This is a genomic window from Rhodococcus sp. Leaf278 (genome assembly GCF_001426085.1).
GTDB lineage: Bacteria > Actinomycetota > Actinomycetes > Mycobacteriales > Mycobacteriaceae > Rhodococcoides.
Map to the genome: position 1 here is coordinate 1 of NZ_LMRR01000001.1, position 56704 is coordinate 56704.

A 56704-nucleotide genomic window follows, 5' to 3' on the forward strand; every position below is an offset into this window, starting at 1 on the left:
ATTCGGTAGTTGTCAACCTGTCTGAGACAGGTGGATGTTGATTCCGGTCGGTGTTGGTAACGATGGTGCGGTGGGTTGGGCCCGGAATCGTTCGGGGTGGGCCCTCCAGTACGTGTCGAGATGGTGTTGGCGGCTAGCTTGGCGTGCGGCGGCCGCGCCGTAATGAACATCGTGTGGGGTGTGGCGACCGAGGCCGCTGTGTCGGTGCTCGGTGGCGTATCGGTGCAGGAATTGTTCAGTCCACTCTCTGGCGTGGTCGATGCTGTCGAAGTTGGGTGGGCATTCGAGGTCATATTTGATGGTTTTGAACAACGATTCCGAAAACGGATTGTCGTCACTGACCCGCGGTCGCGAGTAGGACGGTACGACTTCATGCTTGTCGAGCATGTCGATCAGGTCGTGGCTACGCATCACTGATCCGTTATCTGCGTGCAGTGTGCCGGGTGTTCCGTGTTCGGCGATGGCGTCGGCGAACATGTTCACGGCGAGGGTTCGGTCTTCGTGGTATTCGATGCGCCAGGCCACCGGGTAGCGGGAGAAGACATCGATGACGAGATAGAGCTTGTAACGGTCCTGGGTGCGTGGCCCGCGTAGTTCGGTGATGTCCCAGGACCACAGTTCACCGACTCTGTCGGCGTGCACGATCGGTGTTCGGCGAGAGGTGGACCCGCCTSTGTATTTGCGGCGTCGCCTGTCTCCKACGAGTTGGCAGGAGGAGGCGACGCGGTAGAACGTGCGTTGCGAACAGGCAATAGTTCCGGCATCGAAAGCTCGCCAATATGCCTGCACTACAGAGAGATTGGTGTAGTCATCCGAGTTCAGAACGCTGAGAATCTGGGCTCGCTCGACTGGCGTCAACGCCGCAGGTTGTGTCCGTTCGATCTGTGGAACGGGTTCATCGACCGGGCAGTARTTGTWGTAGTTGCGGGTGAAACGGTAGTAGGTGGATCGGGCGAGACCGACGATTTCGCACGCGGCCACCACGGACATACCGGCAACTGCGGCGTCGTGGACGGAGGTGATCAGGACAGCTTGTTGCGGCGTAGCCAGTCGGCGTATTCCGTCGCGCTCATCAAAGACACGGGGATGTCGTTGTTGTCGTTCTGCGAGCTCGTGTTCATCCCTTCCAAGAGCTCGTATGCTTTTCCCAGGATTTCCTGGACTGCCTCGCTTTGTTCGACTTTCTTCTTGAGCTGTTCGTTCTCGCGGCGTAGTCGTGCGAGTTCAGCTCGTTCCCGATTGGTCATCGCATTCTTCGATGCGTCCGAGACAGTAACCATCGATGCGGTCCATTCGCCGTTCTCCCGTGCATCGATCCACCGTTTCACAGTGTTTCCCGTCAGGTTGTACTGGCGGAGCAACGCGGTCCTCGAGCCGCGGGTGAGGCACTGATCCCACTGCCGGAGRAACTCGACCCGGAAGCCGAGGGGGAACGATCGTGCACCCGTGGCAGTACGTCCTATTGCGACATCGATCATCATGTTGTCCGTTCCCCGCGTTCACGCCGACTGTCTCACGATCAGCCTGGCAAAGAACGNGAGGGGGAACGATCGTGCACCCGTGGCAGTACGTCCTATTGCGACATCGATCATCATGTTGTCCGTTCCCCGCGTTCACGCCGACTGTCTCACGATCAGCCTGGCAAAGAACGGAATCCGCGCGCACTTGACGAACGCGCGCGCGTTTGCGGCTGCTCCGATTCGGCTGCGGCCGCGTCCGCCCGGTCACCGATGCAGCAGACTGTCTCAGGGTGTGTGTCATCCGAAAGGATGATGGCAAAGGCGACTGTGGGTCGATGTGCGGACGCTCTCGATCGGGGAAGGTTGACCCCATGATCGAAGTGACAGGACTGACCAAGCAATACGGCGCGGTGACGGCGGTCGACAACCTCACCTTCACCATCAAACCCGGCATCGTGACCGGCTTCCTCGGCCCCAACGGCGCAGGCAAGTCGACCACCATGCGGATGATCCTCGGACTCGACCGACCCACCTCGGGCACGGCGACCATCGAGGGCAAGAGTTACAGCCACCTGAAGCAGCCACTGCGTACCGTCGGCGCTCTGCTCGACGCCAAGTGGGTGCACCCCAATCGCTCGGCACGCGCGCATCTCGAGTGGATGGCTGCGTCCAACGGCATCCCCAAGTCGCGAGTGGACGAGGTGCTGCGTCTGGTTGGGCTGTCCGACGTCGCGAAGAAGAATGCGGGCGGCTTCTCGCTCGGCATGTCGCAGCGGCTCGGCCTCGCCGGCGCTCTGCTGGGCGATCCCAAGGTGTTGCTGTTCGACGAGCCGGTCAACGGTCTCGACCCCGAGGGCATCGTCTGGATCCGAAAGTTCATGCAGCGTTTGGCAGCCGAGGGTCGCACGGTGCTGGTCTCGAGCCACCTCCTCTCGGAGATGGCCCAGACTGCCGAGCACCTCATCGTCATCGGACGCGGCAAGCTGATCTCGGATTCCTCGGTGCAGGAATTCATCGACCACGCCTCCGAGGCGTCGGTGCGCGTGCGCAGCCCTCAGCTGGCCGGTCTCCGACAGGCACTGACGACCGCTGGTCTCACCGTGCGCGAGCCGGACAAGGCCGATGAGCTTCAGCCCTCGCTCGTGGTGCTGAACTCCACGACCGACACGATCGGCGATATAGCCGGGCGTGCCGGAATCACCCTGCACGAGTTGGCCTCTCAGCGAGGCTCGCTAGAGGAAGCATTCATGAAACTCACCGGAGACACAGTGCAGTATCACGGCGCAGGAGCCGAAGACAAGAACACTCAGCAAGCGATGGGCGGGTCACTCTGATGGGCGTCTTGGCAGCAGAAAGAATCAAATTCACCTCCACCAAATCGCCGTGGTGGTGCAGTGCGATCGTGGTGGTGTTCGGCCTCGGGTTCGGAGCCATCCTCGGTTGGGCCGCAAAGACAGCCATCGGTCCGGATGCTCCGGAAGGGCTTCCGCCGACCACCGCATACGACGTCGTCGGCAGCGGTGTGGGCGGACTCGGGATCATGGTGCTGATGATCCTGGCGGCCCTCACCGTCACCAGCGAATACCGATTCGGCCTGATCCGAACCACATTTCAGGCGGTCACCAACCGGGCCTCGGTGCTCGGTGCCAAGGCGCTGATCGTCGGCGTCTACGGCGCAGTGCTGTCGTTGATCCTGGCATTCGGCGCGTTCTTCCTGGCGAAGTCGATTGCGGGCGAAGAAGCGGGCGCGCTCCTGAGCTTCGATGTCGACGGCACGTGGCGTGTAATCTACGGCACTGCCGTACTGGCCTTCGTGCAGATCGTTCTCGCCGTTGCGGTGGGCGCGCTCATCCGGCAGTCCGCCGGTGCCATCGCCGTCCTGCTGTTGTGGCCGTTGCTGATCGAGAGCCTCGTCGGTGTCATCCCGAAGGTCGGCGAGAAGATTCAGCCGTTCCTGCCGTTCCAGAACGCCGACCATTTCCTGGGCGGCGCGGCGGGCACCGACTTCCATTGGGGTCCGATCGGCAGCCTGATCTACTTCGTGGTGTTCACCGCGGTCATCTTCGGCTTGGCGGTGTTCGTGGTCAATCGTCGGGACGCCTGACACCCTGCGATTTGTCTGGGTAGGGTGTCCGCTATGCGGATTTCCTTGCTTGCAGGTAGCGCCGTCACCGTGTTGATTCTGGCCGGTTGCTCGTCCACCCCGGACGAGGAACCGGCCAGAGTTTTCGCGACACCCGACGGGCCGGGACTGTCGGCCGCGGTCACCGAGGACGCTCTCGTCGGGCACCTCCAAGAACTGGAGAACATCGCCACCGCGCACGACGGAAACCGGGCCGCCGGTACCGCCGGATACGACGCGAGTGTCGATTACGTTGTCTCACAACTGGAATCGGCCGGTTTCGACGTCACCACGCCGGAGTTCGAGTTCGAGACCTTCGAGGCGACGACCCAAACCCTGTCGCTCGCAGGCACGGAGATCCCCGTGTTCGCGCTCAGCTATTCCCCGACCACGCCTGCCGAGGGAATCACCGCACGCGTCGTCGGGGCCCCCGCCGGTGCGGATGGATGCGAGGCAACGGATTACGCGGGTCTCGACCTGGCTGGTGCCGTCGCCGTCGTGCCACGTGGCGTCTGCCCGTTCGGTGCGAAGCAGACCGTCGCCGCCGAATTGGGTGCGGCCGCCGCGATCATCGTCAACAACGAACCGGGACCGCTGGATTCGGGGACACTCGGCGATCCCGAGACCGCGAAGATTCCGACCGGCGGCGTCAGCCAGGAGGACGGCGCAGCTGTCCTCGCGGCACCCGAGGTCACGTTGACGCTCGTCACGACGACCGACACGACGACGAGCCGAAACATCGTCGCCCAGACCACCACCGGCTCGACCGAGAACGTAGTGATGGCGGGTGCTCACCTCGACAGCGTGCCCGAGGGCCCTGGCATCAACGACAACGGCACCGGCACATCGGCGGTGCTCGAAACGGCCCTGCAGATGGGTAGTGCACCCGAAGTGACCAACGCGGTCCGCTTCGCATTCTGGGGTGCCGAAGAGGACGGGCTCGTCGGCTCCACCAAGTACGTCGAGGGCCTGTCCGACGACGACAAGCGAAACATCGCCCTGTACTTGAACTTCGACATGATCGGCTCGCACAACGCCGGCTACCTCGCGTACGACGGCGACGACTCCGACAAGGTCGGCGAGCCCGCGGGACCGACCGGATCCGACGCCATCGAGCGCACCTTCGTGGAGCGACTGGCCGCCGACGGTGTCGCCGTCGACGGCACCGACTTCGACGGCCGATCCGATTACGGCCCGTTCATCGAGGTCGGCATTCCGGCGGGCGGCGTGTTCAGCGGTGCGGACGAGAACAAGACCGCCGAGCAGGCCGAGAAGTGGGGCGGCACCGCAGACCAGACCTTCGACGAGAATTACCACACCGATCAGGACACCCTGGCGAACGTCGACCGCGCCGCACTGGCGAAGAACGGTGCTGCCGTCGCCTACGGAATCGGCGTCTACGCGCAGTCGGTGGAGGGTCCCAACGGAGTGCCGGTCGGTGCTGCGCGCGAGGCCGCACGCGCCGAAGGGTGAGGTCAAGTATGTGTAACCGTGGGTTACGCTCGATGCTGTGAACGCAGTCGTCTCCTCGGTGGTGCAGTGGGTCCGCACCACCAACCGAGCGCCCACGGTGGTCGGGGCGGTTCGGCGTGTGCGTCGCGCACTACCTGGCGACCCCACGTTCGGCGATCCGATGTCGATCGACGGCCCTGGACGGGCTCTGGCCGTCGCCCGCGTTGCAGACCGGTTTCTGGCCGCCAACGGACTCGACGACGAGCCGGGTGCCTCCCGTGAAGTCGGCCTCGGTGCGCTGCAGGTATGGCAGGCGATCCTCGAGCGGGCCGGCCGCGGCCGCGGCGAAGCGGACGTCACGATCGTGTTCACCGACCTCGTCGGATTTTCGTCGTGGTCGCTTCGTGCCGGCGATACCGCCACCCTGACTTTGCTTCGCAAGGTCTCCAAAGCCGTCGAACCCGAGGTCGCATTCCGCGGCGGCCACGTCGTGAAAAGACTGGGCGACGGGATCATGGCCGTGTTCTCCGATGCGGACAAAGCCGTCGAGGCCGTGTTCGCGGCCCGCAGTGCTCTCAGCAGCGTGAATGTCGACGGATACACCCCGACCATGCGGGTCGGTATCCACACCGGCAGCCCGCGTCAGGTGGGGTCGGACTGGCTCGGCGTCGACGTCACCGTCGCCGCCCGCGTGATGCAGACCGGTGGAAACGGCAACGTCATGATCTCCGCAGCGGCTCTCGCGGCGGTCCCGCCGGAGGTGCTCGACGCCCTACACGTGGTCGCCAAGCCCTATCGCCGCAGCTTCTTCGCTCCGAAGATCAAGGGCGCTCCCGACGATCTACGTATCCTCCGGCTCGTGGAGTCGCCACAGCGGTGACACCGGGCCGTGGCCCGCGCCCAGGTCGTAGGACGCGGCCAGGCATCGGGTGACCCACTGCTTGCCGAACGCCACCGCGTCGGGCATCGAGTATCCGTGTGCGAGCGCCGATGCGATCGACGCAGCGAGGGTATCGCCGCCGCCGTGATCGTTGCCGGTGTCGATGCGTTCACTGGTGAATTCGAGGAATGTGTCGCCGTCGAACAGCAGGTCGGTGCTGTGGGTGGACGTGCGCAGATGACCGCCCTTGACCAGCGCCCATTGCGCACCCAGGCCGTGCAGTGCCTCCGCGGCGCGGTGGGCGGACGCGTCGTCGATCACGTCGATGCCGGTGATCAACCGGACCTCGTCGAGATTGGGGGTCACCAGCGACGCGATGGGAAACAGGGTGTGGCGGATGGCGTCGAGCGCTTCCGCATGCAGCAGTGGATCGCCGTGCATGGACGCACACACCGGGTCGACGACCAGGGGAACGGGCCGGTCGCGGCCGATGCCCACCTCGGTGCACACGGCCGTGACCGCCTCGATGATGGCGGTCGACGCGAGCATGCCGGTCTTCGCTGCGCCGACGCCGATGTCCGAGACCACCGAGCGAACCTGCGCCGCGACGATCTCGGGCGGGATCTCGTGAAAGCCGGTCACTCCGACGGTGTTCTGGACCGTCACCGCCGCGACGGCAACACACGCATGGACGCCCAACATGGCCATCGTGCGGCTGTCCGCCTGGATTCCGGCGCCACCGCCGGAGTCGGTTCCGGCGATCGTCAGCGCGCGGACGGGAGTCTCGCCGTTGGGCGTGAGCGGTAGGAACTTCACGAGAGACGACAGTACCGGCGGGGCGGTGACGACCGTCTCGGCGGCCGAATCCGAACCTGTGAATATCCGGTGAAAATGCGACCGGACTTCGAATGTTGTTGTATCACAACGTCGAACAGGGCAGCTTATGACCGATACCAGCATTCGAGTCGGGATGGACGGACAAACCTACGCATCCGAAGGTTTGTTGGTAGAAAAGGTGACAGAGCCACCGCACGCATGTTTAATAGTGGTGCACGTCACATCGGATTCATTCGTTCACCACCTCATACACAGCGAAGGAGGCGTCCCATGCTTGCGAGTTCTCCTAGCGCTGATGTCTCGATCAACAAAGATCAGAACCGGTTCGAGCTTCGATTGAACGGCGATCTCGTCGGGATCGTCGGATTCTTCGAGGTGGAGGGAAACGGCACCCGCGCCACGCGTACGCACGTCGTGTCCTTCATGCACACCGTCGTCACCGAGGACTTCGGTCATCAGGGACTGGCCGGAATCCTGGTACGTCGCGCGCTCGACAGCGCTCGTTCCTACGGTTGGAAGGTCAGGCCGGTCTGCACCTACGTGCAGCGATTCGCCGCCGCGAACCCGGAATACAACGACATGCTCGTCGCCCTCTGACCACTGCGTCACCCGGTTTCACCTGTTACCTCAGGGCTGGTCACAGTAGAGACTCGACTCGGCGACGATCCAGACACTCGCCTCGCGCCACACGAGCAACACTGGTCTCATAAGTGACATGAGTCACATCATTTCTCGTCGCTCGACCCCAGCGACGCCTGTCGAGCGACCCGTCGTCCGCATCGAGGACGACGTCGATCACAACAGATTCGATCTATTCGTCGACGACGAGCTCGTCGGCATTCTCGGCTACCGTTTCGGTGACGGAGACGTGGGCGAAGGCTGCGTCGTGGCGCTCATGCACACCGTCGTCAAGGAGGAGTTCGGCGATCGTGGGTGGGCCGGCGTGCTGGTGCGCGCCTCGCTCAACACCGCGCGTGATCGTCAGTGGCGCATCGTCCCGATCTGCACGTACGTCCAACGGTATCTGGCGCAGCACGAGGAATTTCTGGACCTGATCGCCGTGTAGAGAGCACTGCTCTTGCCTGGAGTGCACCATGGGTGAATACTGCTTCCTGTAGAGAGCGCCGCTCTCGAAAGGTTGGTACTCCCGATGCGTGCAGCTCTGTACCTCTTCATCGGCCTCATGTTCGCCCTCTACCCCGCATTGCGGCCCTACTCGGACGAGGTTGGGAGCGCAGGAGCGGACGCCTTCGCATCCTCGAGCTGGGTGCCGGCCCACACCTTCGCGATGCTCGGCTTCATTGCACTCGGCCTGGCCGTGCTCTACACCGGTCGACGGTCCGATCTTGCGGTCGTGACCACCTGGATCGGCGTCGGGCTGGTTCTGCCGTACTACGGCGCAGAGACGTTCGCCCTGCATGCTCTGGGTGTCGACGCCGTAGCGAACTCCAACCCGGACCTGATCGATCTTGCCGATCCGATCCGCTACTCGCCTGTGCAGTCCGTGATGTTCGGCCTCGGGCTCGTCTCGAGTGCTGTCGGGCTGGTGATCTTCGCTCTACGGAACCGCTACGCGATGGTGTTGGCCGCCGGATTCATCCTGTTTCTCCCGCAGTTCTACGCCCCGCCGGCCCTGCGGATCGCCCACGGATTACTGATCGCCGTAGGGGCGATCATCGCCGCGCGAGCGGTGGCAGGCGGTTCGGTCCGGTCTGCTCAGCCGATCTCGACGATCACCGGAGCGTGATCGCTGGCTCCCTTGCCCTTGCGTTCCTCGCGGTCGATCGAGGCACCGGTGATCCGGGCCGAGAGCGCAGGCGAGGTCAGCGCCATGTCGATGCGTAGGCCCTGCTTCTTGGGAAACCGCAGCTGCGTGTAATCCCAGTAGGTATACGTTCTGGGCTCGGGAGTGAACTGCCGCGTCACCTCGGTGAATCCGGCGTCGGCGAATGCGGCAAATGCATCACGCTCGGCCTGGGAGGTGTGGGTCTTGCCCTCGAACAGCGCAGGATCCCAGACGTCGTCGTCGGTGGGCGCGATGTTCCAGTCGCCCACGAGCGCGATCTGGGCCTCCGGATGGGCCGCAACCCACGCCTGAGCGTCGGCCTTCAGGGCGGCGAGCCATTCGAGTTTGTAGGTGTAGTGCGGGTCGGCGAGCTCGCGGCCGTTCGGCACGTAGAGGCTCCAGACGCGCACACCGTCACACGTGGCTCCGATGGCGCGGGCTTCCTGCGCGGGGTCGATCTCGGGATCCTTGCTGAACCCGGGCTGATCCTCGAACCCGATCTGCACGTCGTCGAGACCGACTCGGGACGCGATGGCGACGCCGTTCCACTGACTCAGTCCGACGTGGGCCACCTCGTATCCGATATCGGTGAACCGCTCATACGGAAACTGTGCGTCCTTGCACTTCGTTTCCTGCATCGCGAGTACATCGACATCGGATCGCTGCAACCAATCGACGATTCGATCCTGACGAGAGCGGACGGAGTTCACGTTCCAAGTAGCCAAGCGCACGGGAAGGAACCCTATAGAACGCTGCCGACACGGTGTCCGACCGATCGCCTCAGTGTGAATCCGGTCGCGCGTAGCGATAGTGGTGATGGTCGACGAAGCCCAGGTCTCGGTACAGGGCGAGCGCGACGGTGTTGTCGACGGCCACCTGCAGGTACGCGTGGGTTGCGCCGTGCTCGCGTCCCCACCGCACCAGTTCGCCGCACATCAAGGTGCCGAGTCCGTTGCGGCGATGTTCGGGGGAGACCCAGAGGGAGGTCAGTCCCACCCAGTGACGACCGTCCGGGGCGGTGGTGACCGCCGCTCGTCCGACTGCGATCGCGCCTGATCCGACTGCACCTGCTCCGAGCGTGCCGAACCCGAGGGTGCCCTCGTGGATCGCCGACGCCACTTCTGCAGCGCCGTGAGGTGCTGCGCGACCCTGGTAGTGCAGTGACGTCAGCCAGTCGGTGGTCGGCTCCGAAGTGACGGTGATGGCCGAGTCGCCCTCGCGCAGAACGAGATTCGAAATGTCCGCGGCCATGACGGCGGTTTCGTTGTACGACGTCCATCCGGCCGGAGCGGTGCCCAGCCGATCGGGAAGCGACAGTGTCGGCGTCAATCCCCGTGCGGTGTACAGCTCGCAGATTCTCGCCAGCGTCTCGGGCGTCGTCGACGCCCCGGGTTCGAGGGGTGCCGCCGAATTGGCGCGACCGGTGAAGCCGTGACCGAAGCGCAGCTGCCACCCGTCGATCCATTCTCGCTCGGCGCCCGGCCATCCGTCCGCGGCGGCAGCTTCGAGAGCCCTGATCTCCGACGTCCGAATGGGCCTCGGACCCAGGGGTTTCAAGGCCACGATGCGCTCGGTGGCCACCTGTACCAACGATCCGTCCCGGCCGCGCACCGAGACGGCAGCGGCGTCGAGCGTGACCAGTTCGCCGATCACGTCCGTCATCGGGTGAGTGTGCCCGGGCGGCAGCCGATACCGGAGCATCACCCGGGTACCGACAGGAATGCTCACTGGTCGAAGATCATCGGGGCGATCAGTCTTCGTCTTCGTCGTCGTGCCCGAACGGATCGTCGACGGTGCCGGGCGTCCAGCTCAGCCCCGGCACGCCCCAGCCGGCGCGCTTGATGGCCTTCTTGGCTGCCCGTGCGTGTCGTCCGATGAGTACGTCGGTGTACAGAAAACCGTCGAGATGGCCTACCTCGTGTTGGAGCATCCGGGCGAAGAAGCCTCGGCCCTCGATGTCGACGGGATCGCCCTTCGCATCGGTTCCGGTCACCCGAGCCCAGTCGGCGCGGCCGGTGGGGTGCTGCTCGCCGGGAACCGACAGGCAGCCCTCGTCGTCGTCGTCGGGATCGGGCATGGTCTCGGGAATCTCGGACGTCTCGAGGACGGGGTTGACGACCTCTCCGCGACGACGGAAAACCTTGCCGTCCGCGCCTTGGTCGGGGCAGTCGTAGATGAACAGACGTTTGCCGACGCCCACCTGATTCGCTGCGAGACCGACGCCGTTCGCGGCGGCCAGGGTCTCGTACATGTCGGCGATCAACTCGGCCAGCTCGTCGGGTGACTCGGTGACCGGAGCGGTTGCGGTGTGGAGCACCGGATCGCCGACGATCCGGATGGGAAGAATTGCCATGGTCGACAAGGATACCGGGAGTGGAGCCTGCGGAATGACCCAGCGGTGGGGAGTGGAGCCTGCGGAATGACCCAGAGTTGTAGGTGGAGCCTGCGGAATGACCCAGAGTTGTAGGTGGCGCATGTGGTCGGGTTCGCTGCCGGTGTTCGCCGAACACGCCACGCGCCGGTACCTCGCGGGAGCCGTTCCCCGGGCGTCGAGCGTGGTTGAATGATTCCCGAAACACAACTGTGTAATTCGGTCGGTGCGCGTACGGGTGCCGGCAGTACCGGGGGAAGCAGATTTCCCCAGGGTCTGTGGTCTCACGAGTCGGTGATGGCACAGGCCCAGGGAGTCGAGAAGTCGAGGAGTGGGATGGACGGCGCAGCAGCGCGTGACTCGAACCAGGCTCAGCAACCGGGAAGTTCGGACGGCTCGCAGGATCCGAACGAAGTCGGTGCAGACGGCCTGAGTCGACGAGAGCACGACATCCTGTCCTTCGAGCGGCAGTGGTGGAAGTACGCCGGAGCGAAGGAAGAGGCCATCAAGGAACTCTTCTCCATGTCGGCCACCCGCTACTACCAGATTTTGAACGCATTGGTCGATCGGCCGGAATCGCTCGCCGCGGATCCGATGCTGGTCAAGCGTCTGCGCCGCCTGCGGGCGAGTAGGCAGAAGGCTCGTGCAGCCCGTCGGCTCGGTTTCGACGTCTGAGCAGGGCCGACCAGCGGCGTGTTCCGAGTCGACGTCGACGGTCGGCTAGGGTCGAGTACGTGAGCAGCCCCAACCCGGAACAGACCGGGCCACCACTCCGCGCTCTGGCCATGGTGTTGATTTCGCTTGCGATCCTGTTCGCGGCGATCGGTGCACTCTCGCTCACCGGTTCCGATTCCGACGAGGCGGCTGCTGAGCCCGCCGCCGCCGAGACGACAAGCACACCGGCCGCGGTCGCACCGACGACGCAGGCCCCAGCAGCGCAGGTTCCGGCAGCTGATGCGTCGACCAGCTCCGCAGCCCCCACCACCTCTGGCACCTCCGGTGATGTCGAAGTGCGGGTGCTCAACAACTCGAACGTCTCCGGCCTCGCGGCCGGCACAGCGAGCACGCTGACCGCCGGGGGATGGAACGTTGCCGAGACAGGCAACTTCAGCGAGGCCCAGTTCGCCCAGACCGCGGTGTACTACGGGACCGCTGCTGGTGAGGAACAGGCTGCGCAGTCGATCGCCTCGGAACTCGGTGTTCCGGCCGAGCCCAAGCCGACCTCGCTCGAATCCACGGTCGGTGTCGTCGTCATCGTCACCCAGTAGTTCTGGGAGACCCGAGAGTTCAGCACGTCGACGACGTGCCCGGTTCGGTCGAATCGGGCGGCACGTTATTATTTTCGAGCCCGGCGAAACTGCCTGAAAGAGGAGCGATTTCCGATGGACATGTTCAAGCGACGCACTGCTGCGACCCGATCGTTGCGATATGCGGTGCCGGTCCTCGCGATCGCAGCGCTCGGCCTTTCTGCCTGCAGCAACGGCGAGGTCGCGTCCGATACCCCTGGCACCGTTCCGCCGGTCTGGACCGGTGAGTCCGATCCGTCGGCGGCCGCTACGGCAGGCGACGGCCGGGCCGAGTCCGAGTCGGGCTCCGAGGAGACCATCGAGGGCACCCTCCGCAACGCGTCCGGTGCCGAGGTGGGCACGGTGATGTTCGCGGCCGAGGGTGAGAAGCTCACCGTCACCGCCGAGGTCGAGAACATGACTCCCGGATTCCACGGCTTCCACGTCCACACCGTCGGCGTCTGCGAGCCGAACTCCGTGGCACCCACCGGCGGCGAACCGGGTGCCTTCCTGTCCTCGGGCGGACACCTGCAGGTCGACGGCCGTACCGAGCACCCCTCCAGTGGCGACCTGTCGTCTCTTCAGGTTGGCGAGGACGGCACCGGCCGACTCGTCACCACCACGGACACGATCACGCTGGACGACCTGCGCGCTGGCGGTGCGGGAACCTCGGTGATCGTGCACGAGGGTGCCGACAACTTCGCGAACATTCCGCCGCGGTACACACTCCCCGACGGTGCCGCGGTACCGGACATGACGACCCTGATGACCGGCGACGCCGGTGCTCGGGCTGCGTGCGCGGTACTGCAGTAGTTTGAGCGCACCCCGGATCGACTTCGCGAGTTCACCTCGCCCGACGCTCGGCGTCGAGTGGGAGATCGCACTGGTCGACAAGAACACGCGAGACTTGGTCAACTCCGCCGAAGCGGTCATGGACGGCGTACACGATCTCGCCGGGGACACCCCGCGGGTGACGAAGGAACTGCTGCGCAACACCGTCGAACTCGTCACCGGGGTGTGCGAGAACGTCGGGGAGGCCATGGACGACCTCGGCGGCTCGCTGGATCTGGTGCGCCGCGCCGCTGATCCACTGGGAATCGATCTGTTCTCGGCGGGCACGCACCCGTTCGCCGAATGGTCGACCCAGCAGCTCACCAGCTCGCCGAGCTACGACGAGCTGATTGCGCGCACCCAGTGGTGGGGTCGCCAGATGCTCATCTGGGGAGTGCACGTGCACGTGGGAGTCTCGTCGCCCCACAAGGTCTTTCCCATTCTCAACTCGCTACTCCTGCAGTACCCACACCTGTTGGCGCTATCCGCCTCCTCGCCGATCTGGGCCGGAAACGACACCGGATACGCCAGCAACCGTGCGCTGATGTTCCAGCAACTGCCGACCGCCGGGTTGCCGTTCCAGTTCGAGGACTGGTCGCAGTTCGAGGGGTTCGTTCGCGATCAGCTCAAAACGGGCGTCATCGAGCAACTGGGCGGCATGCACTGGGACATCAGGCCGGCCCCGAAGTGGGGAACCATCGAGGTCCGCGTGTGCGACGGGGCGTCGAGCAAGCGGGAGCTGGCTGCCCTCGTCGCGTTGACACACTGCCTCATCGTCCACCTCGACGAGCGGCTCGAAGCGGGGGAGACACTGCCGTCCATCCCGCCGTGGCACGTGCAGGAGAACAAGTGGCGAGCGGCCCGGTACGGCCTCGACGCCGAGATCATTCTGGACTCGAGCAGCAACGAGCGGCTGGTCACCGACGATTTGCACGACCTGCTCGAAAAGTTGACTCCAACGGCAAAGCGGTTGAACTGCGTCGACGAGTTGGCCGCGGTGGCCGACATTCCCCGGCTCGGGGCGTCGTACCAACGCCAGCGTGCGGTGGCTGCGCAGTCCGGCGGTGATCTGCGAGCGGTCGTGGAGTCGTTGGTCACCGAGCTCCAATTGTGACCGTTTGTATTTAACTTTGTGTTCACTCACCGTTTACGATCAACGGCGTGCTGCAGGGGGACGTCGGGAGCGTCGAGGTCGATTCGACACGTGAGAACTCTGTTCGTCCCCTGATCATCGGCGCTGTCCTCGTTGCCGCGTTCTTGGTGCTGCTGCAGATCGTCGCGACGGTCTGGAATTTCCCCGGACCGTTGCCGAGCGTCTGGAACGACCTGTTCGGCACGCCGAAGTCGATGTCGCTGCCGTGGGCGGCCCTGATCCTGGCCACCGTCGGTCTCGACAACGGTCTTCGCCTGCGAACCCTGGCCCTGGCCGCGCTGATCGATGCTGCGGTGCTCGGTCTCCGCTTCGTGTTCGACGCCCCCCTGACGGTCGGCAACGGCCCGTCCCTCGTGTTGGTCGGACTGGGGGTTCTAGTCGCCCGGCGGGGTGAGACACGGGCGATGCGCGGTGTTGCTCTCGGAGCACTGCTGTTGCTCGCGACCAAGGCGGGCGACGCCTGGTTGCATATCACCACCATCGCCCGGCCGTACGTTCTCGACGAATACGCCTACGCCGCCGATCGTGCACTGGGGAATCCGTCCTGGGTATTCGGCAACATCCTGGAGCGCCTCGGCCCGGTCGCCGAGGGAACGCTGCACTGGATCTACATCCAGTTACCCGTCGCGGCGATCATCGTTGCGCTGTACCAGCTGCGCGGAGTTGCCGCGGGGGCCGCCTGGCCGAGGCACTTCCTGTTCCGGACGTTCCTGCTGATCGGGCTCGTCGGACCGGTGTTCTATCTACTGTTCCCGGTGGTGGGGCCGATGTTCGCGTTCGATTCGTGGCCGTCGCAGGTGTTGCCCATCTCGGGCGCGCTCGGCGAGATCCCGTTCGACTCGGAGACTCCGCGAAACTGTATGCCGAGCCTGCACACGGCATGGGCGCTGAGCATCTTCATCCATTCCCGACGCGGCCCGTGGTGGCTGCGGGCCGGCGGCACCCTGTGGTTGCTCGGCACGCTCGCCGCCACTCTCGGATTCGGCTACCACTACGGCGTCGATCTTGTCGCCGGTGCAGTGCTGTGCCTGACCCTCGAATCCGTTCTCCGTGATCCCGAGCGCGGCTGGGACAGGGCTCGAATTACATTGGTGGCCTACGGTTGCGCCGCGATGGCTGCACTATTGGTGAGCTACCGCTACCTGGCTGCCGCATTCGCGTCGCACCCTCAGGTGTTCGGGCCCCTCGTTCTCGGGGTGCTGGCAGCCATGGCGTTCGGCTTCCACGCGGTGTTCTTCGCCGACTCGCCGAGAGCTACCGATCGGGCTCGTCCGGTTCCATCTCGTTGACGATCAACAGGCCGTCGCGACCCCGCTGCTCTCGGTAGGCCACGCGACCGACGGTATGCGCGATGACCGGAGCGGTCACCAAGGTGAAGATGCCCACCAGCAACAGCATCCAGATGTCCACGTTTCCGCGCAGGCTGATGATGGCCCCGATCAGCACCATGATCAGACCCACCACCTGCGGCTTGGTAGCCGCGTGCATCCGCGAGAGAGTATCGGGGAAGCGCACGATGCCGACGGCTGCGGTGAACGCCAGTAGCGCTCCCAACAGAATGAAAATAGAGGCAATGACCTGCGCAACAGTGCTCATTCGTCCCTCACCCGGAATCGTGCGATGCTGACCGACCCGACGAAGCTGACCAGCGACAGCGCGACGATGGCCGGTACCAGCGTGGTGTCGCGGCTGTAGACGGCCCAGACGGCGAGGCCACACATGGAGACGGCAAGAATCGTGTCCATGGCGACGAGTCGGTCGAGCGTGCTGGGGCCGTCGAGCAGTCGGAACGCGGTGAGGATCGCGGCGGCAATCAGGAGGACGCCGGCTATTGCGAGAACAACGGTCACGACCAGTCCCCCTTCCTCTTGTCGTCGGTCTTCTTGTCGTCCCGAGGAGCGTCCGAATCGGCCTCGACGGGGTCGTCACCGAGCACCCCGTGGTACCGCTCGTACTCCTGGTAGTGCAGGGGGCTGGGCTTCCAGTCGGAATCACGCTCGAAGCCGGCGATGAACAGCTTCTCCAGATGCCGGACGTAGGCGTAGAAGCCGTCGACTGCCTTCTGGGTACCCATGTCCAGCACGTGCACGTACAACAGGCGTCGGGTTCGATCGATCTCGAGCACCATCGTGCCGGGCACCAGGTTCATCGCATCGACGAACAGCGTGAGCACCAGATCGGACTTGATCGCGATGCGGCAGCGCAGCACTCCGGTGACCGGCGGGGCCTTGGGCCTGATCGCCAACCAGGCGACACTGACGCTGGATTCGATTGCGTAGTAGAGGAATACGACGGCGAGTTTGACGAGCGAGAACACGTGGATGCGGCCCTCGACCGGAACCCGCGGCAACGGCAGCAGCACCATGATGAGTAGTCCCACCGCGATACCGCCGAGAATGTTTGCGGCAGAAACATTGCCCCACAACAGAACCCAGATGGCCGTCAACCAGGCAAGGGTCCACAGACGCAGCAGAATCGAGCGGTCCATCTTCATCTTCATCGGGTGCCCTCCTCGTCTGCGCGAGCCTGCTCGTAAGCCTGATCGCCGACGAATTCCGCACCGCGCACCGCGTCGATATACACCGAGCGATCGCGGAGGTCCGCTGCGGCGCGGTCGCTGATGTCGATGATGCGGCCGGCGAACACCGTCATCGCCAGACCGACGACGACGAGCCCGATCGTCGGGATCAACATGAACGCCGGCATCTTGCCGACGTCCTCGCGGTCACCGAACTGAATGTCCGACGAGTCGTCGAGCAGAGCGGACGGGCTGTTGTCCGCCAGATCGCCCTCGGGGGCGTCGGCGCGAGCGCGCCAGAACGCCTTGGTCCACACGCGCGCCACCACGTACAGCGTCAGCAGGCTGGTGACGGTGCCGCCGGCCACGAGCAGCCAGGCCAGTACGCTGCCCTGTTCGCTACCGGCCTGCAGCAGTGCCACCTTGCCGATGAAGCCCGAGAACGGTGGAATGCCACCGAGATTGAGGGCCGGCACCAGGAAGACGATTGCCAGCACGGGGCTGGCCGCGGCCAAGCCGCCGAGCCGCCGCAGCGACGACGAACCGGCCTGACGCTCGATCAGGCCGACGACGAGGAACAGCGTCGTCTGCACCAGAATGTGGTGCGCGACGTAGTAGATGGAGCCGGACAATCCCGATTGAGTCGACAGCGCGACACCGAAGATCATGTAGCCGATGTGGCTGACGAGGGTGAACGAGAGCAGTCGTTTGATGTCGCTCTGCGCGATGGAGCCGAGGATGCCGACGAGCATCGTCAGCAGACCGCAGACCATCAGCACGTTGTCGAGTGAGCCGTCCGGGAACAGTAGAGTATGTGCGCGAATGATCGCGTACACACCGACTTTGGTGAGCAAACCGGCGAACACCGCGGTGACCGGGGCCGGTGCGGTGGGGTAGGAGTCGGGAAGCCACGTCGACAGCGGGAACACCGCGGCCTTGATGCCGAACGCAACCAGCAGCACGGCGAAGATCGCGGTTCTCGTGCCCGACGGGATGTCGTCCATCCGCACCGCGATATGGGCCAGGTTCAGCGTTCCGGTGGCGCCGTAGACCAGCGCGATACCGATCAGGAAGATCAGCGACGACACCATCGACACCATCACGTACGACACGCCTGCACGCACGCGGTCGGCACTCGCACCCAGAGTGAGGAGCACGAACGAGGCCGCCAGCAGGACCTCGAAGCCGACGAACAGATTGAACAGGTCGCCGGCCAGGAACGCGTTGCACACACCTGCGGTCAACGCGAGATACGTCGGCAGGAAGATCGAGACCGGCTGATTCTCACTGCCGTCGCGGATACCCTGACCGATCGAGTACACCATGACCGCAAGTAACACGACCGAGGAGACGACAAGCATCATCGCCGAAAGTCGGTCCACCACAAGCGAAATGCCGAGCGGTGAATCCCAACCGCCGACCTGAAGCGCGCTGGTGCCGTCGCGATCGGCGAGGTAGAGCATCATCGACGAGATCGCGACCACGGCGGTCAGCGCGACGATGGTGATGAATCGTTGAGCCCGCGGTTTGCGGCCCAGCACCAGTGTCAGAGCTGCGGCGAGCATCGGAATGAGCACGGGCAGGGGCGTCAGGGCGTCGATCACGCCCGGGGAGATCGTCACTTGTCGTCTCCCTTCGTGTCGTCGGTGCTGCGGTCCTCGGGGCGGCTGTCGTCCTTCTCGGCCGTATCGAGCCCGTCGAGCCCGCGGAGCTGGGGGTTGTCGTCGTCGTTGTCGAAGTCGCCGTCGTGCAGATCCTCGTAGCACTCGAGGTCTTCCAGATTCTTGATCTGCTCGATCGGAATCGGGTTGCCCTTCGAGTCGAAGGCATCGCCGCCGAAGCTCGGTTCGCCCGTCACCGGGTCGTCGGAGCGGTCGCGGTCGGGTGCCTCGGCCATCGACCTGCGCAGCGAGACCTTGGTGTCCTCGGGGTCGTTCTCGATGTCGTCCTTGGTGTTGAGCGTGAACGATCGGTAGGCGAGTGCGAGCACGAAGGCCGCGATACCCATGGTGATGACGATCGCGGTCAGGATCATCGCCTGCGCCAACGGATCCGCCATGCCCTGGCCCAGGGAATTGTCCCGGCCCACGATGGGCGGCGTACCGGCCGGCCCACCGACGGTGAGCAACAGCAGATTGACGCCGTTTCCGAACAGCAACAGGCCGAGCAGCATCTTGGTGATGCTTCGTTCGAGAAGCAGGTAGACACCGGCGGCGACGAGCACGCCGACGATGACGAGCATGCCGAGATCAGCGGTCATGGGGCGCTCACTCGGCCTTGGCTCTGCATTTCCACCTGTGCGTCGAGACGTGCGCCGAGACTGCGCAGCACGTCGAGTACCAACCCGACCACGATGAGATACACACCGAGGTCGAAGAACAATGCGGTGACGAGCTTGATGTCACCGAGAATCGGCAGCGTCACTTCGAGCGTCGCCGAGGACAGCGCCGGTGCGCCGAGGAACATCGACGCCACCGCCGTGCCGGCCGCGAAGATCAACCCGAGCCCGAGGATCTTTCCGGCGTCGATCGGCACCGCCTCGCCGAGCTCGTAGCGGCCACCGGCGAGATACCGCAGTACCAACGCCAAGCCGGCCGTCAGACCACCGGCGAAACCGCCGCCGGGGGCGTTGTGGCCGGAGAAGAAGAAGTAGATCGAGAGCACCATGATCGTCGGGAAGATCAACCGCGTGGTGACCTCGAGAATCAACGAACGGTGTCGTGGATCGATCAGATCGCCGCCGAGGAGCCACGTCGTCTCCGCCGTGTCGTTCGCATCCGAGCTCGATGCGGGGGCGTCGGACACCCGCGGAGCGCTGCCGAACCGCCGGTTGCGGAAGACCAGGCTGGCCACGCCCGTTGCGGCCACGAGCAGGACACAGATTTCACCGAGGGTGTCCCAGGCACGGATGTCGACGAGGATCACGTTGACGATGTTCTTCCCGTCGCCCAGCTCGTAGGCGGCCTCGGGGAACTGCAGGGATACCGGAGCTGCGCTGCGCGCGTTCATCGCGAATGCGCCGAGCACACTGACGGTGGCACCGACGGCGACGGCGAGCGCGGCACGCGGTCCGCGAGATCCGGCCGAGCCCCGGTCGTCGACCTCGGCCGGTAGTTTGCGCAGCACCAGCACGAAGACCACCAGGGTCAGGGTTTCGACGAGGAACTGAGTCAGGGCGAGGTCGGGAGCACCGTGGATGGCGAAGATGACGCCACAGCCGTAGCCGGTGAGTCCGACGAGGATGACGCTGGCCAGGCGGTTGCGCATGACGGTTGCGCCGAGGCCGCCGGCGATCATGATCACTCCGATGACCAGCTGCAGCGGGGTGTTCCACAGGGTGTAGTCCAGACCCGGTTCCTGCCCGACGATCAACACGATGATCGGCAGGAGAACCAGGGTCAGCAAGATGGTGCCCTGGGTGAGGGGAAGTGAACCGCGCTGGGTGGTGCCGGTGAGCCGGATGGACAGGGTGTCCATGAACTTGAGGACGTTGTCGTAGATGCGGTCGGCGTTACCGAGCGGTGGGTGCTCGAACTTGAGTCGGTTGACCACGCGATGTGCGACGAACAGTCCGACGCCGCCGGTGACGACGACGACGGTCAACGCCAGCGGCAGGTTGAACCCGTGCCAGAGCGCCAGGTGGTACGGCTCCTGACCGTACGACGGCAGGGTGCGTGCGTAGGGGCTGACGATGCGGTCGACGACCGATGAGGCGAAGCCGGCGACCACACCGAGGACGGCCAGAAATGCCGGCGCGGCCAGGAACAGTGCGGACGGTGCGTGCATGTTCTTCACCGATGGGCTCGGTCGTTTGAGCTGCTTGCGGCCGAACGCGCCCCACACGAATCGGATGCTGTAGGTGACCGTGAGGATCGACCCGATGACCAACCCGGCGACGACGACGGCGGCGACCGTGGGATTCAGCGTCGGAGTGCTGATCACCGCGGACAGGGCTGTTTCCTTGCCGACGAAACCGATCATCGGCGGTAAGCCAGCCATGCTGGCGGCGGCGAGCGCTGCGACGGCGGCGAGCCACGGTGCCTTCTTGCCCAGGTGAGCGAGCCTGCGGATGTCGCGCGTACCAGTGGTGTGATCGACGATGCCCACGACCATGAACAGCGTTGCCTTGAACATCGCGTGCGCGATCACCATCGTCAGGCCCGCCAGCATGGCTTTTTCGGAGCCGATGCCGACCAACACCATCAGGAAGCCGAGCTGGCTGACGGTGCCGAACGCCAGGATGAGCTTGAGGTCGAAGGCTCGGAGTGCTCGCCACCCGGCCAGGATCATCGACAGCAGTCCCAAGCTGATGATGGTCGCGCGCCACGGGCCCGAGTCGGCGAAACCCGGTGCGAGGCGAGCCACCAGGTAGATGCCGGCCTTCACCATGGCCGCCGCGTGTAGATAGCCACTGACCGGTGTGGGGGCGGCCATCGCACCCGGGAGCCAGAAGTGCATCGGCACGATCGCCGATTTGCTCAGTGCGCCGATCAGAATGAGCACGATCGCCACGCCGGGGAGCCAGCCGCCGGGGGCGTTCGTGACGACCTCGGACAGGTTGTACGTCCCGGCGGCCTGGCCGAGGACGATGATGCCGACCAGCATCGCCAATCCGCCTGCGGTGGTGACGAGCAGAGCCTGGGTGGCCGCGCGCCTGCTCGACGCCCGTTCGGCGTAGTGACCGACGAGCAGGAACGACAGGACGGTGGTGATTTCCCAGAAGATGTAGAGCACCAGCATGTTGTCGCTGGTGATCAGGCCGAACATGGCCCCGGAGAATGCGACCATCTCGGCGGCGAACAGGCCGAGCCGTGGCTCGTCGTCCTCGAAGTAGCGGGCGCAGTACAGCAGAATCAACGCGCCTATGCCCAGCACCAGCAACGACATGATGGCGGCGAGTGAGTCGAAGCGCATATCGATGTTCATGGACAGGCCGGGAACCCACTCGATGCTCAGCTTCTGCTCTGTGTTCCAGTTGCTGAACACCCAGATCAGACTCAGCAGGGGAACGAGTGCGAGCGGGAAGAACGCACTGCGACCCCACCACCGGACGAGAAGCGGCGCAAGCAGCGCGGCTGCGGTGTGCGCAAGAAGAATGGCGAGCAAAAATCACTCCGTCGTCTCGGGTCGCATCGGCGGCGAGGCCGGGGCGGTGGTCGTAGGGCGGCGATGAGTAGGGTCTTGAAATCTGTGTGAAATTCGACCTATGGCTTTGAGAAAAAACGAACTGGCCACCGAACGGTGACACCTGACGTTGTCGGTTTCCATCCTACTTTGCGTGGTCGGCGGCGGACCCAGCGGTACAAATCGGACGTACGCGGGAAAGGGGAGCAGTGCCCGTGAACGAGAAGAGGCTCATTCGGACGGCCGGGTTGGCCTTCGTTCGGGACCGTCGAATGATTCAGACGCGATCGGTGGGCAAATCCGCTTTCTACATGGCCGGCGGCAAAATCGACCCGGGTGAGACTGCAGAGCAGGCATTGCACCGGGAGATCAGAGAAGAACTCGACGCGGAAGTGATCGGTGCTCGACTCCTCGGAGTGTTCGAGTGCGAGGCCTGGGGGCATCCGGCGGGTACACCGCTCGAAATCACATGCTTTCTGGCCGATCTGGTCGGCGAACCGTCGCCGACGAGCGAAATAGCCGAGATCAGGTACTTCACCCGGGACGAGTACGCGGCGATGCCCGACGTCGCTCCGGGATCGCTGATGGTGTTCGACCGGATGAAAGCACTCGATTTAGTCGACTGAATCGCGTACGTTGGTGACCGAGAGAACGTACGTTCTCCACAACCACCGCGAAGGAGTCTTCGATGACGAACCTGTCCCAGAAAGCCAACACCCTGCTCGAGCTGCACAAGCCGGGCAACCCGGTCGTGCTGCCGACGGTGTGGGACGCCTGGTCCGCCAACCTCGCCGTCTCCGCAGGATTCACCGCGCTGACCGTCGGCAGTCACCCCGTCTCGGACTCCATCGGCAAGCCGGACAACGAGGGCATCACCTTCGACGAACTCCTCGCCCGCATCTCGCAGATCTCCGCAGCCGTCGACGCTCCGCTCTCGGTCGACATCGAATCCGGCTACGGCGAGGACCCCAAGCGCCTGATCGACGGCCTCATCTCGGCCGGAGCCGTCGGCCTCAACATCGAGGACACCGTGCACAGCGAGGGCGGACGGCTCCGTGAAGCACAGGAGCACGCCGACTTCGTCGGAGCCCTGCGCGCAGCATCCGACGCCACCGACGTCCACGTCGTCATCAACGCCCGCACCGACCTGTTCGTCAAGGAGATCGGCGACGAGAACGATCGCGTCGACCGCGCCATCGCCCGCCTGAAGCTGGCCGCCGCAGCCGGAGCCGACTCGCTCTACCCCGTCGGCTTCCACAACGACGCCGACTACAAGCGTCTGGCCGAGGAACTCCCGCTCCCGATCAATGCCATCGCCAACCCCGCCGAGGGCGACCTGTCGCACTTCGCATCCCTCGGTGTCGGTCGTATCAGTTTCGGACCGATCTTCCAGATGGTGCTCGCCAAGCGCGCCGAAGAGGTCCTCGCCCGCTGGAAGTGAGAGCGGCTTCGCCGCACGTGCACGGAACTTCGTAGCCTGCTACGAGTTTCCGTTCACGACCCGTAGGCCCGCAGATGCGCCACCTGCTCGGGATCGAGTGACGGCTTGACCGTCGCCCGAGCGGTGGCGACATCGGCGGCCGTGACGTCGGCGGCATCCATCGACCGACGCATCGCCGTCAGTGCTGCCTCGCGCAGCAGTGCCGCGCAATCGGCGGCGGAGTAGCCGTCGAGATCGCGCGCCAACGCATCCAGATCCACGTCCTCGGCCAGCGGAATGGATTTGCCCGACGCCTTCAGGATGTCCACCCGGGCATCGGAATCCGGCGGCGGCACGAACACCAGACGCTCGAGTCGGCCGGGCCTCAGCAAGGCCGGGTCGATCAGATCGGGTCGGTTGGTCGCACCGAGAACCACGACGTCGCGCAACGGTTCGACGCCGTCGAGTTCGGTCAGTAGTGCCGCTACCACCCGATCACCGACGCCCGAATCCGAGCTCTGCCCGCGCCGAGGCACGAGGGCATCCACCTCGTCGAGGAAGATCAGGGACGGCGCAGAATCGCGGGCTCGCTGAAAGAGCTCTCGCACAGCCTTTTCCGAGGAGCCGACCCATTTGTCCATCAGCTCCGCGCCCTTGACCGAGTGCACGCTGAGCTGACCGGAACTTGCCAGTGCCCGCACCAGAAACGTCTTGCCGCAGCCGGGCGGACCGTAGAGCAGCACCCCGCGTGGCGGCTCGATTCCCAAGCGCGCGAACGAATCCGGATGCCGAAGCGGCCACAGGACCGCCTCGGTGAGTGCCTGTTTGGTCTCCACCATGTCGCCGACGTCCTCGAGCGTGAGGCTACCGATGGCCAACTCCTCGCTCCCCGAACGCGAGAGTGGGCGGATCACCTGAAGAGCGCCCACCAGATCGTCCTGCGTCAACGAGGCCGCGGCCGAATCGTTCGACGCGCGCGCAGCCGCCCGCAGCGCCGCCTCCCGCGTCAAAGCGGCTAGGTCTGCGACCACGAAACCCGGTGTTCGCGAAGCTATCTCACCCAGATCCACGTCGCCCTGCGGCACCTTCTTCAGCAGGTGTTCGAGCAGTCCCTTACGACCGGCGGCGTCGGGCAGGGTGAGGGTGAGCTCGCGATCGCACAGGTCCTGGCCCCGGAGCCGTGCGTCGGTGGCCTCGGGATGCGCGGTCGTTGCGATGAGCGCCAGACCGGGAGTGTCGACGGCCCGGCGCAGTACGTCGAGCACGAAGGTGGACGCCGGTTCGGGATCGGACGGCAACAAAGCGTCGACGTCGGTAATCAACAGGACGCCCGAGCCGGCGAGTTCGTCCACCGCCGCGGTGACCCGCTCGACGCGAGCGGACGCCTCGAGTGCGCCGATCGACGGACCGTCCAGTGCAACGCACGCTCGCTCACCGATCACTGCGCGGGCTAGCGTGGCCTTGCCCACGCCGCCGGACCCAGTGATCAGCACGCCCAGATGCGGCGATGCACCGAGCGTGGCCAGCAGTTCCGATTCGTCCAGAGCCAACCGCAGCCACTCGGTGAGCTTGGCCGACTGTGCGCTCACGCCCACCAGATCGGCAGCGCTCACGCGTGGGGGAGCGGCCCTCGTCACGGAATCTCGTGCAGGGTGTACCGACGCGGATGGTGTTGCGCCGGAGGCGGTCACGGTGCCGGTGCCCCAGCCGACCGCCGAGTTGGGCTGAACGCTCACCGGCCCACCCGACGGGTCGACGGCGGAAACCGTCAACAGTTCGGTGGTCCACGCCACTCCAAACGTTCTCGACAGGGCCTGCGTCGCCGAACTCGTCGACGTGCCGGGGCCCAGATCGCGGGGGAGTAGCGACACCGTGTCGCCCACCGTCAGCACCTTGCCGAGCAACGCTTGTCGCAGGGTGGCGTCGGAGATGGAGCCGGTGGCGAGCGCAGAGCCGGTCACCGTGACGGTCTTGGCCCCGTAGACGGTGACGGGCGCGACTGCGACAGTGGCATTTTCGCGCAGTCCGGCATTGGAGAGCGTGACGTCGTCCAGTAGTGCGGTGCCCTGTGGCGAACCCTCGGGAGCTGCTGCGACGACGGCTGCAGTGCGTCGAGATCCGATGAGTGACAGCGCATCCCATTCCCGTAGCCCGAGGGCCGCGAGTACCTCCGGATGCAGTCGCACCACTCCGCGCCTGGCATCGGCCGCCGAGGTGTTGAGGCGTGCAGTGAGAACGAGCTCGGGCGTTCGGGATGCGGTCACACGTCCAACCTAATGCGGTTGTCAGCTACGTGGTCGACGCAGTCCCAGTCGTGCCTGGGACCGGCGGTTGTTACCCGGGGCGCGGCGGATGGCCCGTCGCTCCGCTCGACGCTCCGCCGGCTTGGCGTCCCACGTGTACGGGCGCGCGGCAGTCCAGCGCTGTGACCGCACCGCGAACGGGATGTGGATGAGATAGGCCAGCACCAATCCCATCAGCAGAACCAGCGGGAAAGTGATGAGCGCGGCGGCGAGCAGAGCCACCAGAACCAGCAGGATGGCCGCCAGCCTCGGCGGAACCGAGACGGTCTTGAGCGCGAGGGTGGGAATGCGGCTGACGATCAGAGCGGCGGTCACGATCGACCATCCGGCCACGACATAGAACGACGCCCACCAGCCGTCGCCGAATTCCTCGAACGCGGCGATCGGGGCCAGCGCGATGAGTGCACCGGCGGGTGCGGGAACGCCAGTGAAGTATTCGCGGGCGTACGCGGGGGTGTCGTCCTCGTCGAGCAACGTGTTGAAGCGGGCGAGCCGAAGCACGATGCTCACCGCGTAGACCAGTGCGACGATCCAGCCGCCGCTACTGCCCTCGAGCAACGTGACGTACAGGACCAGTGCCGGGGCGACGCCGAACGAAATGGCGTCGGACAGTGAGTCCAGCTCGGCACCGATCTTGCTGGTGGCGTCGAGCAGCCGCGCGATTCGCCCGTCCAACGCGTCGAGAATTGCGGCGGCACCGATCATGGCGAGTGCCGTGCCGAGCTGACCGTCGAGGGCGAACTTGACCGCGGACAGGCCGGAGCACAGCGCGAGAATCGTGACGACGGACGGGAGCAGACGGATGGCAGCAGGCGGCTTGGCGCGTCTGGTGATCATGTCGGTGTCTACTGCGAGAGCTCGGCGAGGACCGTCTCGGCACCGACTGCGCGTTGGCCGCGTTCGACCAGGAGCGTGGTGCCCGCGGGGAAGTAGGTGTCGACTCGTGAGCCGAAGCGGATCAAGCCGTAGGTGTCGCCGATCGAGAGAGTGTCGCCCACCTTGGCGTTGTTGATGATGCGTCGCGCGATCAGACCGGCGATCTGCACGACGGCGACGTCCTGGCCGGAGTCGGTCCTGATGTGCATGCTGTTGCGTTCGTTGACTTCGCTGGCCTCGGCGAGATCGGCCGATTTGAACTGGCCGCGGCGATGAACGACCTCCAGCACCCGGCCGCCGACGGGAACACGCTGAACGTGAACGTCCAGGACCGAGAGGAAGATGCTCACGCGTGGGACCGGCTCGGAGCCGAGATCGAGCTCGGCCGGCGGTACTGCAGTATCGACGAGTGTGACGAGGCCGTCGGCCGGGGCAACGACGACGCCGGGGCGATTGGGTGGCACCCGTGACGGGTGGCGGAAGAAGGTGGCACAGGCTCCAGCAGCGACGAGGCCGGCGTTGCGCACCCACTTGGAGCGGCGGCCGAGCACTGCGACGGCGAGCGGACCACCCACGAAGGGAAGTCCCGCGGGGTGTAGTGGTGGAACCGTTTCACGAACCAAATCGACGATGTGAGCCACTCCCGTGCGGGGCGGTTGACCAATCGGGGCGGGACGGCGTGCCACGGTCTCCTCTAACTTTTTTGTCGTTCAGGTGTCGGCAGGTCGTGTTGCGTGCAGCAGTCGACGTGCAGATGCACGACTGCCGAGGCCCTCACAGCGTACGTGAGGTGCCCCGGCAGTCGGGAGCTGCGAGTCGATCAGACGCGGCTGCTGCGACCTGTCACGAGCTTGACCAGGAAGAGCAGGATGCATGCGCCGAGGATGCAGGTGATGAAGCTGAAGATCAGTCCGCCACCTTCGACGTCGACGCCGAAGACCTTGAGCAGGTATCCACCGATGAGGCCACCGATGATGCCGACGACGATGTTCAGGATGATGCCCATCTGAGCATCGGTCTTCATGATCTTGCTGCCGATCCAACCTGCGAGTCCGCCGATGATGATCCAGCCGATGATTCCGAGACCCAACATAAGTTGCCCCCACTTTCCGTTCGTGTCGTTTGCTTGTCGAAACGCCGGATGCCCGAGAGAAACAAACCTGAAACATTCCTGAGAATATTTATTTTCGGCCCAACTTTTCGCTTTCGGCCTTGATGCGACGCAGGGTGCTGTTCATGCCCTCGACCAGTTCGACGTCGAACTCGTCGATCCCACCCAGGATGCGCTTGACCAGCAGCGACGAGACCGCGGACGTGCCGCTGGGTGCCTGACGCTTCTCGACGACGGTCGTCCCGGTGGCCGTGGGCGTCAGGGTGTACGACCAGATCGTCTTGTTCTCCACGACCCGGAACGCGAGTTCACGGTTGGGCTCGAAGGCGACGACTTTCGCCGACGTCGGCCAGACGAGCAGACCCTTGCGGTTGACGTTGAGCGTCCTGGTGCCCTTGCCGACCGGTCCGCCGAAGACCTTCATCTTCTTGCACTGCGGGCTCCACTCACCCATGCGCTCGAGGTCGGAGACGATCGACCAGACGGTCTCGGGGCTCGCGGCGATATCGATCGTGGCTTCGAGAGTCTTGCTCAACGTGGGACTCCTGGTGGTGAGGTAAATGCAACCGACTGTCACACTCAATCGTGCGCATCCTATGTGTCAGCGAACACAGTTGACCACCCAGGTGAGCGGTAATTCGTAGCCCGCTACGAACTTTCCTTCACATACGAGCGAAGCGAGCCAGCACGAATGCGTACACCCCATAGAGCGCGATTCCCACCCCGGCGAGGATCAGCAGCACCTGGCCGTAGGGCTGGGCACCCAGTGTCTTGACGGCCCCGTCGATTCCGGTGGCCTTGGACGGATCCGACTGCAATACCGCCACGACGACGAGGATTCCGGCCCCGACCAGCGCTGTGCCCTTGGCTGCGTATCCGGCGATGCCGAGCTTGACGACGGCTCCACCCTGGTGGCCCTCGAGATCGTCGAGGAAATTCTTCGAGACGCCCTTGTAGACGTGGTAGCCGCCCACTCCGATGACAACGAGAGCGACGACGATCAGCACCAGCTTGCCGCCGCCGGATTCCATCAACCGGGCCGAGTAGCCGGCGTTCTGCTGGCCGCTGGATTTTCCGGAACCGGTCGCAAAACCGTAGGTCGAGAATGCGAACGCGATGTAGACGACGGCCAGTGCAGCGGCCTTGAGACGATCGAGAGCACTACCCTCGTCGGCGTCGGACTTCTTGCCGACGATCGCCTCGACTATGCGCCACAGGGCCAGCGCCACGAAGGCGACGACGGCAACCCACAGTGCGATTTTGCCGCCAGGCTTCTCGGCCAGTTCGGCCAGTGCACCGGATTGGTCGGCGTTACCGCCCTGGCCGAAGGCCAACCGGATGGCGATGTAGCCGATGAGGATGTGCAGCACTCCGCTGACGAAGTGGCCGGCCCGGGCCGCCTTCTCGAATGCACCGTTGTTCTGGACCGAATCGGCCATCGATTTTCCGGATTGCGCATGTCCTGAAGTGGATTTGCCCGACGTATTCACTAACGTTCCCCGATCAGTTGATTTGAGGAGATGTTTACCCCGAGAAGGGGCCCGAGAAACTGTGTTTCACCACGAAACGCCGAACGAGATCCCACCGCGGCGTTAACACCGAGCGGACACTGATCGATGTAGCAAGCGGAGTGTCGGGACCAACGAAGAAATTGTTCGGAGTGATCCACCGTGAAATTACAATCGATAATGCGTCGTACCAGCAGTGATCTACCCCTGTTGAAGACCGCCAGGATGAGCGGGAGCCCGCGCACCTGGCCGGCCGAGAAGCTCGAACGACTCCTCACCCCCCACGAACTCGATCTGATCAGACGCGGCCGAGTCTGACCCCGCTGTTTCCAGGCCCGCTTGCCTCCCATTCGGGGCGAGCCGGTGGCATGCTCATGACGTTGGTGAGCACCACTTCTGGAGGGTCATGAAACCGGTCATTCTCAGTGTCGACGACGATCCCGGAGTATCGAGATCGGTTGCCCGCGACCTGCGCCGCCGCTACGGCGAGCAGTACCGCATCGTTCGCGCCGAATCCGGTGCCGGCGCACTCGACGCACTCAAGGAACTCACGCTGCGCGGCACTCCGGTCGCCATTCTGTTGGCGGATTACCGCATGCCCTTGATGAGCGGCATGGAATTCCTCGAACAAGCGATGGACCTGTTCCCGACGGCCCGCCGCATTCTTCTCACTGCCTACGCGGACACCGATGCCGCCATCGACGCGATCAACGTCATCGATCTCGACTACTACCTGCTCAAGCCGTGGGATCCGCCCGAGGAAAAGCTCTACCCCGTGCTCGACGCTCAACTCGAAGCCTGGTGCGCCTACGACCACCGAGCCGTCGAGGACACCAAGATCGTCGGCCATCGCTGGTCTGCTCGGTCGTCGGAGATTCGCGAGTTTCTCGCCCGAAATCAGCTGCCCTACCGCTGGTACATGTCCGACGAGTCCGAGGGCGCTCGACTGTTGGCTGCGGCAGGCGTGGCGGACGACCGTCTGCCGGTGGTCATCACCACCGAGGGTGATGCGCTGATCGAACCGTCCGATGCCGAGCTGGGCAACCGGCTCGGCCTGACCGTGTCGCCGTCCGAGGAGTTCTACGATCTCGTCGTGATCGGCGGTGGCCCTGCTGGACTTGGAGCGGCACTGTACGGCGCGTCCGAAGGATTGCGAACGACGCTGATCGAGCGGACCGCGACCGGTGGTCAGGCCGGTCAGAGCTCTCGCATCGAGAATTATCTGGGATTTCCCGACGGGGTTTCGGGCGCTCAGTTGGCCGAACGAGCCCGGCGGCAGGCGCTGAAGTTCGGTGCCGAGGTGGTCACCACGCAGGACGTCGTGGCCTTGGAGACCAACGGCGCTGCGCGGACCGTGCGATTCGCCGACGGCCGCAGCATCAGTGCGCAGACGATCATTCTGTCCACCGGCGTCGCCTATCGCAGGCTGGACGCACCCGGAATAGACGACTTCACCGGTAGGGGCGTGTTCTACGGCTCGGCGATGACCGAGGCTGCACGCTGCGCCGAGCAGGACGTCTACATCGTCGGCGGCGCGAACTCGGCCGGTCAGGCTGCGGTGTACCTCTCGCGCGGGGCCAGGTCGGTCACCATTCTGATCCGGGCAACCTCGCTCGAAGCGTCGATGTCGTACTACCTGATCAAGCAGATCGAAGACAATCCGAAGATCAGCGTTCGACCCTGCACCGAGGTCGCGGGAGTTGCCGGCGACGGTCACCTCCAGTCGATCACGCTGCGCAACCGGGCCACCGACGAGACGTTGACCGTCGACGCGCAGTACCTGTTCCTGTTCATCGGGGCTGCCCCGCGCACCGAGTGGCTCGACGGAGTACTCGTTCGGGACGACCATGGATTCGTTGTCACCGGGCCGGACCTCGTCGTGGACGGACGCGGACCTGCCGGGTGGACGCGGGATCGTCTGCCGCACCATCTCGAGACGAGTGTGCCCGGGGTGTTCGCGGCAGGCGACGTTCGATCCGACTCGGCCAAACGCGTCGCGTCGGCAGTGGGAGAAGGAGCGATGGCCGTGATGCTGGTGCACAGATATCTGGCGAACCCATGAGCACGCCCGCGTGTGATCCGGAGGAGCTGCGGACACTTTTTCTGTTCGAGCATCTCACCGACTCTCAGTTGGCGGAGCTGTGTCGGGACGGGCGCATCGAGACCATCGAACCGGGGCCGGTGTACGCCGAGGGCGACCCGGCAACGTGCTTCTACGTCTTGATGGACGGTGCCGTGGTGCTGTCGAAACTCTCGGGCGGCGAGGATCTGGTGATCAACAGAACCTCGCAACGCGGGGTTTATGCCGGTGCGTGGCAGGCGTATCTGGGTGATCGGGTGCCGCAGACGTATCAGGGTTCGATGCGGGTGAGTGAGCCCTCGCGCTTCTTCGTGCTCGACGCAGACTGTTTCGCGTCCATAGTGCGGGAATGGTTCCCGATGGCTCTGCATCTGCTCGAAGGATTGTTCTTCGGAAATCAGAACACCAAGCAAGTGGTGGAACAGCGAGAGCGCTTGCTGGCGTTGGGTTCTCTGTCGGCCGGGTTGACGCACGAGCTCAACAACCCCGCGGCGGCTGCGGTGCGGGCGACGTCGGCCCTGCGGAATCGGGTGGGGCACATGCGGCAGAAACTGGCGATGATCGCCGGCGGCACCCTCGACCGTGCGAGCCTGGCGCGTCTGGTCGAACTGCAGAACGAGGCCGTGGAGTTGGTGGCCAAAGCGCCCAAGTTGACGGCCATGGAGGCGTCGGACCGCGAGGACGAACTCGGAGAATGGTTCGAGGACAAAGATATTCGGGACGGATGGGATCTGGCCCCCACGTTCGTCTCCGCGGGACTCGATGTGCCGTGGCTCGATCGGGTATCGGCGACCGTCGACGATCCGGCCATGCTCGAGGGCGCGATCAGGTGGCTCAACTACACGGTCGAAACAGAGCTGCTGATGAACGAGATTGCGGATTCGACCACGAGAATCACCACGCTCGTCGGTGCCGCGAAGCAGTACTCACAGATGGACCGTGCGCCGTACCAGACCGTGGATGTGCGGGAACTGCTCGACAGCACACTGATCATGTTGGGCCGCAAGATCGGCGACGACATCGCGGTGGTCAAAGAATACGATCCTGCGGTGCCGCCCATCCCTGCCTACGCTGCCGAACTCAATCAGGTGTGGACGAACCTGATCGACAATGCCGTGCAGGCGATGGATGGCTCGGGGGTTTTGACGGTGCGTACGTCGTTGGACGAGGATCAGGTGCAGATCGAGATCTGCGACACCGGACCCGGTGTGCCGCAGGACATTCGGTCCCGCATCTTCGAGCCGTTCTTCACCACCAAGGCCGTCGGCGAGGGTACGGGTCTCGGTCTCGACATCTCGTGGCGCATCGTGGTGAAGAAGCATCAGGGTGATCTGCAAGTGGTGTCCGAACCCGGAAACACGCGCTTCATCGTGAGACTGCCCATCCAACCCGCTGTCCAGGAGGCATCATGACCATCGAAGGTATCGACCCTGCCGTTCCGCCGTCGGGGCCCGGCTGTGTCGAGTGCACGCAGACGGAGGGCTGGTGGGTACACCTGCGTCGGTGTGCGCAGTGCGGTCATATCGGTTGCTGTGATTCCTCGCCCTCGCAGCACGCCAGCAAGCATGCCGAGTCCACCCGGCATCAATTCGTGCGGAGCTTCGAACCCGGTGAAGAATGGTTCTACAACTACGCGGACGAGCAGATGTACGACGGCCCCGAACTTGCACCGCCGCAGCATCATCCAGTTGACCAGACGGTTCCCGGACCGCGCGAACGGGTGCCGTCGAACTGGCAGAGTCTGATCAATTGAACGAGAATCTCACCCGTCCCAGCGAGGTACCCGCCGCGGAATTCCTTGCTGCGGTGGAGCATCCTGTACGGCGGGCCGACGGTCTCGCGCTCGCTGAGATGATGAGCCGCACGACCGGGCAACCGGCAGTGATGTGGGGACCGACGATGGTGGGTTTCGGGAGCTATCGGTACAGGACGAAAAGCGGCCGTCGGGGAGAGTATTTCGTCGTCGGTTTTTCGCCGCGAAAGTCGAGCCTGTCGCTGTACGGCATGACCTACGCTCCGGAATCCGACGCGTTGCTCGAACAGCTGGGAAAGCACAAGCGAGGAGCAGGTTGCCTGTACGTGAACAGGCTTGCCGATGTGGACATAGAAATTCTCGAGCAACTGGTCGCGTACAACTACCCGTACATTCTCGCTAGCCTCTCGTCATGACCTTGATTGCGGAGGATTTGCTGCTGTTGTTGCTCGACGACGACACGGGCAAGCCGTTGGCCGACAGCACGAAGTTGCCGCGGGTGCTGGCCGGTGCGTTGGTCGTCGAGCTCGCACTGAGTGGATCGCTGCGCATCACCGGTCCCGACGAACAGGTCAAGAAGGATCACGTGGTCGTCTCGGGGGAGCCACCCGAAGACGAACTGCTGCGCCGTGTGTTCGATCTCATGGCAACGGCGTCGCGGCCGATGAAGCCGCAGAAAGTGATCGAGAAGTCGCAGAAGAATCTGGTCCAGGAACTGGCCGCCCGGCTGGCGTTTCGGGGTTTCGTCACGGAGAAGAAAGACAAGGTGCTGGGGTTGTTTCCCACTACGACCTGGCCGGCGAGAGACACCTCACGCGAGAAGGTGCTGCGAGATGCGCTCCGGAGCGCGCTCGTCGACGGCACGACGCCCACGCCGCATTCGGCTGCCCTGATCTCTCTCGTTTCGGCCGTCGATCTCACGCACAAGGTCATTGCAGATGCCGACAAAAAACTGGTGAAGACGCGAGCCAAGGAGATAGCCGAGGGCGAATGGGCAGGAGAGGCAGTGCGCAAGGCGGTCTCCGACGTGAACACCGCGGTGATGGCTGCGGTCATGGTGCCCGTCATCGTTTCGACCACGAGCAGCTGAGGCGACATGAGAAGCATCGCGATTCTGTTGTTCGACGACGTGGAGGTGCTCGACGCCTGTGGGCCGTTCGAGGTGTTCTCGGTGGCCAATCGGGTGGCCGAACGTGCCGGTAGCGCAGCGCCTTTCGAGGTGACGCTCGTCGGGCTCGACGACGGAGCGGTACGCGCGCGAGGTGGCATGAGGATCGGCGTCGACACCACGATCGACGATCCGCGGACCTACGACGTCGTCGTAATTCCCGGCGGCGTCGTGGACGCGGTCGAAGCCGAGGGCCGAGTTCTGGAGTGGCTGCGGCGAATTCGACCCACAGCAGAAGTTGTCGCGTCGGTGTGCACCGGTGCGTTTGTGCTCGCCGCAGCGGGACTGCTCGACGCGAGGCCGGTCACGACGCACTGGGAGGATCTGGAGCTGCTGCGCGATCGGTGGCCTGCGCTCGTGGTGCACGAGGGCGTTCGGTACATCGACCACGGCGATCTGGCGACGTCGGCCGGAATCAGTGCCGGCCTCGATCTCGCGCTGCATCTGGTCGCGCGGTGGGCGGGAGCCGATCACGCCCTCGCCACCGCGGGCCAGATGGACTACGACTGGTCAGGCGCTGAGCACCCGTAGGACAAGCGCGACAACGGCGAACACGGCGAGTCCGGCGGCTGGGGCGAACTCCTTGTCCTTGGCGCGAAGGTGCGCGGCAACCGCACCGACGAAGTAGAGGACGACGCCGACGGCAGCTGCTACGCCGATCGGCCAGACCACCAGGCCGACCAGGAGGCCGATGGCACCGAGTATCTCCGCGTAGGCCAACCACGGAATCTTGTCGGCGGGGACGCCCACCTGCTCGAGCATCGGGATGACGGAGGGATTTTTCGTCAGTTTGCCGATCGCCGAGAACGTGAGTGCAACGGCGAGCAGTACCGAGACGACGAGGGTTGCGATGAACATGATCCCTGCTTTCATTTCTGAGGCTACTAGTAAATGAGAAGTAGCAAGGCGGACTGTAGCACCTCGGTAGGGTGGAGGCATGGTCACGAACGAGCAGCCACATGAACCGCGTGCATGTGACGGAGCACTGACCAAAGCCTTCGGATTCCTCGGCAAGCGATGGAACGGCGTTCTGCTGGCGACGCTGATGAACGGGCCGATGGGATTCTCCGACCTGCGCCGCGCCGTCGGCGGCATCAGTGACTCGGTGCTGTCGGAGCGTCTCGGAGAACTCGGCAAAGCAGGACTGGTGGCGCGCGCCGTCACCGACGGGCCCCCCATCTCGGTGGAGTACAGCCTGACGACGTCGGGTGAGGCACTGCTGCCGTCACTCGAGGCGCTCACCGATTGGGCTTCGAAAAACCTCTGACCCCCGCAACGGTGTTGCGAGGGCCAGAGCTGGATTGATCTTTCAGCCGGGGTTGTTGCTGTCTTTCTGTCCCTCGGCCGAGTCGGCGAACTCCTGAGTGTCGAACACCTCGCCGCCCAGTGGATCGACGGGAGCGTTGTCGCCGGAGTACTCGACTGCACCCGTGTCGGGATGAATTTCGAGTTGCTCGGTGGGGACCTCGTGGACCGCCAGGACGACACTGCCGCCGGCACGCGCCGGCGTCACGCCCTCCTGCGAGGGTGTCAGTCCGGAAAACGTCGTCGATATTCCGGCGGTTGCTCGCTTGCGTTGTACCGGTGACGTGGGCGCGGCAGGCTCGTCCTCTGCGACATCGGGCGTCGCGGTCACTCGCAGATAGCGAGGAGTGGTCGCAACGTCGTAGCGGAACGCTTTCAGCATCGACACACAGGCGAGCACGAGTACCACCGAGAACGGCACCGCCGTGGCGATCGACATCGTTTGCAACGCCGTCAGAGAGCTGGTGCCACCGACGAGCAGCAGTACCGCAGCGGCAACACCCTGCAGCACAGCCCAGTAGACGCGGGTGATCTTCGGGGTTTCCAGCTCACCACCGGTCGAGAGAATATCGATCACGAGCGAGCCCGAATCGGAGGATGTCACGAAGAAGAACACGATGACCGCAATCGCGATCACGCTGGTGATCGCGGCGATCGGGAGCCCGTCGAGTACCTGGAACAGGCTCGTGTTGGTGTTCACGGCCCCTTCGGCGTCCAGCAGATCTCCCTCGTTGCGCTGTCGCAGGATGCCGGTGTCACCGAAGATCGTGAACCACAGCGAGCCGACGATCGTCGGTGCGAGCAGCACTCCGAACACGAATTCACGGATGGTGCGGCCACGAGAGATGCGCGCGATGAACATGCCGACGAACGGCGCCCAGCTCATCCACCAGCCCCAGTAGAAAATGGTCCAGCCGCCGGCCCACCCGTCGTCGGAGAACGGTGAGGTACGCAAGGCCAGCTCGGGCAGGGCCTGGACGTATCCGCCGAGATTCTGTACCCAGGACTGCATCAGGAATAGTGTCGGTCCGAGGACCAGTACGAACAGCGCGAGCGCGGCAGCCAGTCCCATGTTGATGTTCGAGAGCCACTTGAGGCCCTTGGACACTCCGCTGACCACCGAGAAGGTGGCAATGCCGGTGATGGCGGCGATGAGCAGGATCACGAACCAGTTGGTGGTCTCCACCCAGCCGAGGTACTCGAGGCCGGCGGAGATCTGCTGGACACCGAAGCCGAGTGAGGTCGCGACGCCGAACAAGGTGCCCACGATCGCGACCGTGTCGATGGTGTGCCCGATCGGGCCCTCGATGCGCTTACGCCCGAGCAGCGGCTCGAGCAACCAGCGGACGGTCAGCGGCCGACCCTTGCGGTAGGTCATGTACGCCATGCCGAGGCCCACGACGACGTAGATGGCCCACGCATGCAGGCCCCAGTGGAAGAGCGTCAGCTCCATCGCTTGACGTGCGGACGCGTCGGTGCTGCCGGAAATGCCCCCGGCTTCGGGTGGCGTGACGTAGTGCGAAAGGGGCTCGGCGACGCCGTAGAACACCAGGCCGATGCCCATGCCGGCGCTGAACAGCATGGCGAACCAGGACAGGACGCCGAACTCGGGCTTCTCGTCGTCGCGACCGAGGCGGATGTTACCCACTCGGCTCAAGCCGCAGTACAGGGCGAACAGCACGAAGCCGGTTGCGGCCAGGATGTACCACCAGCCGACGCCCGACGTGATGGCCTGGTTGAGTTTGTCGAACGAATCCGCCGCCGTGCTGGCATAGATCACGGAGAAGGCGATCATCACGAAGATGATGATCGATGCGGGGACGAAAACCGGCTTGAGCAGGCCTCCCCAGGCTTCTTTGACTGCTTTCACTTACTTGACTTCCTTACAGCTCGAGTCGCGGCCGACCACTATCGGTTTGCCGTTCTTTTTCTCTTGTTTTGGTCAAGTACCGGTAATCACCTTAAACGAGAATGCCCTGGTGACGAAACTGCCGAGTCGCCGCGAACACCCGAACGGACTACAGTTCTGTCGATGTTGCGAGCTCGCGCTGCCGTCCATCTGGGAAGTCGATGTGCTGCGAGCAGGCTTATTGCACAGGCGATTCCGTGACTCCCGGTCGGTTGCAGCCGGGCACTGAATTCGCGGGCTTTCGAGTCCAGCGCCGCCTCGGGGTCGGCGGCATGAGTGAGGTGTACCTCGTCCACGGTCGCGGACACGATCGGCTCGAAGCGCTGAAGATTCTCGACCGTGACGCATCACGGTCTCCGCGACTCCGCACCAAGTTTCGGACCGAAGCGACCGTTGCCGCGCTGCTGGTGCATCCGAACATCGTGTCGGTGCACGAACACGGTGAGTTCGAGCATCAGCTGTGGATGTCGATGCACTACGTCGACGGTTACAGCGCGGCGCGTCTGGTCGCTCGTGGCCAGATTCCCCTCGACGTCTCCCGGGTGGCGCGCATCGTCGCCGAGGTGGCCAAGGGGCTCGACTACGCCCACTCCAACGGCGTCCTGCACCGGGACGTCAAGCCGTCGAACATCCTGATCTCCACCGAGCGGGTGGACGGCTACGAGCAGGTGCTGTTGTCGGACTGGGGAATTGCACGTCTGGTCGACGACTCCACACCGCTGGTCGTCGGCGGAACGGTGCTGGCGTCCATTCATTACGCGGCACCGGAATTGCTGCGCGGGGGAGTGCTGAGTGCGCAGACCGACGTCTACGCATTGGGCGCGACTTTGGTCGAATTGCTCACCGGGAGAACGCCGTACCCGCTGGCCACGCCACTCGCGATCACCTCGGCTCATCTGTCGGCCGACCCGCCTGCCGTGACACGGCGGCGACGTTCACTACCGCGGGGACTCGACGCGGTGGTCGCACGCGCGTTGGCCAAGGATCCGGCAGATCGATTCGCGACCTGTGTGGAACTGGCCGATGCTGTTGCTGCCGCCATTGCCGCAGGGATTCCGGAACCACCTGTGCGGCGCTCACCGTTCACTCGATCGAGATGGCTCAGGTTTTCTTGACTGCACGAGCAGGGCCCCGCATCGGTTCGATGCGGGGCCCAGTTCCTCGGGGTGCGGGAGGGTCACTCCTCCGGTTCGGTCGGGCGGTTGGCCACGACCGGGTACTGACCGGTGTAGCCCAGGCGTTCCTCGGCGACGGTGAGCACCTTGGTGCGCACCAGGAACCAGCCGCCGATCAGGGCGGGGATGATGACCACCAGGGTGGCGATGGTCCACGACCCGATCGGAGCGTCGAAGGCCATCAGTACCAGCACGCCGAACAGGAACACCAGCGTCGCGTAGCTGGTGTACGGCGCGCCGAAGAGACGGAACTTGGGCCGCTCCACGATGCCCTTCTTGGACCAGCGATACAGCTGGATCTGGCACAGGACAATGGTTGCCCAGCTGGCGATGATGCCCAGTGCAGACATGTTCAGCACGATCTCGAAGGCCTCGCCGGGGGCGATCGCGTTGAGGGCGACACCGAACAGGGTGATGAAGCAGGTGAGCAGAATGCCGCCGAACGGAACGCCGCCCTTGGTCATCTTCTTGGTGAACTCCGGCGCGCTTCCGTTCATCGCCATCGATCGCAGGATGCGCCCGGTCGAGTACAGGCCGGCGTTCAGGGACGACAGTGCCGCTGTGAGCACCACGATGTTCATGATGGTGCCCGCGCCGCCGAGGCCGATGCTCGAGAAGAAGGTCACGAACGGTGAGGTGCCGGACTGGTACGCGGTGTACGGCATCAGCAGTGCGAGCAGTACGAGCGAGCCGACGTAGAACAGTGCGATACGTGCGATGACCGAGTTGATCGCCCGCGGCATGATCTTCTCCGGGTTCTCGGTCTCACCCGCGGCGGTGCCCACCAATTCCACTGCGGCATAGGCGAACACGACACCCGAGATGACGATGACCAAAGGCCACGCACCCGACGGGAACAACCCGCCGTTGTCGGTGATGAGACTGATGCCCGGCATCTGGGTACCCACGGGGATCCGGGCGGCGAGGAACACCACGCCCACGATCAGGAATGTCACCAGGGCGATGACCTTGATGATGGCCGCCCAGAACTCCATCTCGCCGAACCACTTCACCGACACGAGATTCAAGCTCATGACGATGACCAGCGCGATCAGCGCGATTGCCCACTGCGGGATCACCTCGAAACTGCCCCAGTAATGCATGTACGTCGCGATGGCGGTGACGTCGACGATGGCCGTCATCGCCCAGTTCAGGAAGTACATCCACCCGGCGACGAAAGCGGCCTTCTCGCCGAAGAACTCACGCGCGTAGGAGACGAAACTGCCCGACGACGGACGGTGCAGCACCAGCTCGCCCAGGGCGCGCAGAATGAAGAAGACGAAAATTCCACAGAGGGCGTAGGCGAGGAACAGGCCAGGCCCGGCACTGGCGAGGCGTCCGCCCGCGCCGAGAAACAGGCCGGTGCCGATTGCGCCGCCGATCGCGATCATCTGCAACTGTCGAGGTTTCAGGCCCTTGTGGTAGCCCTCCTCCTCGTGGTCCATCGCCGAGTTGTCGTACGAAGTATCGACCGTATCGGACATGTTCGATCCTCACTTGTCGCTTTTGCGGGGTTTTGTCCGAATTTTCCGGCGTCGAAGCCGTTGTCACCCAACGGTATTGGCGTCGAGGGTCCGACGCACAGTATTCGGATGTAAACAATGCGTACGGGTGTGAACAGTGCGTGACGAATATCGGCTCGACTGAGCATCTGCTCGAGGCCTGCCTCGCGCGGTGGCGTCGGGCACGGGGGTTGCGGCGGTTCGCTGGCGGCGGACGACCTTGCACTCGCCATGGTCGAGTGCTAGAAATGCAGTTGGCACTCTCGACACGTGAGTGCCAGGTCGGGACACGGTGAGGCCGGGGAATCAACGACACCCCTGGTCGTCCGTCGCGGGCACCGAGCTCGGCCAGCAATGTGTCACCCCCAATCCGGAGGATCACTTCGCAATGGCCAAGATCATCGCGTTCGACGAAGAGGCACGCCGTGGCCTCGAGCGCGGGCTGAACGCCCTCGCCGACGCAGTAAAGGTGACGTTGGGCCCCAAGGGTCGCAACGTCGTACTCGAGAAGAAGTGGGGAGCTCCCACGATCACCAACGATGGTGTTTCCATCGCCAAGGAGATCGAGCTCGAAGATCCCTACGAGAAGATCGGTGCCGAGCTCGTCAAGGAGGTCGCCAAGAAGACCGACGACGTCGCAGGCGACGGCACCACCACCGCTACCGTTCTCGCCCAGGCACTCGTCCGTGAAGGCCTGCGCAACGTCGCAGCCGGCGCGAACCCGCTCGGCCTCAAGCGCGGCATCGAGAAGGCTGTTGCAGCCGTCACCGAAGCCTTGCTCGCGTCCGCCAAGGAGATCGACACCAAGGAGCAGATCGCTGCTACCGCTGGCATCTCCGCAGGCGACCCGTCCATCGGCGAGCTCATCGCCGAGGCCATGGACAAGGTCGGCAAGGAAGGCGTCATCACGGTCGAGGAGTCCAACACCTTCGGCCTCCAGCTCGAGCTCACCGAGGGCATGCGCTTCGACAAGGGCTACATCTCGGCGTACTTCGCCACCGATGCAGAGCGTCAGGAAGCCGTCCTCGAAGACGCGTACATCCTGCTCGTCAGCTCCAAGATCAGCACCGTCAAGGACCTGCTGCCGCTGCTGGAGAAGGTCATCCAGTCCGGTAAGCCGCTCGTCATCATCGCCGAGGACGTCGAGGGCGAAGCTCTCTCCACCCTCGTGGTGAACAAGATCCGTGGCACCTTCAAGTCCGTTGCCGTCAAGGCTCCCGGATTCGGTGACCGTCGCAAGGCGCAGCTCGCCGACATCGCCATCCTCACCGGTGGCGAGGTCATCAGCGAAGAGGTCGGCCTCTCCCTGGAGACCGCCGGACTCGAGCTGCTCGGTCAGGCGCGCAAGGTCGTCATCACCAAGGACGAGACCACCATCGTCGAGGGCTCGGGAGATTCCGACGCCATCGCCGGTCGCGTCAACCAGATCCGCGCCGAGATCGAGAACTCCGATTCCGACTACGACCGCGAGAAGCTGCAGGAGCGCCTGGCCAAGCTGGCCGGCGGCGTTGCAGTCATCAAGGCCGGAGCCGCAACCGAGGTCGAGCTCAAGGAGCGCAAGCACCGCATCGAAGATGCCGTGCGTAACGCCAAGGCAGCCGTCGAAGAAGGCATCGTCGCCGGTGGCGGCGTGGCACTGCTCCAGGCAGCGCCCGCACTCGACAACCTCAAGCTCGACGGTGACGAGGCAACCGGCGTGAACATCGTTCGCGTCGCACTGTCCGCGCCGCTCAAGCAGATCGCATTCAACGCAGGCCTCGAGCCCGGCGTCGTTGCGGACAAGGTTGCCAACCTGCCCGCTGGTCACGGCCTCAACGCCGCGACCAACGAGTACGAGGACCTGCTCGCTGCAGGCATCAACGACCCGGTCAAGGTCACCCGCTCGGCACTGCAGAACGCAGCGTCCATCGCGGCTCTGTTCCTCACCACCGAGGCCGTCGTCGCCGACAAGCCCGAGAAGGCCGGAGCGCCCGCAGGCGATCCGACCGGTGGCATGGGCGGCATGGACTTCTGAGTCCCTTGTTGCACTGAAGAAGCCCGGCACCTTTCGAGGTGTCGGGCTTTTTCGTGCTGCGGGGCTTCGAATCGGGTGCACTGGGCCGCGCTCAGCGCGGTCGGCTGCACCCGATTCTCGGTGATGCCCGCCGGGTTTGTGGTTAGTGTAGGTAATGGCTCGAATTCGCTCGATGACGGTCGCACTTGCCGTGGCAGCGGCCCTCGCAGGTTGCTCCACCTCGGGGACCGCCACGCCGGCGTCGGCACCGACGACCACAGAAGTCACGGTCACCACCGAGAGCGCCGAGCCGACGACAACAACGCCGACCACCACCTCGAGTGCCGCCCAGCCGTACGTCGTCGGCAGCACCAGGGTCACCGGGTCCACGGAACGGGCCACCTACGACGTTGCAATTCCGCAGCTCAGTGGTGGGGATCCCGCCGTGACGGCCGAGTTCAACGAGTCGATGCGCGCGGCGCTGCAGGATCAGATCGACCGCGACTACGGATACGACTTCGCCCTCAGTGACGGTTACTCGACAGGTTCGACCTACGTCGGGCGGCGAGTGATCAGTGCCGAACAGATCACGGATTGGATCGCCGTGCCGCCCGGAGCGCACGGTAATTCACTGCTCGCGACCGTCACTATCGACGCCGACACCGCGCAACCGATCTCCCTCGGCGACGCCTTCACCGACCTCGATGCCGGCCTGTCGAGGCTGTCCGAACGAGCGGCGGAAATTCTGCCGACCACCCGCGCAGGGGAGAGCTTCGAGCGCTCGGGCATCGAGCCGACGGTGGCCAACTTCGGCAACTGGACGGCATCACCGGAGGGAATGAACATCCACTTCGGGGACTACCAGGTCGGGGCGTACGGAATCGGGCTCATCACCATCACCGTCCCATGGTCCGACCTGTCCGACGTCCTCGCTCCCGGCATGCAGGACGTGCTGAGCAGCTGACCTTCGGCGCGACAATGCGAACATGGACCGATGATGATTCGCGCAGGGGTGCTGGATGTGTCGTTCGACCGCTTCGGTGATCCGGCGGGCCGCTCGGTGGTGCTGTTGCACGGATTTCCTTACGACACCAGGTCCTACGATGACGTCGCCCGGCTGCTCGCCGATTCTGGCTACGACGTGGTGGTGCCCTACCTGCGCGGCTTCGGACCGACCCGGTTCGTCGATGCGGACACGATGCGCTCGGGTGAACAGGCCGCCATCGGCCATGATCTCCGTGAGTTGATCATCGCGCTGGAACTGAACAAGCCCATCGTCGCCGGCTACGACTGGGGTGGGCGCGCCGCGTGCGTCGTCGCCGCGGTGTGGCCGGAGCTGGTGTCGGGCCTGGTGAGTGTCTCCGGCTATCTGGTTCAGGACATCGCGGCGGCAGTGTCAACGCCGGTCCTTCCGCACCTGGAGAAGCGGTACTGGTACCAGTACTACCTCCACTCCGAGCGGGGCCGCGCCGGGCTGGCGGCGTATCGCGCGGAGATCGCGCAGACACTGTGGACGGATTGGTCGCCGACCTGGCGGTTCGGTGACTCCGAGTTCGCGGCCACCGCGCCCTCGTTCGACAACCCCGACTTCGTGGACGTGTCCGTACATTCCTACCGGCACCGATACGGCATCGAGGCCGGGGATGCGGCCTATGCAGCAACGCAGGAGTTGCTGACACAGCAGCCGAGGATCACGGTGCCCACGGTCGTGATCGATCCGACCGAGGACACCGTCGCCTCTCTGTACGGCAGCCCGGACCACGCGGCGCATTTCACGGATCTGATCGACGTTCGTCAGGTCGATTGCGGCCACAATCCGCCTCAGGAATTGCCGGGGCAGTTCGCCGACGCGATCGTGACGCTGGGCCAGGTGGTCCGGGATCGCGATTCGAGCTAGTTGACCGCGAGCTCACCCAGTTCGTTCCAGTCGGTGCCGTCCACCTCTTGGCTGATGATCTTCGGGGTCTCCTGCAGGTACGGCGGGAGATCCTTCTGAGCCTGCTTGAAGTGGTCCGAGTTCACGTGCGCGCCGCCGGCATCCGGGTCCTTGAACGCCTCCACGAGGACGTACTCGGTGGGGTCGTCGAGGGTGCGCGACCAGAAGTACCAGAGGCACCCTTCTTCGGCCTGGCATGCTTCGGTGAAATCGCGTGAGATCTCGGGCCAGTTGTCGGCGTGCTCGGGCTTGACCTTGAACTTGGCGGTGATGAAGATCAACGTTGCTCCTCTTAGTCGGTGTGATGCTGGTGGGTACTACCCGGTTTCACGGTACGAGAATCGCGCGACCGCGAACCCGTCCGTTGTCGAGGTCGTCGATAGCGCTCTGGAAGTCGTCCAGTGCGTAGGTCTGCGTGTGCAGGTTGACGGCACCGCGTGCGGCGAGCGACATCAGATCGCAGAGGTCGTTGTAGGACCCGACGAGATTGCCGACGATGTTCTTCTCCGCCGACACCAGGTCGATGGTCGGCACGTCGACGTTCTCGCCGTATCCGATGACGTGATAATCGCCGGCCCGTCGGGTCATCGCCAATCCTTCTGCAGTGGAGCCGTTCTCGCCTACGAAGTCGAGTACCACCTCGGCACCGAACCCGCCGGTCAGTTCCATGACTTGATCGACCTGGCTGCCGTCGGCGACCACCGCATGGTCGGCCCCCAGGGTGAGCGCCAGTTTCACGGCGTCGGCGTTGCGGTCGATGACGATCAATTCGGCCGGGGACAGCGCCTCGAGTACCTGAATACCGATGTGGCCCAGACCGCCTGCTCCGATGACGACGCACTTGTCTCTCGGCGTCAGACGCCGGGCTGCTTTGGCTGCAGCGTGATAGGCGGTGAGGCCGGCATCCGCGAGTGCTGCCACCGCCGACGGTTCGAGTGAATCGTCGATCTTGACGACTGTCCTGGCGTTGGTGCGCAGGTAGTCCGCATACCCGCCGTTGGTGTCGATGCCGGGGAAGTCACTCGTCTCGCAGTGCACGTCGTCACCGGACCGGCAGGCCCGGCACAACCCGCACGTCACCAGCGGATGCAGGATCACCTTGTCGCCCTCGCGGACGTTGGTGACGGCCGAGCCGACGGCATGGACCCAGCCCGCGTTCTCGTGCCCGATCGTGTAAGGCAGTGTGACGCCAGACTTTTCGGCCCATTGGCCTTCGAGGATGTGCAAATCGGTACGGCACACGCCTGCGCCGCCGATCTTGACGATGACGTCGAGTGGGCCCTGTACTTCCGGAATCGGCACCTCGGTCATTTCCAGATTCTTGTGATAACCGACGACCTGGACCGCGCGCATCGAACTCATGAAACGTGCTCCTGTGTAGTGCTGTGCGGGACGGTGAGAGTGGTGAGGGGGATGAACGCGCCCTCCTCGCGAGGAACTTGCTGATCCTCCGCTCCGGGGTAGCGAGTCTGCAGCAATCCGCGGCAGAAATGCGCGTTGCCGTCGATCGAGACGCGGGTGGCGCGGGCTCGCCGCATCACCATCGTCAGATCTCCGGTGTGCGGGCGACCGGTGTGATCGACCAGAGCCGGGGCGGCCGGGTCGACCCTCAGCCCGAGGGCCTCACGGCGGCGAAGCAGCGCGGTCGAAGTGCGATCATCCGGAAGGTCTCCGAGAACCACTGCGGCCAAGTCGTTCTCGTTCGAGTCGGGATTGGCGCGCAACCATGCCATGAGCGACCGTTCCATCGCTGCCACATATGCCTTGCGGCGGAACGTTGCTCGCAGTTCCTCGAGATCCTCCTCGGCCTCGTGCCCGAAAGTGCCCCGGTAGCCCGCGTCGGCGGCGAGGCCGGCATTGATTTTGTCCGAGTCGTGGTGATCGTCGAGTTCGACCAGTACCCGATCGGTCCACGGCAACGCCGTCAGCACGTCCTTGGAGTCCCCTGCCATCAGATACGCGAAGTTCGGCGAACAGAACGACGTGGGCAACCGCAGGTGAACCCGCACGACGCCGTCGTCGACCTCGAGGGATCGTACGAAGCCGAGATCGGTGATGGGCTCGTCCAACTCGGGATCCAGGACGACACCGAGGGCGGCGTACGCCTCGTCTTTCCTCGTGGTCATAGCGGTCGTCACGTCACACCGCCGCGAGGTCGGCGCGTTCGGGCTGACGCGGTCCGGTCTCGGTCTCGTCGGCGTCTGGCAGCTGCAGCTCGGCGGGCACCGGGATGTCGTACAGCTTGGCGGCGTTGAGTCCGAGCACCTTCTTCTTCTGCTCGAGCGTGATGGGCGCGTACTCGTCGAGGGACTCGTGGATCTGGAAGTCGACGAATCCTTCGACCAACCACTTGGGTGTCCACAGCGCGTAGTCGGAAGAGAAGAAGATGCGGTCCTCGCCCAGCCAGTACAGCAGTTCACCCATGATCTGACCGAAGTACTTCGGGCGCGTGTGCATGAACGGAATGGCAACGGCGAGGCCGGCATACACGTTGGGCTCCTGGGTGGCGATCCAGCAGAAGTCCTCGAGCCGGGGCAAACCGCAGTGTTCGACGACGAAGTTCAGATCGGTGAAGTCGGTGGCCACGTGGTCGACGTCCGCGACGTCGAACGCATCGCGATCGAGCGGACGGATGGTCGGCCCCTTGTGCACGTGGATGTTCTTGATGCCGACTTCGCGGCACACTTCGAGGTAGCGCCGCGTCCAGTCGTCGTCGAGCTTGTAGCCGCGGGAATCGCCGTGCCACTCGGCGGTGTAGAGCTTGACGCCCTTGAGCCCGAAGCGTTCTGCATCGGCGCGCAGCTGGTCGAGGCCGCGCTCGCCGTTGCGCGGGTCGAAGTGGTGGTTGTAAGTCAGTTTGTCCGGGTGCGCCGCGGCCAGCGCCGACGCTTCCTCGGTCTGTCCGAACCCCGTCTTGTAGAACTCCCCGAGGTGCGCCGGCTGGAAGATGGCGTGATCGACGTACCCGATCTCGAACAGGTCGTGCATCAACCGCTCGCCGCCCTGGTAGAGGTACTCGTCGTATGTCCACAGCTCGCTCTCGGGGGAGAGGTTGCGGTGATAGTCGTAGAAGCAGTCGATGAACTGCTTGCCGTGGATGTTGCGTTGGTTCTCCTGCCGCGCGTCCCACAGGGCGATGTGAGCGTCGACGATGAAGAAGTTTTCGCCGTTCTTGGTGTACATGCGTGGGCCTCCCGAAGTGCGGTTCGTGACGTGGGTCACGTTTGTCTGTGCACGACGGTAGAGCGGCGGGGTCGTCTCGAGGGCTTCTCGCTGTCTCAATTCGAGACGATCGACAGACGGGTATTGCGACATGCGAATGTAACGTGGATCACATGGCTGAATCGGAGGGTCTCGCGCGAGCCCGACTGCACTCGGAGCCCCTCGCTGCCGTCTCGCACCGTCTTCTCGCATCCTGGCACCGCAGTCAGCGGTACGGCGTCTCGCTGGACGAGGTTGCTCCGGTCTTCTCGGGCACCTACGACGGTGAATCCCTCTTCTACCGGTGCGGTCGGGAGGTGCTCGACGGCCTGCGCGACACGTTGGCGAACGAGCCGGTATCGATGATGCTCACCGATGCCGACGGTCTCGTGCTGGATCGGGTGAGTGCCGACCGCGAGTTGCTCGCCGCCCTCGATCGGGTCCATCTGGCACCCGGGTTCTCGTATGCCGAGGATCAGACGGGGACCAACGGACTCGCGCTGGCGCTGGCGGATCGGGTGCCCGCGGTGGTCAGAGCCGACGAACACTATTCACTGTCGCTGGCCGGGTACACCTGTGCGGCTGCTCCGGTGCTCGATCCACTGACCGGCCGGGTCGAGGGGTGCGTCAATCTCACGACGTGGTCGCAGTCGTCGTCGGATCTGCTTCTGGCCCTTGCTCAATCGGCTGCCGGGAACACCTCGGCCATGATGCTCGCCCGGTCGCAGGGCCAGCATCCTCGGCCGGCCCCGCGCGGTGAGGTCTTTCGGGTCGAGACCGCGCACAGCGGAGCGGGATCCGGCATCGTCGACGACCTCTCGCCGGCGTGGCGCAGCGCGTTCGCCACCGCGAGAACGGCTCTCGCCGATCATGGTTCGGTATTGATGGTCGGTGAGGCAGGGTCCGGTCGAGCCACCGTCCTGGCCCGCGCGCTGCGGGCAGCTCGGCCCCGTGGCCGAATCCTCAGTGCCGGTGCGCCCGCTGCCCGTGATGTCGAAGCCTGGCTCGACCTGTGGACTCCCGAATTGCCGAAACCCGATACCGCCGTGGTCATTCGTGACGTCGACCGGCTGCCCGCCCGCGCGGCGGACACGTTGGCGGAACTACTGCGTCGGGCGGGAGCAGGCGTGCCGGTGACCGTGACAGCATCCAACTACGACGACGTGCCGCATGCACTCGCGGGATTGCTGCGCACGGTCGTCGAATTGCCTGCACTTCGGCACCGACCCGACGACATCGCGCCACTCGCGCTGCATCTGGCGGGCCGGGTGCGCGGCCGGGCAGTCACGCTGACCGGTGCCGCCGAGCGGGCACTTCGGGAATACGCGTGGCCGGGCAATGTGGCCGAAGTGGCAACGGTGATGCACCACGCGGCGATCCGCGCCGACGTCATCGGCATCGAACACCTTCCGCCGGAGGTGCTCTCACACACCACCCATCGGCTCACCCGTATCGAGACGTTCGAGCGCGACGAGATGATCCGCGTGCTCACTCGCCCCGGAGTCACGATGAACGAGGCGGCGGAGGAACTGGGCATGAGCCGCGCGACCATCTATCGCAAAAGGGACCGTTACGGCATCACGCTTCGATCCTGATCGCTTACGCTCGACCGCATGGCCAGTAGCTCTCCGTCGATCGAGTTGCCGGTCGGTGACCGCATCGTCCGCATCTCCAATCCCGATCGGGTGTACTTCCCCGAGAGCGGGGCCACCAAGCTGGATCTGGTGAACTACTACCTGAGCGTGGGCGACGGCATCGTGCGTGCGCTGCGGGAGCGCCCGTGCATGATGCACCGCTTCCCCAAGGGCCTGGCCGGCGACAAGGTGCACCAGAAGCGCGTGCCCAACGGAGCGCCGCCGTGGCTCGAAACCGTTCAGGTGACGTTTCCCCGCTACAACCGCACCGCCGACGAGCTGTGCGTGACGGAGTTGGCGCACGTGGCCTGGGCCGTGCAGATGTCCACCGTCGAATTCCATCCGTGGAACAGTCGCCGCGCCGACGTCGAGATGCCCGACGAGTGGCGCATCGACCTCGACCCGATGCCCGACTGCCCTTTCGATCGGGTTCGGCGTGTGGCGGGGGTGGTGCAGGAAGTGCTGAGTGATCTCGGTGCCGTCGGCTGGCCCAAGACCTCCGGCGGCCATGGTCTGCACATCTACGTTCGGATCGATCCGGCCTATGGATTCAAGGACTTACGAAGGGCGGCATTGGCTTTCGCGCGTGAAGTAGAGCGTCGCGCACCGGAGGACGTGACCACGACGTGGTGGCGCAAGGACCGCGACCCGTCGAAACTGTTCGTGGACTACAACCAGAATGCGCGCGACCACACCATCGCCAGCGCGTATTCGGTGCGCGGAAATCAACAGGCGACGGTGTCGACGCCGATCTCGTGGGACGAAGTAGCGAGCGTCGATCCTCGCGAGTTCACGATGTCTACGGTGCCCGCCAGATTCGCGGAGTTGGGTGACCTGCACGCCGGCATCGACAGTGCAGTGTTCGCGATCGACGAGCTACTCGAGTGGGCGGAGCGCGACGAGCATCAGGGTTTGACGGAGCCCGAAGAGTGATGCGCCGAACTCGCAGTTATGTACGGAAATCCGCTGAAATCCGTACACAACTGCGAGTTCGGCGGCAAAAATTAGTCGGTGCCGGACTCGATGGCGGCGTTGTCGAGGGCCGAGGAATCCACCGAACTATCGGGGCTGCTCGCGGCGATCGCGTCGGCTCCGCCTGCGGGCAGTTCGCCGATCAGATCGCCCCAGGCCGTGAGCTGATTCTGCGCGGCGTACTGCTCGAGTTTGCTGCGTGAATCGGCGATGTCGAGGTTGCGCATCGTCAACTGTCCGATGCGGTCGCCGGGGAAGAACGCCTGGCCCTGGCTGCGTTCCATGGACAGCTTCTCGGGGTGGTAGCTGAAGTTGCTGCCCTGGGTGTCGACGATCGTGAAGTCCTGGCCGCGGCGCAATCGCAGTGTCACGCTGCCGCTAACGACGTTACCGACCCAGCGCTGCAGGCCCTCGCGCAGCATCAGTGCCTGCGGATCGAACCAGCGGCCCTCGTACAGCAGGCGTCCGAGTCGTCGGCCCTCGTTGTGGTACGACGCGACGGTGTCCTCGTTGTGGATGGCGTTGACGAGGCGCTCGTAGGTGATGTGCAGCAACGCCATTCCGGGAGCCTCGTAGATGCCGCGGCTCTTGGCTTCGATGATGCGGTTCTCGATCTGGTCGCTCATGCCGAGCCCGTGGCGGCCGCCGATGGCGTTGGCTTCCATGACGAGGTCGACGGGGTTGTCGAAGCTCGTGCCGTTGATTCGCACCGGGCGGCCGCGCTCGAACTCGACGGTGACCTCCTCGGGATCGATCTCCACCTCGGGGTCCCAGAACCGGACGCCCATGATGGGGCTGACGATCTCGAGGGACGTGTCGAGGTACTCGAGCTTCTTCGCCTCGTGGGTAGCACCCCAGATGTTGGCGTCGGTGGAGTACGCCTTCTCCGCGGAGTCGCGGTAGGGGAGGGTGCGCTGAGTGAGCCACTGCGACATCTCGTGGCGGCCGCCGAGCTCGGCGACGAACGCCTCGTCGAGCCAGGGCTTGTAGATGCGCAGCTCCGGGTTGGCGAGCAGGCCGTAACGGTAGAACCGCTCGATGTCGTTGCCCTTGTATGTCGAACCGTCGCCCCAGATCGAGACGCCGTCCTCCTGCATCGCTTTGACCAACATCGTGCCGGTCACCGCGCGGCCGAGCGGGGTGGTGTTGAAGTACGTCTGCAGCGACGAGCGGATGTGGAACGCGCCGCAGGTCAGCGCGGCCAGGCCCTCCTCGACGAGCGGTTCGCGACAGTCGATGAGCCGCGCCTGCTCGGCCCCATAGGCCAAGCCGCGTTCGGGCACATCCGACAGATCCGGTTCGTCGTACTGGCCGATGTCGGCGGTGTACGCGTAGGGGACCGCGCCGTGCTCGCGCATCCATGCCACGGCCACCGAGGTGTCGAGACCGCCGGAGAATGCAATGCCGATTCGTTCGCCGACCGGGAGGGAGTTCAGTACCTTCGTCACGGCCCGCAGCTTAGTAGGGGTTGTTCCGCAGGCTCCACTCCCGGCTAGTAAGGGTCGTTCCGCAGGCTCCACTCCCGGTAGCAGGGGCGGGCCACAACCGTCACCGGCGCAGCGACTCCACAGCTCCGCGAACCGCGCTGAGGTGGTCGGTCATGGCCTGAGCTGCAGCGGAGTAACTACCCGAACGAATTCCCTCGACGATGGCGTCGTGCTCGATGTTGGACTGCTGCTGGCGATGCGCAACGAGGTTGAGGGTTTCGGATTGGCGGGTCAACGCGCCGCGGATATCGACGATGATCGCCTCGAACACGCGGTTCTTGCTGGCCCTGGCAATGGCGGTGTGGAATTGGCCGTCGAGCGTGACCCAGCTCTGCTGATCGTCCTCCTCGCGCATCTCCTCGGTGAGTCCGAGCAGGATCTGCAGATCCTCCTCGGTGTGCCGTTCGGCTGCCCAGCCTGCGGCGGGAATTTCGACGTGTGGTCTGGCCTCCATCAGCTCGCGCGCTGCGTAGTTGCCGATGTCGAGATCGCCCGTGACCCGATCGGCGATGACGAACGTCCCTCGGCCGGTCTTGGTTTCGGTCAGACCCAGGGCCGTGCACGATCTGAGGGCCTCACGGATGACGGAGCGGCTGACGCTGTGTCGGGCGGCCAGCGAGGCCTCGGACGGCAATTTCTGTCCGACGGGGAGATCGCCCGACGAGATCGCGGCTCGTAGGTCTGCGAACACCGCCTCGGCTGCGCTCATGCGGGCATTGGTGGGCGCACTGACTGCCCAGCTGTCCGACAGGTTCATGCAGTGATCCTATCCCGGGGTTGACCTACGAGGTGTTCTGCGCCACACTCTACCTGTCAGACAGCCGGACAGCTGGACACCCCCACCTAGGAGCGCAACTGTGGCCGATACCCGTATCGAGAAGGATCTTCTCGGGGAACGTGACATCCCGACGAGCGTGTATTGGGGAATCCACACTCTGCGAGCCCTCGAGAACTTCCCCATCACCGGGCGTCCGATCTCCACCAATGCGCACCTCGTTCGTGGACTCGCGGCGGTGAAGTGGGCGGCCGCATCGGCCAATCAGGACCTCGGGATTCTCGACGCCACCCGTGGGGAGGCGATCCGCACGGCGTGCCAGGAAATTCTCGACGGCCAGTGGCACGAGCAGTTCGTCGTCGACGTCATTCAGGGCGGCGCGGGCACCTCGACCAACATGAACGCCAACGAGGTCATCGCGAACCGTGCCCTGGAGATCCTCGGGCATCCGCACGGCGACTACAGCATGCTGCACCCCAACGAGCACGTGAACGCATCGCAGTCCACCAACGACGTGTACCCGACGTCGGTCAACATCGCGACCATCTTCGCCGTGCACGAGCTCATCGCCTCGATGAAGATATTACGAGATTCGTTCTCCCGCAAAGCAAGCGAGTTCGCGACCGTCGTCAAGATGGGCCGCACCCAGCTACAGGACGCGGTGCCGATGACCCTCGGGCAGGAGTTCGGTACCTATGCGATCATGATCGACGAGGACTGCTCACGGCTCGAAGAAGCCGCACTGCTCGTCCACGAGATCAATCTTGGAGCCACCGCCATCGGCACCGGCCTCAACGCGCCCGCCGGCTACACCGAATCGGCCGTCGCGCACCTGCGCACCATCACCGGCCTGCCGCTCGTCACCGCGACGGATCTCATCGAGGCGACTCAGGACGTCGGGCAGTTCGTACATCTGTCCGGTGTGCTCAAGCGCGTGGCAGTGAAGCTGTCGAAGATCTGCAACGACCTGCGCCTGCTGTCCTCCGGTCCGCGGGCCGGATTCAACGAGATCAATCTGCCGCCGATGCAGGCGGGTTCGTCGATCATGCCCGGCAAGGTGAATCCCGTCATTCCCGAGGTTCTCAACCAGGTTGCCTACGAGGTGATCGGGCACGACGTCACCATCACGATGGCCGCCGAGGCAGGGCAGCTGCAGCTCAACGCATTCGAGCCGATCATCGTCAAATCCCTGTCCGACGGTATGGCGCACCTGAGTGCCGCCTGCCGCACCGTCGCGCATCGGTGCGTCGACGGCATCACTGCCAACGTGGATCTGTTGCGCGAGCGCGTCGAGAACTCGATCGGTCTGGTCACCGCTCTCAGCCCGTATCTCGGATACGTCGAATCCACCGCCATTGCCCAGGAAGCACTGGTCAGTGGCCGCAATGTCGTCGATCTTGTGCTCGAGAAAGGGTTGCTGGCGCGCGAGGAGCTGGATCGACTGCTGAGCCCCGAGCATCTCGCGAACCTGCGGGTCGCTCCCACCGAGCATTCGGTTGCTCCCGAGACATCGACGAGGTGACGCGATGAGCACAGAGAACCCGACCCAGAAGCAGTCCTTCAACGAAGAGGATCTGGGATATCGAAAAGAGCTGGCTCCGCGCCAAATTCAGATGATCGCCATCGGCGGCGCGATCGGTACCGGACTGTTCATGGGCGCCGGCGGACGGCTCCGCGACGCCGGTCCCGCGTTGGTTCTGGTGTACGCGCTGTGTGGATTCTTCGCATTCCTGATCCTGCGCGCGCTGGGTGAGCTGGTGATGCACCGACCGTCATCAGGATCATTCGTGTCGTACTCGCGCGAATTCTTCGGGGAGAAAGTCGCTTTCGCAGCCGGCTGGCTGTACTGGATGAACTGGGCGATGACGGCGGTTGTCGATGTCACCGCCGTGGCGCTGTACATGAATTTCTTCAAGAAGTACTGGGCGCCACTGGGCGACGTCGACCAATGGGTGTTCGCGCTCGCAGGCCTGGTGCTCGTGCTCGGTTTGAATCTGGTGTCGGTCAAAGTCTTCGGTGAGCTCGAATTCTGGTTCGCGCTCATCAAAGTCGTTGCGCTGGTGACTTTCTTGGCGATCGGCACCTACTACGTCATCTTCGGCACGCCCATCGACGGGCAGGAGCCGGGTCTGAGTGTGCTCACCGACAACGGGGGTCTCATCCCCAACGGATTGCTGCCGGCGATCGTGGTGATCCAGGGCGTCGTGTTCGCCTACGCCTCGATCGAGCTCGTCGGCACCGCAGCCGGGGAGACGCAGAACCCCGAGAAGGTCATTCCCAAGGCGATCAACACCGTCATCGTCCGCATCGTCGTGTTCTACGTCGGCTCGGTGCTGTTGCTCTCACTTCTGCTGCCGTACAACGCCTATCAGGCCGGCGAGAGTCCGTTCGTGACGTTCTTCGGAGCGATCGATGTCGACGGTGCCGACGCGATCATGAATCTCGTCGTCCTCACCGCGGCACTGTCCTCCCTCAATGCCGGGCTGTACTCCACCGGACGCATCCTGCACTCGATGGCCGTCGCCGGCTCGGCACCGAAATTCGCGGCCCGGATGAACAAGTCGGGGGTGCCGTACGGCGGTATCGCATTGACGTCGGTGGTGACATTGCTCGGCGTCGTGCTCAATGCCGTCGTGCCGGCGCAGGCATTCGAGATCGTGCTCAACCTCGCTGCGCTCGGCATCATCAGCGCATGGGCCGTGATCGTGGCGTGCCAACTGAAGTTCTGGTCGCTGTCCAAGACCGGCGCGGTCACCCGACCTGCATTCCGACTGTTCGGTGCGCCGTACACCGGATACGCAACGCTAGGCTTCTTGGCGTGTGTACTCGTGCTGATGGCCTTCGACAAACCCGTGGGAACCTGGACGGTGGCGTCGATCCTGCTCATCGCTCCGATGCTCATCGGAGGTTGGTACCTGTGCCGCAACAGAATTCGAGAGGTAGCAGCGCGAAGTGAGTGAGCATGTCGCCTTGTTGACCACCGGTGGAACGATCGCCAGTAGTCGCGACGAGCACGGGGTGTCTCGGCCGGTGGCCGGTGCAGGGATAGATCTCGAGGGTGTGCGGGTGCGTGAGGTGATGTCGAAGGACAGCTCCGCTCTGGACTTCTGGGATCTCGACACCATTCGCACTGCAGTGGCGGGCGCATTGACCGAGGACGGTTGCGTCGGAGTGGTGGTGCTGCACGGAACCGACACGATGGAGGAGTCGGCCCTCTACGTCGATCTGTTCCACGACGACGAGCGTCCGGTGGTGTTCACCGGTGCGCAGCGCACGGCCGATCATCCCGATCCGGACGGGCCGGGAAACATTGCCGCGGCGGTGGCGGCAGCGCAGTCCGAACGCGGTGTGCTGATCGCCTTCGGTGGACGGTTGCTGCCGGCTCGCGGTGCGATCAAGATGCACACCACCGAGCTCGACGCGTTCCGCTCTGCCGCGCTCCTTCGGCCGAAACCCCTGCAGTGGAAGCCCGTTGCCGGGATCAGGGTCGACGTCGTCGCGTTGTATCCGGGTGCCGACGGCGTCCAGATCGATGCCTGCGTCGACGCCGGGGCGTCGGGCATCGTGCTCGAGGCACTGGGCTCGGGGAACACAAACGCCCGTGTTGTCCGCGCGGTGAAGCATGCGGTGGACGCCGGGGTGCACGTGGTCGTCACGACGCGGGTGCCGTTCGGTGAGACCTCGCCGACGTACGGCGGCGGCGGAGGTGGGCATGATCTGCTGAATGCGGGTGCGGTGTTCTCACGGGAACTGCGCGCGGGGCAGGCACGTATTCAGTTGGCGGCGCTGATTGCATCGGAAGCAAGTGCGATGGTTGTCCACAATTCGTTCTCGTAGACGGAAAACCGTCTGCGGACGCAAATAGTGGACACTCAGCGCACCACGGAAGCCTGAGATGGTCGCCGTTCGAGCTACAGCTCCGACTCGCCCCAGGACTCAACGCGTAATTCGTCACCGATCGACACGGTTCCTTCCTCGATCACCGAGAACTTGGAACCGAACGCGACGCCCTTCTGCCGACCTCGGCGGTAGTCACCCAGGGTGCGCAGTGGTTCGGGGCCGCCCCGCTCACCGGTGGTCTGCTCGACCGTGGTGACGGCGCAGCGGATGGCCAGTTTGGTGTAGGCGAGGCGCGCGGACCCGATCTCGACCTCGCGAAGCTCGTCCTCCCGGTGCGGTTCTTCCCCTCCGTCGAGAACGATGTTGGGGCGAAATCGATCCATCGGCAGTGCGACGTCGAGTCGGGAGTTGAGACCGGCCAGCGTGGCGGTCGAGAGGATGTGCACGGCGGCGCTGTCGGCGAATTGTGCTGACCCGGGCGAGATTCCATCGGTGACTCGGCCGTGGTCGCGCGGGGCAGCGACCAGCCTCGACGGTTCTCCGATCACCTCGGCGAGCCAGGCGGCGACCTCGTCGCCCTGGTCGATACCGTGCATCGGTGCGCGAAACATCGTGATGTCCCGCGCCTCGGAGTCTCGGTCCACCGGCACGGTCACCGAACCGGTCGTCGCATGCGAGAGGGTCAACGTTCCGTCACCCACCGAGCATCGAACGACCGCGAGAAGGGGATCGGTGCGTTGACTGCGAAAAGCGCCGTCTTCGTCGACGATCATGAATGCTCGATCGTGTTCGAGACCGGTGGCACTCACGTGGGCCGAATCCAGTGCGACACCTGCGCATCCCTTGACGGGGTAGGTGACGAGAGACGATATGCGCACGCGTCGAGGATACTGGGCTCCATGACACGTGCTCTGTTGATAGTGGATGTGCAGAACG

General features: G+C 64.5%; 59 protein-coding genes (1 of these 59 cut by a window edge). 31 read left to right on the forward strand and 28 right to left on the reverse strand.

The window, feature by feature from the left end; all coding sequences use genetic code 11:
• Positions 1–12 precede the first annotated feature (12 nt).
• On the reverse strand, positions 13–1140 hold the full coding sequence (locus tag ASG84_RS00005; protein ID WP_235581496.1) for an IS3 family transposase: 1128 nt from the start codon (positions 1138–1140) through the stop codon (positions 13–15).
• On the reverse strand, positions 1023–1481 hold the full coding sequence (locus tag ASG84_RS00010) for a hypothetical protein (protein ID WP_057475030.1): 459 nt from the start codon (positions 1479–1481) through the stop codon (positions 1023–1025). The genes ASG84_RS00005 and ASG84_RS00010 overlap by 118 nt, the downstream gene beginning before the upstream one ends.
• Positions 1482–1831: 350 nt before the next feature.
• Here ASG84_RS00010 and ASG84_RS00020 point away from each other — a divergent pair, with 350 nt between their 5' ends.
• From ASG84_RS00020 to ASG84_RS00035, 4 genes are read left to right on the forward strand one after another with little or no spacing between them, the layout of a single operon-like run.
• Positions 1832–2794, forward strand: coding sequence for an ABC transporter ATP-binding protein (locus ASG84_RS00020; RefSeq protein WP_057475032.1), 963 nt, complete (start codon positions 1832–1834; stop codon positions 2792–2794).
• A complete protein-coding gene (locus ASG84_RS00025; RefSeq protein ID WP_057475033.1) occupies positions 2794–3564 on the forward strand; it encodes an ABC transporter permease in 771 nt (256 codons plus the stop codon). Before ASG84_RS00020 ends, ASG84_RS00025 begins: the two co-directional genes overlap by 1 nt.
• Before the next feature lie 33 nt (positions 3565–3597).
• Positions 3598–5055, forward strand: coding sequence for a M28 family peptidase (locus ASG84_RS00030; RefSeq protein WP_057475034.1), 1458 nt, complete (start codon positions 3598–3600; stop codon positions 5053–5055).
• A 37-nt stretch (positions 5056–5092) separates the two neighbouring features.
• Positions 5093–5914, forward strand: a complete 822-nt coding sequence (locus ASG84_RS00035) for an adenylate/guanylate cyclase domain-containing protein (protein WP_057475035.1) — start codon at positions 5093–5095, stop codon at positions 5912–5914.
• Here the strand turns inward: ASG84_RS00035 and thiD are convergent.
• Positions 5876–6730: a bifunctional hydroxymethylpyrimidine kinase/phosphomethylpyrimidine kinase gene (gene thiD, locus ASG84_RS00040; RefSeq protein WP_057475036.1), complete on the reverse strand. Its 855-nt coding sequence runs from the start codon at positions 6728–6730 to the stop codon at positions 5876–5878. The genes ASG84_RS00035 and thiD overlap by 39 nt on opposite strands.
• Positions 6731–7021: 291 nt before the next feature.
• Between thiD and ASG84_RS00045 the strand changes: the two genes are divergently transcribed.
• The 3 genes from ASG84_RS00045 (at position 7022) to ASG84_RS00055 (ending at position 8498) form a co-directional block, all read left to right on the forward strand.
• Entirely contained in the window at positions 7022–7348 is a 327-nt protein-coding gene (locus tag ASG84_RS00045; protein ID WP_032380255.1) for a GNAT family N-acetyltransferase, read from the forward strand.
• Positions 7349–7466: 118 nt separating this feature from the next.
• Positions 7467–7817, forward strand: coding sequence for a GNAT family N-acetyltransferase (locus ASG84_RS00050; protein WP_057475037.1), 351 nt, complete (start codon positions 7467–7469; stop codon positions 7815–7817).
• 84 nt (positions 7818–7901) lie between these two features.
• Positions 7902–8498, forward strand: a complete 597-nt coding sequence (locus tag ASG84_RS00055) for a hypothetical protein (RefSeq protein WP_057475038.1) — start codon at positions 7902–7904, stop codon at positions 8496–8498.
• Here ASG84_RS00055 and ASG84_RS00060 read toward each other — a convergent pair.
• The 3 genes from ASG84_RS00060 to ASG84_RS00070 are packed head-to-tail and all read right to left on the reverse strand — an operon-like array spanning position 8468 to position 10890.
• Positions 8468–9268, reverse strand: a complete 801-nt coding sequence (locus ASG84_RS00060; RefSeq protein ID WP_057475039.1) for an exodeoxyribonuclease III — start codon at positions 9266–9268, stop codon at positions 8468–8470. The genes ASG84_RS00055 and ASG84_RS00060 overlap by 31 nt on opposite strands.
• A gap of 49 nt (positions 9269–9317) precedes the next feature.
• Positions 9318–10265, reverse strand: a complete 948-nt coding sequence (locus ASG84_RS00065; RefSeq protein ID WP_442970882.1) for an N-acetylglutamate synthase, CG3035 family — start codon at positions 10263–10265, stop codon at positions 9318–9320.
• 22 nt (positions 10266–10287) lie between these two features.
• Positions 10288–10890: a peptide deformylase gene (locus ASG84_RS00070; protein WP_057475040.1), complete on the reverse strand. Its 603-nt coding sequence runs from the start codon at positions 10888–10890 to the stop codon at positions 10288–10290.
• Between the two features lie 354 nt (positions 10891–11244).
• On the opposite strand from ASG84_RS00070, the gene ASG84_RS00075 reads away from it, so the two are divergent.
• The 5 genes from ASG84_RS00075 to ASG84_RS00095 all read left to right on the forward strand — a co-directional run bounded on the left by ASG84_RS00075 (position 11245) and on the right by ASG84_RS00095 (position 15467).
• Entirely contained in the window at positions 11245–11583 is a 339-nt protein-coding gene (locus ASG84_RS00075) for a DUF3263 domain-containing protein (RefSeq protein WP_032380761.1), read from the forward strand.
• A 59-nt stretch (positions 11584–11642) separates the two neighbouring features.
• Positions 11643–12176: a LytR C-terminal domain-containing protein gene (locus tag ASG84_RS00080; protein ID WP_235581466.1), complete on the forward strand. Its 534-nt coding sequence runs from the start codon at positions 11643–11645 to the stop codon at positions 12174–12176.
• A gap of 114 nt (positions 12177–12290) precedes the next feature.
• Positions 12291–13007 carry a superoxide dismutase[Cu-Zn] gene (sodC, locus tag ASG84_RS00085; protein WP_057475041.1) on the forward strand — a complete coding sequence of 239 codons (717 nt, stop codon included), beginning with the start codon at positions 12291–12293 and terminating at the stop codon, positions 13005–13007.
• Position 13008: 1 nt separating this feature from the next.
• Entirely contained in the window at positions 13009–14139 is a 1131-nt protein-coding gene (locus ASG84_RS00090; protein WP_235581467.1) for a glutamate--cysteine ligase, read from the forward strand.
• A gap of 110 nt (positions 14140–14249) precedes the next feature.
• On the forward strand, positions 14250–15467 hold the full coding sequence (locus ASG84_RS00095) for a phosphatase PAP2 family protein (RefSeq protein ID WP_235581497.1): 1218 nt from the start codon (positions 14250–14252) through the stop codon (positions 15465–15467).
• Here ASG84_RS00095 and mnhG read toward each other — a convergent pair.
• From mnhG to ASG84_RS00125, 6 genes are read right to left on the reverse strand one after another with little or no spacing between them, the layout of a single operon-like run.
• Positions 15433–15774 (reverse strand): monovalent cation/H(+) antiporter subunit G, encoded by a 342-nt coding sequence (mnhG, locus tag ASG84_RS00100; protein WP_057475043.1) that lies wholly within the window; start codon positions 15772–15774, stop codon positions 15433–15435. The two genes, ASG84_RS00095 and mnhG, sit on opposite strands and share 35 nt — an antisense overlap.
• Positions 15771–16028, reverse strand: coding sequence for a monovalent cation/H+ antiporter complex subunit F (locus tag ASG84_RS00105; RefSeq protein WP_032401073.1), 258 nt, complete (start codon positions 16026–16028; stop codon positions 15771–15773). Before ASG84_RS00105 ends, mnhG begins: the two co-directional genes overlap by 4 nt.
• Positions 16025–16666 (reverse strand): Na+/H+ antiporter subunit E, encoded by a 642-nt coding sequence (locus ASG84_RS00110; protein WP_371832580.1) that lies wholly within the window; start codon positions 16664–16666, stop codon positions 16025–16027. The genes ASG84_RS00105 and ASG84_RS00110 overlap by 4 nt, the downstream gene beginning before the upstream one ends.
• Positions 16667–16674: 8 nt before the next feature.
• A complete protein-coding gene (locus ASG84_RS00115; protein ID WP_057475044.1) occupies positions 16675–18318 on the reverse strand; it encodes a Na+/H+ antiporter subunit D in 1644 nt (547 codons plus the stop codon).
• Complete coding sequence (locus ASG84_RS00120; RefSeq protein WP_057475045.1) at positions 18315–18956, reverse strand: Na(+)/H(+) antiporter subunit C; 642 nt, start codon at positions 18954–18956, stop codon at positions 18315–18317. The genes ASG84_RS00115 and ASG84_RS00120 overlap by 4 nt, the downstream gene beginning before the upstream one ends.
• Positions 18953–21802, reverse strand: coding sequence for a Na+/H+ antiporter subunit A (locus ASG84_RS00125; protein ID WP_057475046.1), 2850 nt, complete (start codon positions 21800–21802; stop codon positions 18953–18955). The genes ASG84_RS00120 and ASG84_RS00125 overlap by 4 nt, the downstream gene beginning before the upstream one ends.
• 233 nt (positions 21803–22035) lie before the next feature.
• Between ASG84_RS00125 and ASG84_RS00130 the strand changes: the two genes are divergently transcribed.
• Positions 22036–22446 carry an NUDIX hydrolase gene (locus ASG84_RS00130; RefSeq protein ID WP_327213056.1) on the forward strand — a complete coding sequence of 137 codons (411 nt, stop codon included), beginning with the start codon at positions 22036–22038 and terminating at the stop codon, positions 22444–22446.
• Between the two features lie 62 nt (positions 22447–22508).
• The gene (locus tag ASG84_RS00135) at positions 22509–23261 is read left to right on the forward strand and encodes an isocitrate lyase/PEP mutase family protein (RefSeq protein ID WP_057475047.1); all 753 of its coding nucleotides are present in this window, start codon (positions 22509–22511) and stop codon (positions 23259–23261) included.
• 53 nt (positions 23262–23314) lie between these two features.
• On the opposite strand, the gene ASG84_RS00140 is transcribed toward ASG84_RS00135, so the two are convergent.
• The 6 genes from ASG84_RS00140 to ASG84_RS00165 all read right to left on the reverse strand — a co-directional run bounded on the left by ASG84_RS00140 (position 23315) and on the right by ASG84_RS00165 (position 28969).
• Positions 23315–25504, reverse strand: coding sequence for an AAA family ATPase (locus ASG84_RS00140; RefSeq protein WP_057475048.1), 2190 nt, complete (start codon positions 25502–25504; stop codon positions 23315–23317).
• 21 nt (positions 25505–25525) lie between these two features.
• Positions 25526–26380, reverse strand: a complete 855-nt coding sequence (gene pssA / locus ASG84_RS00145) for a CDP-diacylglycerol--serine O-phosphatidyltransferase (protein WP_057475049.1) — start codon at positions 26378–26380, stop codon at positions 25526–25528.
• A gap of 8 nt (positions 26381–26388) precedes the next feature.
• Positions 26389–27105 (reverse strand): phosphatidylserine decarboxylase, encoded by a 717-nt coding sequence (locus tag ASG84_RS00150; protein WP_057475050.1) that lies wholly within the window; start codon positions 27103–27105, stop codon positions 26389–26391.
• A 134-nt stretch (positions 27106–27239) separates the two neighbouring features.
• Positions 27240–27512: a GlsB/YeaQ/YmgE family stress response membrane protein gene (locus ASG84_RS00155; RefSeq protein ID WP_057475051.1), complete on the reverse strand. Its 273-nt coding sequence runs from the start codon at positions 27510–27512 to the stop codon at positions 27240–27242.
• Positions 27513–27600: 88 nt separating this feature from the next.
• Positions 27601–28065 carry an SRPBCC family protein gene (locus tag ASG84_RS00160; protein WP_057475464.1) on the reverse strand — a complete coding sequence of 155 codons (465 nt, stop codon included), beginning with the start codon at positions 28063–28065 and terminating at the stop codon, positions 27601–27603.
• Positions 28066–28192: 127 nt separating this feature from the next.
• Positions 28193–28969: a DUF1206 domain-containing protein gene (locus tag ASG84_RS00165; RefSeq protein ID WP_057475052.1), complete on the reverse strand. Its 777-nt coding sequence runs from the start codon at positions 28967–28969 to the stop codon at positions 28193–28195.
• 475 nt (positions 28970–29444) lie between these two features.
• Between ASG84_RS00165 and ASG84_RS00170 the strand changes: the two genes are divergently transcribed.
• The 6 genes from ASG84_RS00170 to ASG84_RS00195 are packed head-to-tail and all read left to right on the forward strand — an operon-like array spanning position 29445 to position 34570.
• A complete protein-coding gene (locus ASG84_RS00170; protein ID WP_057475053.1) occupies positions 29445–31100 on the forward strand; it encodes an FAD-dependent oxidoreductase in 1656 nt (551 codons plus the stop codon).
• Positions 31097–32530, forward strand: coding sequence for an ATP-binding protein (locus ASG84_RS00175; RefSeq protein WP_057475054.1), 1434 nt, complete (start codon positions 31097–31099; stop codon positions 32528–32530). Before ASG84_RS00170 ends, ASG84_RS00175 begins: the two co-directional genes overlap by 4 nt.
• On the forward strand, positions 32527–32871 hold the full coding sequence (locus tag ASG84_RS00180) for a UBP-type zinc finger domain-containing protein (RefSeq protein WP_057475055.1): 345 nt from the start codon (positions 32527–32529) through the stop codon (positions 32869–32871). Before ASG84_RS00175 ends, ASG84_RS00180 begins: the two co-directional genes overlap by 4 nt.
• Positions 32868–33287, forward strand: a complete 420-nt coding sequence (locus ASG84_RS00185) for a DUF1801 domain-containing protein (protein WP_057475056.1) — start codon at positions 32868–32870, stop codon at positions 33285–33287. The genes ASG84_RS00180 and ASG84_RS00185 overlap by 4 nt, the downstream gene beginning before the upstream one ends.
• Positions 33284–33961, forward strand: a complete 678-nt coding sequence (locus ASG84_RS00190) for a GOLPH3/VPS74 family protein (RefSeq protein ID WP_057475057.1) — start codon at positions 33284–33286, stop codon at positions 33959–33961. The genes ASG84_RS00185 and ASG84_RS00190 overlap by 4 nt, the downstream gene beginning before the upstream one ends.
• Positions 33962–33967: 6 nt before the next feature.
• Entirely contained in the window at positions 33968–34570 is a 603-nt protein-coding gene (locus tag ASG84_RS00195) for a DJ-1/PfpI family protein (RefSeq protein ID WP_057475058.1), read from the forward strand.
• Here ASG84_RS00195 and ASG84_RS00200 read toward each other — a convergent pair.
• Complete coding sequence (locus ASG84_RS00200; RefSeq protein WP_057475059.1) at positions 34550–34897, reverse strand: DoxX family protein; 348 nt, start codon at positions 34895–34897, stop codon at positions 34550–34552. The two genes, ASG84_RS00195 and ASG84_RS00200, sit on opposite strands and share 21 nt — an antisense overlap.
• A 79-nt stretch (positions 34898–34976) precedes the next feature.
• On the opposite strand from ASG84_RS00200, the gene ASG84_RS00205 reads away from it, so the two are divergent.
• Positions 34977–35306: a winged helix-turn-helix transcriptional regulator gene (locus tag ASG84_RS00205; RefSeq protein ID WP_057475060.1), complete on the forward strand. Its 330-nt coding sequence runs from the start codon at positions 34977–34979 to the stop codon at positions 35304–35306.
• Positions 35307–35348: 42 nt separating this feature from the next.
• Here the strand turns inward: ASG84_RS00205 and ASG84_RS00210 are convergent, their stop codons facing one another.
• Positions 35349–37214 carry a BCCT family transporter gene (locus ASG84_RS00210; protein ID WP_200936471.1) on the reverse strand — a complete coding sequence of 622 codons (1866 nt, stop codon included), beginning with the start codon at positions 37212–37214 and terminating at the stop codon, positions 35349–35351.
• 200 nt (positions 37215–37414) lie between these two features.
• Between ASG84_RS00210 and ASG84_RS00215 the strand changes: the two genes are divergently transcribed.
• Positions 37415–38368 carry a serine/threonine-protein kinase gene (locus ASG84_RS00215; protein ID WP_268793462.1) on the forward strand — a complete coding sequence of 318 codons (954 nt, stop codon included), beginning with the start codon at positions 37415–37417 and terminating at the stop codon, positions 38366–38368.
• A gap of 62 nt (positions 38369–38430) precedes the next feature.
• Here ASG84_RS00215 and ASG84_RS00220 read toward each other — a convergent pair whose 3' ends face one another.
• Complete coding sequence (locus tag ASG84_RS00220) at positions 38431–39912, reverse strand: amino acid permease (protein WP_057475062.1); 1482 nt, start codon at positions 39910–39912, stop codon at positions 38431–38433.
• Positions 39913–40318: 406 nt separating this feature from the next.
• Here ASG84_RS00220 and groL point away from each other — a divergent pair, with 406 nt between their 5' ends.
• The 3 genes from groL to ASG84_RS00235 all read left to right on the forward strand — a co-directional run bounded on the left by groL (position 40319) and on the right by ASG84_RS00235 (position 43820).
• On the forward strand, positions 40319–41944 hold the full coding sequence (gene groL, locus ASG84_RS00225) for a chaperonin GroEL (protein ID WP_032380280.1): 1626 nt from the start codon (positions 40319–40321) through the stop codon (positions 41942–41944).
• 172 nt (positions 41945–42116) lie between these two features.
• Positions 42117–42887 carry an RsiV family protein gene (locus tag ASG84_RS00230; protein ID WP_235581470.1) on the forward strand — a complete coding sequence of 257 codons (771 nt, stop codon included), beginning with the start codon at positions 42117–42119 and terminating at the stop codon, positions 42885–42887.
• A gap of 30 nt (positions 42888–42917) precedes the next feature.
• Positions 42918–43820, forward strand: a complete 903-nt coding sequence (locus tag ASG84_RS00235) for an alpha/beta fold hydrolase (protein WP_057475064.1) — start codon at positions 42918–42920, stop codon at positions 43818–43820.
• On the opposite strand, the gene ASG84_RS00240 is transcribed toward ASG84_RS00235, so the two are convergent.
• The 4 genes from ASG84_RS00240 to ASG84_RS00255 are packed head-to-tail and all read right to left on the reverse strand — an operon-like array spanning position 43817 to position 47042.
• Complete coding sequence (locus ASG84_RS00240) at positions 43817–44140, reverse strand: putative quinol monooxygenase (RefSeq protein ID WP_057475065.1); 324 nt, start codon at positions 44138–44140, stop codon at positions 43817–43819. The genes ASG84_RS00235 and ASG84_RS00240 overlap by 4 nt on opposite strands.
• Positions 44141–44186: 46 nt before the next feature.
• Complete coding sequence (locus ASG84_RS00245; RefSeq protein ID WP_057475466.1) at positions 44187–45212, reverse strand: NAD(P)-dependent alcohol dehydrogenase; 1026 nt, start codon at positions 45210–45212, stop codon at positions 44187–44189.
• Between the two features lie 5 nt (positions 45213–45217).
• Positions 45218–45985: an iron-sulfur cluster assembly protein gene (locus ASG84_RS00250; protein WP_057475467.1), complete on the reverse strand. Its 768-nt coding sequence runs from the start codon at positions 45983–45985 to the stop codon at positions 45218–45220.
• A gap of 13 nt (positions 45986–45998) precedes the next feature.
• Positions 45999–47042 (reverse strand): amidohydrolase family protein, encoded by a 1044-nt coding sequence (locus ASG84_RS00255; protein WP_057475468.1) that lies wholly within the window; start codon positions 47040–47042, stop codon positions 45999–46001.
• 152 nt (positions 47043–47194) lie between these two features.
• Between ASG84_RS00255 and ASG84_RS00260 the strand changes: the two genes are divergently transcribed.
• Together ASG84_RS00260 and ligD are read left to right on the forward strand one after the other, a co-directional pair.
• Complete coding sequence (locus tag ASG84_RS00260) at positions 47195–48655, forward strand: helix-turn-helix domain-containing protein (protein WP_057475469.1); 1461 nt, start codon at positions 47195–47197, stop codon at positions 48653–48655.
• 18 nt (positions 48656–48673) lie between these two features.
• Positions 48674–49627 carry a non-homologous end-joining DNA ligase gene (ligD, locus tag ASG84_RS00265; protein WP_057475066.1) on the forward strand — a complete coding sequence of 318 codons (954 nt, stop codon included), beginning with the start codon at positions 48674–48676 and terminating at the stop codon, positions 49625–49627.
• Positions 49628–49698: 71 nt separating this feature from the next.
• Here the strand turns inward: ligD and argG are convergent, their stop codons facing one another.
• On the reverse strand, positions 49699–51114 hold the full coding sequence (gene argG, locus ASG84_RS00270) for an argininosuccinate synthase (protein WP_057475067.1): 1416 nt from the start codon (positions 51112–51114) through the stop codon (positions 49699–49701).
• 100 nt (positions 51115–51214) lie between these two features.
• Complete coding sequence (locus tag ASG84_RS00275; RefSeq protein ID WP_057475068.1) at positions 51215–51910, reverse strand: FadR/GntR family transcriptional regulator; 696 nt, start codon at positions 51908–51910, stop codon at positions 51215–51217.
• Between the two features lie 100 nt (positions 51911–52010).
• Here ASG84_RS00275 and aspA point away from each other — a divergent pair, with 100 nt between their 5' ends.
• The 3 genes from aspA to ASG84_RS00290 are packed head-to-tail and all read left to right on the forward strand — an operon-like array spanning position 52011 to position 55765.
• A complete protein-coding gene (gene aspA, locus ASG84_RS00280) occupies positions 52011–53450 on the forward strand; it encodes an aspartate ammonia-lyase (protein WP_057475069.1) in 1440 nt (479 codons plus the stop codon).
• Between the two features lie 4 nt (positions 53451–53454).
• The gene (locus tag ASG84_RS00285) at positions 53455–54888 is read left to right on the forward strand and encodes an amino acid permease (protein ID WP_057475070.1); all 1434 of its coding nucleotides are present in this window, start codon (positions 53455–53457) and stop codon (positions 54886–54888) included.
• Positions 54881–55765 carry an asparaginase gene (locus tag ASG84_RS00290; protein WP_057475071.1) on the forward strand — a complete coding sequence of 295 codons (885 nt, stop codon included), beginning with the start codon at positions 54881–54883 and terminating at the stop codon, positions 55763–55765. The genes ASG84_RS00285 and ASG84_RS00290 overlap by 8 nt, the downstream gene beginning before the upstream one ends.
• Before the next feature lie 74 nt (positions 55766–55839).
• Here ASG84_RS00290 and ASG84_RS00295 read toward each other — a convergent pair whose 3' ends face one another.
• The gene (locus ASG84_RS00295; RefSeq protein ID WP_057475072.1) at positions 55840–56646 is read right to left on the reverse strand and encodes an MOSC domain-containing protein; all 807 of its coding nucleotides are present in this window, start codon (positions 56644–56646) and stop codon (positions 55840–55842) included.
• Positions 56647–56667: 21 nt separating this feature from the next.
• Here ASG84_RS00295 and ASG84_RS00300 point away from each other — a divergent pair, with 21 nt between their 5' ends.
• Positions 56668–56704, forward strand: the 5' end (the start) of a protein-coding gene (locus ASG84_RS00300) for an isochorismatase family protein (RefSeq protein WP_057475073.1). 536 nt of this gene lie beyond the right edge of the window; 37 of the gene's 573 nt are visible here — the first part of the coding sequence; it begins with the start codon at positions 56668–56670; the stop codon falls past the right edge of the window.

Bases quoted from the DNA above. Each gene is read 5' to 3' on its own strand.
- ASG84_RS00215 (WP_268793462.1), top strand. From the start codon at position 37,415: ATGTGCTGCGAGCAGGCTTATTGCACAGGCGATTCCGTGACTCCCGGT.
- ASG84_RS00055 (WP_057475038.1), top strand. From the start codon at position 7,902: ATGCGTGCAGCTCTGTACCTCTTCATCGGCCTCATGTTCGCCCTCTAC.
- ASG84_RS00070 (WP_057475040.1), bottom strand. From the start codon at position 10,890: ATGGCAATTCTTCCCATCCGGATCGTCGGCGATCCGGTGCTCCACACC.
- ligD (WP_057475066.1), top strand. From the start codon at position 48,674: ATGGCCAGTAGCTCTCCGTCGATCGAGTTGCCGGTCGGTGACCGCATC.
- ASG84_RS00235 (WP_057475064.1), top strand. From the start codon at position 42,918: ATGATGATTCGCGCAGGGGTGCTGGATGTGTCGTTCGACCGCTTCGGT.
- ASG84_RS00045 (WP_032380255.1), top strand. From the start codon at position 7,022: ATGCTTGCGAGTTCTCCTAGCGCTGATGTCTCGATCAACAAAGATCAG.
- ASG84_RS00220 (WP_057475062.1), bottom strand. From the start codon at position 39,912: ATGTCCGATACGGTCGATACTTCGTACGACAACTCGGCGATGGACCAC.
- ASG84_RS00050 (WP_057475037.1), top strand. From the start codon at position 7,467: ATGAGTCACATCATTTCTCGTCGCTCGACCCCAGCGACGCCTGTCGAG.
- ASG84_RS00020 (WP_057475032.1), top strand. From the start codon at position 1,832: ATGATCGAAGTGACAGGACTGACCAAGCAATACGGCGCGGTGACGGCG.
- ASG84_RS00200 (WP_057475059.1), bottom strand. From the start codon at position 34,897: ATGTTCATCGCAACCCTCGTCGTCTCGGTACTGCTCGCCGTTGCACTC.
- ASG84_RS00075 (WP_032380761.1), top strand. From the start codon at position 11,245: ATGGACGGCGCAGCAGCGCGTGACTCGAACCAGGCTCAGCAACCGGGA.
- ASG84_RS00190 (WP_057475057.1), top strand. From the start codon at position 33,284: ATGACCTTGATTGCGGAGGATTTGCTGCTGTTGTTGCTCGACGACGAC.
- ASG84_RS00175 (WP_057475054.1), top strand. From the start codon at position 31,097: ATGAGCACGCCCGCGTGTGATCCGGAGGAGCTGCGGACACTTTTTCTG.
- ASG84_RS00230 (WP_235581470.1), top strand. From the start codon at position 42,117: ATGACGGTCGCACTTGCCGTGGCAGCGGCCCTCGCAGGTTGCTCCACC.
- sodC (WP_057475041.1), top strand. From the start codon at position 12,291: ATGGACATGTTCAAGCGACGCACTGCTGCGACCCGATCGTTGCGATAT.
- ASG84_RS00030 (WP_057475034.1), top strand. From the start codon at position 3,598: ATGCGGATTTCCTTGCTTGCAGGTAGCGCCGTCACCGTGTTGATTCTG.
- ASG84_RS00025 (WP_057475033.1), top strand. From the start codon at position 2,794: ATGGGCGTCTTGGCAGCAGAAAGAATCAAATTCACCTCCACCAAATCG.
- ASG84_RS00195 (WP_057475058.1), top strand. From the start codon at position 33,968: ATGAGAAGCATCGCGATTCTGTTGTTCGACGACGTGGAGGTGCTCGAC.
- ASG84_RS00250 (WP_057475467.1), bottom strand. From the start codon at position 45,985: ATGACCACGAGGAAAGACGAGGCGTACGCCGCCCTCGGTGTCGTCCTG.
- ASG84_RS00275 (WP_057475068.1), bottom strand. From the start codon at position 51,910: ATGAACCTGTCGGACAGCTGGGCAGTCAGTGCGCCCACCAATGCCCGC.
- groL (WP_032380280.1), top strand. From the start codon at position 40,319: ATGGCCAAGATCATCGCGTTCGACGAAGAGGCACGCCGTGGCCTCGAG.
- ASG84_RS00205 (WP_057475060.1), top strand. From the start codon at position 34,977: ATGGTCACGAACGAGCAGCCACATGAACCGCGTGCATGTGACGGAGCA.
- ASG84_RS00155 (WP_057475051.1), bottom strand. From the start codon at position 27,512: ATGTTGGGTCTCGGAATCATCGGCTGGATCATCATCGGCGGACTCGCA.
- ASG84_RS00135 (WP_057475047.1), top strand. From the start codon at position 22,509: ATGACGAACCTGTCCCAGAAAGCCAACACCCTGCTCGAGCTGCACAAG.
- mnhG (WP_057475043.1), bottom strand. From the start codon at position 15,774: ATGAGCACTGTTGCGCAGGTCATTGCCTCTATTTTCATTCTGTTGGGA.
- pssA (WP_057475049.1), bottom strand. From the start codon at position 26,380: ATGATCACCAGACGCGCCAAGCCGCCTGCTGCCATCCGTCTGCTCCCG.
- ASG84_RS00120 (WP_057475045.1), bottom strand. From the start codon at position 18,956: ATGACCGCTGATCTCGGCATGCTCGTCATCGTCGGCGTGCTCGTCGCC.
- ASG84_RS00180 (WP_057475055.1), top strand. From the start codon at position 32,527: ATGACCATCGAAGGTATCGACCCTGCCGTTCCGCCGTCGGGGCCCGGC.
- ASG84_RS00245 (WP_057475466.1), bottom strand. From the start codon at position 45,212: ATGCGCGCGGTCCAGGTCGTCGGTTATCACAAGAATCTGGAAATGACC.
- ASG84_RS00285 (WP_057475070.1), top strand. From the start codon at position 53,455: ATGAGCACAGAGAACCCGACCCAGAAGCAGTCCTTCAACGAAGAGGAT.
- ASG84_RS00260 (WP_057475469.1), top strand. From the start codon at position 47,195: ATGGCTGAATCGGAGGGTCTCGCGCGAGCCCGACTGCACTCGGAGCCC.
- ASG84_RS00170 (WP_057475053.1), top strand. From the start codon at position 29,445: ATGAAACCGGTCATTCTCAGTGTCGACGACGATCCCGGAGTATCGAGA.
- ASG84_RS00165 (WP_057475052.1), bottom strand. From the start codon at position 28,969: ATGGCCGATTCGGTCCAGAACAACGGTGCATTCGAGAAGGCGGCCCGG.
- ASG84_RS00110 (WP_371832580.1), bottom strand. From the start codon at position 16,666: ATGGACCGCTCGATTCTGCTGCGTCTGTGGACCCTTGCCTGGTTGACG.
- ASG84_RS00255 (WP_057475468.1), bottom strand. From the start codon at position 47,042: ATGTACACCAAGAACGGCGAAAACTTCTTCATCGTCGACGCTCACATC.